The sequence below is a fragment of the Thauera sedimentorum genome (assembly GCF_014489115.1).
Lineage (GTDB): Bacteria > Pseudomonadota > Gammaproteobacteria > Burkholderiales > Rhodocyclaceae > Pseudothauera > Pseudothauera sedimentorum.
In genome coordinates, this window is the sequence record NZ_JACTAH010000001.1 from 1,357,771 (window position 1) to 1,414,457 (window position 56,687).

Annotated in this window: 54 protein-coding genes (2 of these 54 only partly in view); 27 read left to right on the forward strand and 27 right to left on the reverse strand. The window is 66.7% G+C overall.

Annotation, left to right across the window (positions count from 1 at the left end; translation table 11 throughout):
* The 10 genes in view from iscR to IAI53_RS06130 are tightly spaced (at most 32 nt apart) and all read left to right on the forward strand, a layout consistent with a single transcriptional unit that may run on beyond the window.
* Positions 1-153: the final stretch of a Fe-S cluster assembly transcriptional regulator IscR gene (gene iscR, locus IAI53_RS06085; protein ID WP_187717229.1), read on the forward strand. 330 nt of this gene lie to the left of the window's left edge; the window shows 153 of its 483 coding nt (coding positions 331-483); its start codon lies off the left edge, out of view; the stop codon is at positions 151-153.
* Positions 154-163: 10 nt separating this feature from the next.
* The gene (locus IAI53_RS06090; protein WP_187717230.1) at positions 164-1,312 is read left to right on the forward strand and encodes a cysteine desulfurase family protein; all 1,149 of its coding nucleotides are present in this window, start codon (positions 164-166) and stop codon (positions 1,310-1,312) included.
* Positions 1,313-1,344: 32 nt separating this feature from the next.
* Complete coding sequence (locus tag IAI53_RS06095; RefSeq protein ID WP_187717231.1) at positions 1,345-2,556, forward strand: IscS subfamily cysteine desulfurase; 1,212 nt, start codon at positions 1,345-1,347, stop codon at positions 2,554-2,556.
* Between the two features lie 24 nt (positions 2,557-2,580).
* The gene (gene iscU, locus IAI53_RS06100) at positions 2,581-2,964 is read left to right on the forward strand and encodes a Fe-S cluster assembly scaffold IscU (RefSeq protein WP_187717232.1); all 384 of its coding nucleotides are present in this window, start codon (positions 2,581-2,583) and stop codon (positions 2,962-2,964) included.
* Positions 2,965-2,984: 20 nt separating this feature from the next.
* Entirely contained in the window at positions 2,985-3,308 is a 324-nt protein-coding gene (gene iscA, locus IAI53_RS06105; RefSeq protein ID WP_187717233.1) for an iron-sulfur cluster assembly protein IscA, read from the forward strand.
* Between the two features lie 29 nt (positions 3,309-3,337).
* Positions 3,338-3,871: a Fe-S protein assembly co-chaperone HscB gene (gene hscB / locus IAI53_RS06110; RefSeq protein ID WP_187717234.1), complete on the forward strand. Its 534-nt coding sequence runs from the start codon at positions 3,338-3,340 to the stop codon at positions 3,869-3,871.
* Positions 3,871-5,739: a Fe-S protein assembly chaperone HscA gene (gene hscA, locus IAI53_RS06115; protein ID WP_187717235.1), complete on the forward strand. Its 1,869-nt coding sequence runs from the start codon at positions 3,871-3,873 to the stop codon at positions 5,737-5,739. The genes hscB and hscA overlap by 1 nt, the downstream gene beginning before the upstream one ends.
* The gene (gene fdx / locus IAI53_RS06120; RefSeq protein ID WP_187717236.1) at positions 5,736-6,077 is read left to right on the forward strand and encodes an ISC system 2Fe-2S type ferredoxin; all 342 of its coding nucleotides are present in this window, start codon (positions 5,736-5,738) and stop codon (positions 6,075-6,077) included. The genes hscA and fdx overlap by 4 nt, the downstream gene beginning before the upstream one ends.
* Positions 6,077-6,271: a Fe-S cluster assembly protein IscX gene (gene iscX / locus IAI53_RS06125; RefSeq protein WP_187717237.1), complete on the forward strand. Its 195-nt coding sequence runs from the start codon at positions 6,077-6,079 to the stop codon at positions 6,269-6,271. The genes fdx and iscX overlap by 1 nt, the downstream gene beginning before the upstream one ends.
* Before the next feature lie 16 nt (positions 6,272-6,287).
* On the forward strand, positions 6,288-6,791 hold the full coding sequence (locus tag IAI53_RS06130) for a glutathione peroxidase (protein ID WP_187717238.1): 504 nt from the start codon (positions 6,288-6,290) through the stop codon (positions 6,789-6,791).
* 12 nt (positions 6,792-6,803) lie between these two features.
* Here IAI53_RS06130 and IAI53_RS06135 read toward each other — a convergent pair whose 3' ends face one another.
* The 6 genes from IAI53_RS06135 to dapC form a co-directional block, all read right to left on the reverse strand.
* The gene (locus tag IAI53_RS06135) at positions 6,804-7,259 is read right to left on the reverse strand and encodes a response regulator (protein ID WP_187717239.1); all 456 of its coding nucleotides are present in this window, start codon (positions 7,257-7,259) and stop codon (positions 6,804-6,806) included.
* A gap of 9 nt (positions 7,260-7,268) precedes the next feature.
* The gene (gene prmB, locus IAI53_RS06140) at positions 7,269-8,207 is read right to left on the reverse strand and encodes a 50S ribosomal protein L3 N(5)-glutamine methyltransferase (protein WP_187717240.1); all 939 of its coding nucleotides are present in this window, start codon (positions 8,205-8,207) and stop codon (positions 7,269-7,271) included.
* A 7-nt stretch (positions 8,208-8,214) separates the two neighbouring features.
* Positions 8,215-9,369, reverse strand: a complete 1,155-nt coding sequence (gene dapE, locus IAI53_RS06145; protein ID WP_187717241.1) for a succinyl-diaminopimelate desuccinylase — start codon at positions 9,367-9,369, stop codon at positions 8,215-8,217.
* 50 nt (positions 9,370-9,419) lie between these two features.
* Positions 9,420-10,604 (reverse strand): PilT/PilU family type 4a pilus ATPase, encoded by a 1,185-nt coding sequence (locus IAI53_RS06150; protein ID WP_187717242.1) that lies wholly within the window; start codon positions 10,602-10,604, stop codon positions 9,420-9,422.
* Positions 10,605-10,683: 79 nt separating this feature from the next.
* On the reverse strand, positions 10,684-11,505 hold the full coding sequence (dapD, locus tag IAI53_RS06155; protein WP_187717243.1) for a 2,3,4,5-tetrahydropyridine-2,6-dicarboxylate N-succinyltransferase: 822 nt from the start codon (positions 11,503-11,505) through the stop codon (positions 10,684-10,686).
* Positions 11,506-11,522: 17 nt separating this feature from the next.
* On the reverse strand, positions 11,523-12,719 hold the full coding sequence (gene dapC, locus IAI53_RS06160) for a succinyldiaminopimelate transaminase (RefSeq protein ID WP_187717244.1): 1,197 nt from the start codon (positions 12,717-12,719) through the stop codon (positions 11,523-11,525).
* A 193-nt stretch (positions 12,720-12,912) separates the two neighbouring features.
* On the opposite strand from dapC, the gene smc reads away from it, so the two are divergent.
* The 4 genes from smc to galU all read left to right on the forward strand — a co-directional run bounded on the left by smc (position 12,913) and on the right by galU (position 20,581).
* Positions 12,913-16,443 (forward strand): chromosome segregation protein SMC, encoded by a 3,531-nt coding sequence (smc, locus tag IAI53_RS06165; RefSeq protein ID WP_187717245.1) that lies wholly within the window; start codon positions 12,913-12,915, stop codon positions 16,441-16,443.
* A 69-nt stretch (positions 16,444-16,512) separates the two neighbouring features.
* Positions 16,513-17,634 (forward strand): cell division protein ZipA, encoded by a 1,122-nt coding sequence (locus IAI53_RS06170; protein ID WP_187717246.1) that lies wholly within the window; start codon positions 16,513-16,515, stop codon positions 17,632-17,634.
* Positions 17,631-19,712: an NAD-dependent DNA ligase LigA gene (gene ligA / locus IAI53_RS06175; protein WP_187717247.1), complete on the forward strand. Its 2,082-nt coding sequence runs from the start codon at positions 17,631-17,633 to the stop codon at positions 19,710-19,712. Before IAI53_RS06170 ends, ligA begins: the two co-directional genes overlap by 4 nt.
* A complete protein-coding gene (galU, locus tag IAI53_RS06180; protein ID WP_187717248.1) occupies positions 19,709-20,581 on the forward strand; it encodes a UTP--glucose-1-phosphate uridylyltransferase GalU in 873 nt (290 codons plus the stop codon). The genes ligA and galU overlap by 4 nt, the downstream gene beginning before the upstream one ends.
* A gap of 131 nt (positions 20,582-20,712) precedes the next feature.
* On the opposite strand, the gene typA is transcribed toward galU, so the two are convergent.
* Positions 20,713-22,530, reverse strand: coding sequence for a translational GTPase TypA (gene typA, locus IAI53_RS06185; protein ID WP_187717249.1), 1,818 nt, complete (start codon positions 22,528-22,530; stop codon positions 20,713-20,715).
* Positions 22,531-22,692: 162 nt separating this feature from the next.
* Between typA and IAI53_RS06190 the strand changes: the two genes are divergently transcribed.
* Positions 22,693-23,430, forward strand: a complete 738-nt coding sequence (locus IAI53_RS06190) for an S-methyl-5'-thioinosine phosphorylase (RefSeq protein ID WP_187717250.1) — start codon at positions 22,693-22,695, stop codon at positions 23,428-23,430.
* Positions 23,431-23,714: 284 nt separating this feature from the next.
* Here the strand turns inward: IAI53_RS06190 and IAI53_RS06195 are convergent, their stop codons facing one another.
* Positions 23,715-24,662 carry an acetamidase/formamidase family protein gene (locus IAI53_RS06195; RefSeq protein WP_225433147.1) on the reverse strand — a complete coding sequence of 316 codons (948 nt, stop codon included), beginning with the start codon at positions 24,660-24,662 and terminating at the stop codon, positions 23,715-23,717.
* Positions 24,659-24,868 carry a DUF3330 domain-containing protein gene (locus tag IAI53_RS06200; RefSeq protein ID WP_187717251.1) on the reverse strand — a complete coding sequence of 70 codons (210 nt, stop codon included), beginning with the start codon at positions 24,866-24,868 and terminating at the stop codon, positions 24,659-24,661. The genes IAI53_RS06195 and IAI53_RS06200 overlap by 4 nt, the downstream gene beginning before the upstream one ends.
* Before the next feature lie 287 nt (positions 24,869-25,155).
* Here IAI53_RS06200 and IAI53_RS06205 point away from each other — a divergent pair, with 287 nt between their 5' ends.
* Positions 25,156-26,067 carry a ketopantoate reductase family protein gene (locus IAI53_RS06205; RefSeq protein ID WP_187717252.1) on the forward strand — a complete coding sequence of 304 codons (912 nt, stop codon included), beginning with the start codon at positions 25,156-25,158 and terminating at the stop codon, positions 26,065-26,067.
* Here the strand turns inward: IAI53_RS06205 and IAI53_RS06210 are convergent.
* The 3 genes from IAI53_RS06210 to IAI53_RS06220 all read right to left on the reverse strand — a co-directional run bounded on the left by IAI53_RS06210 (position 26,064) and on the right by IAI53_RS06220 (position 28,840).
* Positions 26,064-26,462 carry a DUF4124 domain-containing protein gene (locus IAI53_RS06210; RefSeq protein WP_187717253.1) on the reverse strand — a complete coding sequence of 133 codons (399 nt, stop codon included), beginning with the start codon at positions 26,460-26,462 and terminating at the stop codon, positions 26,064-26,066. The two genes, IAI53_RS06205 and IAI53_RS06210, sit on opposite strands and share 4 nt — an antisense overlap.
* Positions 26,463-26,546: 84 nt before the next feature.
* Positions 26,547-27,920: a DNA repair protein RadA gene (gene radA, locus IAI53_RS06215; RefSeq protein ID WP_187717254.1), complete on the reverse strand. Its 1,374-nt coding sequence runs from the start codon at positions 27,918-27,920 to the stop codon at positions 26,547-26,549.
* Positions 27,920-28,840 carry a LysR family transcriptional regulator gene (locus IAI53_RS06220; protein WP_187717255.1) on the reverse strand — a complete coding sequence of 307 codons (921 nt, stop codon included), beginning with the start codon at positions 28,838-28,840 and terminating at the stop codon, positions 27,920-27,922. Before IAI53_RS06220 ends, radA begins: the two co-directional genes overlap by 1 nt.
* A gap of 155 nt (positions 28,841-28,995) precedes the next feature.
* Between IAI53_RS06220 and lplT the strand changes: the two genes are divergently transcribed.
* Positions 28,996-30,246: a lysophospholipid transporter LplT gene (lplT, locus tag IAI53_RS06225; RefSeq protein ID WP_187717256.1), complete on the forward strand. Its 1,251-nt coding sequence runs from the start codon at positions 28,996-28,998 to the stop codon at positions 30,244-30,246.
* A 42-nt stretch (positions 30,247-30,288) separates the two neighbouring features.
* Here lplT and IAI53_RS06230 read toward each other — a convergent pair whose 3' ends face one another.
* From IAI53_RS06230 to IAI53_RS06245, 4 genes are all read right to left on the reverse strand, one after another.
* Positions 30,289-31,170: a uracil-DNA glycosylase gene (locus tag IAI53_RS06230; RefSeq protein ID WP_187717971.1), complete on the reverse strand. Its 882-nt coding sequence runs from the start codon at positions 31,168-31,170 to the stop codon at positions 30,289-30,291.
* Positions 31,170-31,616: a ribosomal protein S18-alanine N-acetyltransferase gene (gene rimI, locus IAI53_RS06235; protein WP_187717972.1), complete on the reverse strand. Its 447-nt coding sequence runs from the start codon at positions 31,614-31,616 to the stop codon at positions 31,170-31,172. Before rimI ends, IAI53_RS06230 begins: the two co-directional genes overlap by 1 nt.
* A 35-nt stretch (positions 31,617-31,651) precedes the next feature.
* Positions 31,652-32,338 carry a tRNA (adenosine(37)-N6)-threonylcarbamoyltransferase complex dimerization subunit type 1 TsaB gene (gene tsaB, locus IAI53_RS06240; RefSeq protein WP_187717257.1) on the reverse strand — a complete coding sequence of 229 codons (687 nt, stop codon included), beginning with the start codon at positions 32,336-32,338 and terminating at the stop codon, positions 31,652-31,654.
* A gap of 109 nt (positions 32,339-32,447) precedes the next feature.
* Complete coding sequence (locus tag IAI53_RS06245; RefSeq protein WP_187717258.1) at positions 32,448-32,810, reverse strand: hypothetical protein; 363 nt, start codon at positions 32,808-32,810, stop codon at positions 32,448-32,450.
* Positions 32,811-33,089: 279 nt separating this feature from the next.
* Here IAI53_RS06245 and ompR point away from each other — a divergent pair, with 279 nt between their 5' ends.
* The 7 genes from ompR to IAI53_RS06280 are packed head-to-tail and all read left to right on the forward strand — an operon-like array spanning position 33,090 to position 37,683.
* Positions 33,090-33,827 (forward strand): osmolarity response regulator transcription factor OmpR, encoded by a 738-nt coding sequence (gene ompR / locus IAI53_RS06250; RefSeq protein WP_187717259.1) that lies wholly within the window; start codon positions 33,090-33,092, stop codon positions 33,825-33,827.
* Positions 33,828-33,834: 7 nt separating this feature from the next.
* Positions 33,835-35,205, forward strand: a complete 1,371-nt coding sequence (locus tag IAI53_RS06255) for an ATP-binding protein (protein WP_349771893.1) — start codon at positions 33,835-33,837, stop codon at positions 35,203-35,205.
* Positions 35,206-35,250: 45 nt separating this feature from the next.
* Positions 35,251-35,691 (forward strand): group II truncated hemoglobin, encoded by a 441-nt coding sequence (locus IAI53_RS06260; RefSeq protein ID WP_187717261.1) that lies wholly within the window; start codon positions 35,251-35,253, stop codon positions 35,689-35,691.
* A 9-nt stretch (positions 35,692-35,700) separates the two neighbouring features.
* A complete protein-coding gene (locus IAI53_RS06265; protein WP_187717262.1) occupies positions 35,701-36,312 on the forward strand; it encodes a septation protein A in 612 nt (203 codons plus the stop codon).
* A complete protein-coding gene (locus IAI53_RS06270) occupies positions 36,312-36,611 on the forward strand; it encodes a YciI family protein (RefSeq protein WP_187717973.1) in 300 nt (99 codons plus the stop codon). The genes IAI53_RS06265 and IAI53_RS06270 overlap by 1 nt, the downstream gene beginning before the upstream one ends.
* Positions 36,608-36,904, forward strand: coding sequence for a BolA family protein (locus tag IAI53_RS06275; RefSeq protein ID WP_187717263.1), 297 nt, complete (start codon positions 36,608-36,610; stop codon positions 36,902-36,904). Before IAI53_RS06270 ends, IAI53_RS06275 begins: the two co-directional genes overlap by 4 nt.
* Entirely contained in the window at positions 36,901-37,683 is a 783-nt protein-coding gene (locus IAI53_RS06280; protein ID WP_187717264.1) for a peptidylprolyl isomerase, read from the forward strand. The genes IAI53_RS06275 and IAI53_RS06280 overlap by 4 nt, the downstream gene beginning before the upstream one ends.
* Before the next feature lie 107 nt (positions 37,684-37,790).
* Here the strand turns inward: IAI53_RS06280 and IAI53_RS06285 are convergent, their stop codons facing one another.
* The 4 genes from IAI53_RS06285 to IAI53_RS06300 form a co-directional block, all read right to left on the reverse strand.
* On the reverse strand, positions 37,791-39,587 hold the full coding sequence (locus IAI53_RS06285; RefSeq protein WP_187717265.1) for an acyl-CoA dehydrogenase: 1,797 nt from the start codon (positions 39,585-39,587) through the stop codon (positions 37,791-37,793).
* 79 nt (positions 39,588-39,666) lie between these two features.
* Positions 39,667-40,332 carry an energy-coupling factor ABC transporter permease gene (locus IAI53_RS06290; RefSeq protein WP_187717266.1) on the reverse strand — a complete coding sequence of 222 codons (666 nt, stop codon included), beginning with the start codon at positions 40,330-40,332 and terminating at the stop codon, positions 39,667-39,669.
* A gap of 28 nt (positions 40,333-40,360) precedes the next feature.
* Entirely contained in the window at positions 40,361-41,290 is a 930-nt protein-coding gene (locus IAI53_RS06295; protein ID WP_187717267.1) for an electron transfer flavoprotein subunit alpha/FixB family protein, read from the reverse strand.
* 1 nt (position 41,291) lies between these two features.
* Entirely contained in the window at positions 41,292-42,041 is a 750-nt protein-coding gene (locus IAI53_RS06300; protein ID WP_187717268.1) for an electron transfer flavoprotein subunit beta/FixA family protein, read from the reverse strand.
* Positions 42,042-42,215: 174 nt separating this feature from the next.
* On the opposite strand from IAI53_RS06300, the gene IAI53_RS06305 reads away from it, so the two are divergent.
* The gene (locus IAI53_RS06305) at positions 42,216-42,824 is read left to right on the forward strand and encodes a TetR/AcrR family transcriptional regulator (RefSeq protein ID WP_187717269.1); all 609 of its coding nucleotides are present in this window, start codon (positions 42,216-42,218) and stop codon (positions 42,822-42,824) included.
* A 70-nt stretch (positions 42,825-42,894) separates the two neighbouring features.
* On the opposite strand, the gene IAI53_RS06310 is transcribed toward IAI53_RS06305, so the two are convergent.
* From IAI53_RS06310 to IAI53_RS06335, 6 genes are all read right to left on the reverse strand, one after another.
* Positions 42,895-44,313, reverse strand: coding sequence for an HlyD family type I secretion periplasmic adaptor subunit (locus IAI53_RS06310; RefSeq protein WP_187717270.1), 1,419 nt, complete (start codon positions 44,311-44,313; stop codon positions 42,895-42,897).
* Positions 44,310-46,052 (reverse strand): type I secretion system permease/ATPase, encoded by a 1,743-nt coding sequence (locus IAI53_RS06315; RefSeq protein WP_187717271.1) that lies wholly within the window; start codon positions 46,050-46,052, stop codon positions 44,310-44,312. Before IAI53_RS06315 ends, IAI53_RS06310 begins: the two co-directional genes overlap by 4 nt.
* Before the next feature lie 22 nt (positions 46,053-46,074).
* Positions 46,075-46,713, reverse strand: a complete 639-nt coding sequence (locus tag IAI53_RS06320; protein WP_187717272.1) for a hypothetical protein — start codon at positions 46,711-46,713, stop codon at positions 46,075-46,077.
* 170 nt (positions 46,714-46,883) lie between these two features.
* Positions 46,884-47,147, reverse strand: coding sequence for a type II toxin -antitoxin system TacA 1-like antitoxin (locus tag IAI53_RS06325; protein ID WP_187717273.1), 264 nt, complete (start codon positions 47,145-47,147; stop codon positions 46,884-46,886).
* Positions 47,148-47,193: 46 nt separating this feature from the next.
* Complete coding sequence (locus tag IAI53_RS06330; RefSeq protein ID WP_187717274.1) at positions 47,194-52,182, reverse strand: DUF4347 domain-containing protein; 4,989 nt, start codon at positions 52,180-52,182, stop codon at positions 47,194-47,196.
* 132 nt (positions 52,183-52,314) lie between these two features.
* Positions 52,315-53,079: a helix-turn-helix transcriptional regulator gene (locus tag IAI53_RS06335; protein WP_222948173.1), complete on the reverse strand. Its 765-nt coding sequence runs from the start codon at positions 53,077-53,079 to the stop codon at positions 52,315-52,317.
* A gap of 108 nt (positions 53,080-53,187) precedes the next feature.
* Here IAI53_RS06335 and murJ point away from each other — a divergent pair, with 108 nt between their 5' ends.
* Positions 53,188-54,726: a murein biosynthesis integral membrane protein MurJ gene (gene murJ, locus IAI53_RS06340; protein WP_187717276.1), complete on the forward strand. Its 1,539-nt coding sequence runs from the start codon at positions 53,188-53,190 to the stop codon at positions 54,724-54,726.
* Between the two features lie 36 nt (positions 54,727-54,762).
* A complete protein-coding gene (locus IAI53_RS06345) occupies positions 54,763-55,392 on the forward strand; it encodes a YbhB/YbcL family Raf kinase inhibitor-like protein (RefSeq protein WP_187717277.1) in 630 nt (209 codons plus the stop codon).
* Between the two features lie 107 nt (positions 55,393-55,499).
* On the opposite strand, the gene ggt is transcribed toward IAI53_RS06345, so the two are convergent.
* Positions 55,500-56,687 carry the 3' portion of a gamma-glutamyltransferase gene (gene ggt, locus IAI53_RS06350; RefSeq protein WP_187717278.1) on the reverse strand. 552 nt of this gene lie beyond the right edge of the window, so 1,188 of the gene's 1,740 nt are visible here — the last part of the coding sequence; its start codon lies beyond the right edge, outside the window — the gene reads right to left on this strand; the stop codon is at positions 55,500-55,502.

Sequence of the window (56,687 nt, forward strand, 5' to 3'; positions counted from 1 at the left end):
ACCAACCTCAACAAGCGCATGTACGAATACCTGGCGTCGGTGACGCTTTCCGCGCTGGTGCATCGCGAGGTGAAGGCCGAGCCCGACGTCAGCATCATCGTCGACGTGCGCCGCCGCGCGATGACCTCGCTGCGCGAGGCCATGTCCGCCTGAGTTCGTCCCCATGTTCGCGCCCACCTACCTCGACTGGAACGCCACCACGCCGCTCGACGCCGTGGTGCGCGAGGCCATGCTGCCCTGGCTGGACGGCCGCTTCGGCAACGCGTCCAGCCGGCACGAGTACGGCCGGCAGGCGAGGGCGGCGATCGACGAAGCGCGCGCCCGGGTGGCCGCGGCGGTTGGCGCCCATCCGACCGAGGTGGTGTTTACCAGCGGTGGCTCTGAGGCGAACAACCTCTTCATCAAGGGCGCCGCGGCGCTGATGAAGCCCGGCCTGGTGGCGGTGAGCGCAATCGAGCACCCCTGTGTGCGCGAGCCGGCACGGCAGCTGCGCCGGCAGGGCTGGACCCTGCGCGAGATCGCGGTGGATGCGGAAGGGCGCATTGACGACGCTGACTGGCAGGCCACGATGGCGGCCCGCCCGGCGCTGGTGTCGGTGATGCTGGCGAACAACGAGACCGGCGTATTGCAGGACATCGACGCGCTGGCCGTACAGACGCGTGCCGCGGGTGCATGGATGCACACCGACGCGGTGCAGGCGCTGGGCAAGATTTCGGTGGATTTCCGCGCGCTGGGCGTGCATGCGCTCACGCTCTCCGCCCACAAGATCGGCGGTCCGCTGGGCGCCGGTGCGCTAGTGCTGGACAAGCGTGTGGAGCTCGCGCCGCTGATCGCCGGCGGCGGACAGGAACGCGGCCTGCGCTCGGGTACCGAGAACGTGGCAGCCATCGTCGGCTTCGGCGTGGCCTGCGAACGAGCCATCGCACGTCAGGCGGAGGAGGCGACCCGGCTCGCGGCGCTGCGCGACGAACTCGAAGCCGCCCTGCGCGCGCACGACGTGACCGTGTTTTCCGCGGCTGCCCGGCGACTGCCGAACACCGTATTCTTCGCGGTCGACGGCATCGACGGCGAGACCCTGGTCGCCAAGCTCGACCGCGCGGGCTTTGCCTGCGCCAGCGGCTCGGCCTGTTCCAGCGCCAACCCCGAGCCTTCGCATACCCTGCTGGCGATGGGCGTGGCGCCCGACACCGCGCGCGGCGCGGTGCGAGTGAGCCTCGGGCGGGACACCACCGCCGGGGACCTGGAGCGTTTCCGCACATGCTTTGCCGGAACGCTCGAAGAATTGAAGAACCTGACCGCGATGGCGGTCTGAACGAAGTATCGAATCGCGCACGGAGAGACGCAATGCTCAAGTTTCCGATCTACCTCGACTACTCGGCGACCACCCCGGTGGATCCGCGCGTGGCCGAGAAGATGATTCCCTGGCTCACCGAGCACTTCGGCAACCCTGCCAGCCGCTCGCACGCCTATGGCTGGGAAGCCGAGAAGGCGGTGGAAGATGCGCGCGCCCAGGTTGCCGCGCTGGTCAATGCCGACGCCAAGGAGATCATCTGGACCTCCGGCGCCACCGAATCGAACAACCTCGCGATCAAGGGTGCGGCCCACTTCAACCAGGGCAAGGGCAAGCACATCATCACGCTGAAGACCGAGCACAAGGCGGTGCTCGACACCGTGCGCGAACTCGAACGCGAGGGTTTCGAGGCCACCTATCTCGACGTGCAGGAGAACGGCCTGATCGATCTCGACGTGCTGCGCGCCGCGATCCGCCCGGACACCACGGTGGTGTCGGTGATGTTCGTGAACAACGAGATCGGCGTGATCCAGCCGATCGCCGAGATCGGCGAGCTGTGCCGCGAGAAGGGCGTCGTCTTCCATGTGGATGCGGCGCAGGCCACCGGCAAGGTGGATATCGACCTGTCCGTGCTGAAGGTGGACCTGATGTCCTTCTCGGCGCACAAGACCTACGGCCCCAAGGGCGTCGGCGCCCTGTACGTGCGCCGCAAGCCGCGGGTGCGCCTGGAAGCGCAGATGCACGGCGGCGGCCACGAGCGCGGCCTGCGCTCGGGCACCCTGGCCACGCACCAGATCGTCGGCATGGGCGAGGCCTTCCGCATCGCCCGCGAGGACATGGTGGAAGAGAACAAGCGCATCCGTGCCCTGCGCGACAAGCTGCTCAAGGGCCTGCAGGACATCGAGGCGACCTATGTGAACGGCGACCTGGAGCACCGCGTCCCGCACAACCTGAACATCTCCTTCGCCTACGTGGAAGGCGAGTCGCTGATCATGGCGATCAAGGACGTGGCGGTGTCCAGCGGTTCGGCCTGCACCTCGGCCAGCCTGGAGCCGTCCTACGTGCTGCGCGCGCTGGGGCGCAACGACGAGCTGGCGCACAGCTCGATCCGCTTCACCATCGGCCGCTTCACCACCGAAGAAGAAGTCGACTACACCATTGCCCTGCTGCACAAGAAGATCGGCAAACTGCGCGAACTCTCCCCGCTGTGGGAGATGGTGCAGGAAGGCGTCGATCTCGACACCGTGCAGTGGGCCGCGCACTGACACAGAGATACAGGAGTACACACCATGGCATACAGTGAAAAGGTCCTGGACCACTACGAAAACCCCCGCAACGTCGGCTCCTTCGGCAAGGACGAGGAAGGCGTGGCCACCGGCATGGTGGGCGCACCGGCCTGTGGCGACGTGATGAAGCTGCAGATCAAGGTCGGCAAGGATGGCGTCATCGAAGACGCCAAGTTCAAGACCTACGGCTGCGGCTCGGCGATCGCCTCCAGCTCGCTGGTCACCGAATGGGTCAAGGGCAAGACCATCGACCAGGCGCTGGAGATCAAGAACACCCAGATCGCCGAAGAACTCGCGCTGCCGCCGGTCAAGATCCACTGCTCCATCCTCGCGGAAGACGCGATCAAGGCCGCGGTGGCCGACTACAAGAAGAAGCACGAAGCCTGAAACACACGGGAGTCCGACACATGGGCGTCACTCTGAGCGAAAGCGCTGCCAAGCACGTCAACAACTTCATCGCCAAGCGCGGCAAGGGCTACGGCATCCGCCTCGGCGTGCGCACTTCCGGCTGCTCGGGCATGGCCTACAAGCTGGAGTTCGTCGACGAGACGCATGACGAGGATCTGGTGTTCGAGAGCCACGGCGTCAAGGTCGTGGTGGACCCGAAGAGCCTGCCCTACATCGACGGCACCGAGCTCGACTTCGTGCGCGAAGGCCTGAACGAAGGCTTCAAGTTCAACAACCCGAACGTCAAGGACGCCTGCGGCTGCGGCGAGAGCTTCAACGTCTGAGTCCGGCTACAGGGATAACAAGACTCGCCATGAGCATCGACCTGCAGCAGGATTTCTTTGCCTTGTTCGGCCTGCCGCGCCGCTTCGAACTGGACGAAGCGGCCCTGGAGCGGGCCTTCCACGACCTGCAAGGCGAAGTCCACCCGGACCGCTACGCCCATCTGCCCGACGCCGACAAGCGCCGCTCCATGCAGTGGGCCACCCGGGTCAATGAAGGCTTCCGAACGCTGAGAAAGCCGCTCAGCCGGGCGATGTATCTGCTCGAACTGGCCGGCATCGATCCCGCGCTGGAAACCAACACCGCCATGTCGCCCGAGTTCCTGATGGAACAGATGGAATGGCGCGAAGCGGTAGAGGAAGCGCGCAGCGCCGGCGAAGCGGACGAACTCGAACGCCTGCATGTGCGCCTGCGCCAGCATGGCCGCGACATGCTCTCCGAACTGCACCGGTCGCTGGACGAACACCAGGACCTGGAAGCGGCTGCCGACATCGTGCGGCGGCTGATGTTCGTGGAGAAACTCCAACACGAAATTGACGACGCCCTCGAGGCGCTGGAAAGCTGATGGCATTGCTGCAGATCGCCGAACCCGGCATGTCCACCGAACCCCATCGCCATCGACTGGCGGCGGGCATCGACCTGGGCACGACCAACTCCCTGGTGGCCACGGTGCGTAACGGCATCGCGGTCTGCCTGGCCGACGAGCAAGGCCGCACCATGTTGCCCTCGGTGGTGCACTACAAGGCCGACGGCAGCATCGAGGTGGGGCGGGCGGCGATGGCCGCGCAGGCGCAGGACCCGCGCAACACCATCGTCTCGGTCAAGCGTTTCATGGGCCGCGGGATGAAGGACGTCACACACGTCGAATCCAGCCCCTACGACTTCGTGGACACCCCGGGCATGGTGCGCCTGCGCACCGTGCAGGGTATCAAGAGCCCGGTGGAGGTCTCCGCCGAGGTGCTCAAGGTGCTGCGCGCGCGCGCCGAAGCCTCGCTGGGTGGCGAACTGGCCGGCGTGGTCATCACCGTGCCGGCCTACTTTGACGACGCCCAGCGCCAGGCCACCAAGGACGCCGCCACGCTGGCCGGCCTCAACGTGCTGCGCCTGCTCAACGAACCGACCGCGGCGGCGGTGGCCTACGGCCTGGACAACGCCTCCGAGGGCATCTACGCGGTGTACGACCTCGGCGGCGGAACCTTCGACCTGTCCATCCTCAAGCTGTCGCGCGGGGTGTTCGAGGTGCTGTCCACCAATGGCGATGCCGCGCTCGGCGGCGACGACTTCGATCACCGCCTGTTCTGCTGGATCCTCGACAAGTCCGGCATCGAGCCCCCGTCATCGGAAGACGCCCGCCGCCTGCAGATGAAGGCGCGCGAGGTCAAGGAACTGCTCACCGCCAGCGAGGAAGCGCCGGTGAAGGTGAAGCTGGGCAGTGGCGAGGAGGTGAACCTCACCGTCACCCGCCAGGATTTCGAGAGCATGACCGAGCATCTGGTCAGGAAGACGCTGGCACCGATGCGCAAGGCGCTGCGCGATGCCGGCCTCGCTCCCGACGAGGTCAAGGGCGTGGTCATGGTCGGCGGCGCGACGCGCATGCCGCAGATCCAGCGTTCGGTGGCGGAGTTCTTCGACCAGGAGCCGCTGACCAATCTCGACCCCGACAAGGTGGTGGCGCTGGGCGCGGCCATCCAGGCCAACGTGCTGGCCGGCAACCGCAAGGACGAGGACGACTGGCTGCTGCTCGACGTGATCCCGCTGTCGCTCGGCCTGGAGACCATGGGCGGGCTGACCGAGAAGGTCATCCCGCGCAACTCCACGCTGCCGATCGCGCGCGCGCAGGAATTCACCACCTTCAAGGACGGCCAGACCGCGATGGCCTTCCACGTGGTACAGGGCGAGCGCGAGCTGGTGTCCGACTGCCGCTCGCTGGCGCGCTTTGAGCTGCGCGGCATCCCGCCGATGGTGGCGGGGGCTGCGCGCATCAGGGTGACCTTCCAGGTCGATGCCGACGGCCTGCTGTCGGTGTCGGCGCGCGAGATGTCCTCGGGGGTGGAGGCCAGCGTGCTGGTCAAACCGTCCTACGGCCTGAGCGACGACGAGATCGCCGGCATGCTGCGCGAGGGGGTGGATCACGCCGGCGACGACATGCTGGCCCGCGCCCTGCGCGAACAGCAGGTGGAGGCCGACCGCCTGGTCGAGGCCACCGAACACGCGCTGGAGCAGGACGGCGACCTGCTCGACCCGACCGAACGCGACGCGGTCGATGCCGCGATCGCCGCCCTGCGGCAGGCGCGTGACGGCAAGGACCATCGCGCCATCAAGCAACACATCGACGCGCTGTCGCGCGCCACCGACGAATTCGCCGCCCGGCGCATGGACCGCAGCGTGCGTTCCGCCCTGGCCGGCCACAAGGTTGACGAGATCGAGCTATGACCCAGGTAATCGTGCTGCCCCATGTCGAGTTGTGCCCGGACGGTGCGGTGATCGAGGCCACGCCCGGCGATTCGATCTGCGACAGCCTGCTCAACAACGGCATCGAGATCGAACACGCCTGTGAGAAGTCCTGTGCCTGCACCACCTGCCACGTGATCGTGCGCGAGGGCTTCCAGTCGCTCAACGAGGCGGAAGAAGAAGAGGAAGACCTGCTCGACAAGGCCTGGGGCCTGGAGGCGCAGTCGCGCCTGTCCTGCCAGGCCATCGTCGGCGAAACGCCGTTGGTGGTGGAGATTCCGCGCTACACGATCAACATGGCCCGGGAGGGCAAGCACTGATGAAGTGGACCGAAGTCGAAGAGATCGCCATCCAGCTCGCCGACGCCCACCCGGAGGTCGACCCGACGAAGGTGAACTTCGTCGACCTGATGAACTGGGTAATCGCACTGCCCGAGTTCGACGACGACCCCAAGCATTGCGGCGAGCGCATCCTCGAAGCGATCCAGCAGGCCTGGATCGACGAGATGGACTGAAACGCGGAGCGTAGCCATGACCACCGAAACCAACATCTACGATTTCAGTACCCGCGCACTCGACGGCGAGGCCATGCCCCTGTCGCGCTTCCGCGGGCAGGCGTTGTTGGTGGTGAACGTGGCCAGCGAGTGCGGCCTGACCCCGCAGTACACCGGCCTGCAGGCCTTGCACGAGGCTTTCGCCGGCAAGGGCTTCAGCGTCATCGGCTTTCCCTGCAACCAGTTCGGCGCGCAGGAGCCGGGCGACGCGGCGCAGATCGCCATGTTCTGCGAGAAGAATTACGGCGTGAGCTTCCCGCTGAGCGAGAAGATCGAGGTGAACGGCCCCGGTGCCCATCCGCTGTACAAGTGGCTGTGCGCCGCCGCACCGGGGGTGCTGGGCACCGAAGCCATCAAGTGGAATTTCACCAAGTTCCTGATCGACCGCCAGGGCAGGGTAGTGGCGCGTTACGCACCGACCACCACCCCGGAGGCGCTGGCCGCGGACGTCGAAAAACTGCTCGACACGCCCGCCGGCTGAAACCGGCCGGCTTCAGTAGCCGTTGCCGGTGGCGTCTGCCGCCTCGTTCAGCGACAGCCAGTACACTCCCATCTGCCCGACCGCCTGGATGAAGCGCTCGAAGTCCACCGGCTTGCGGATGTAGCTGTTCGCGCCCAGGCGGTAGGCTTCGCGGATGTCCTGGACTTCACGCGAGGTGGTCAGCACCACCACCGGCAGCAGCGCGGTGCGTTCGTCCGCGCGTATGCGGCGCAGCACCTCCAGCCCATCGATCCGCGGCAGCTTGAGATCCAGCAGGATCACCGCCGGCATGAGTGCAGCATCCCGCCCGGCATGGCTGCCGGTGCCGAACAGGTAGTCGATGGCCTCGACGCCGTCGCGCGCCACGACCACCGGGTTCTCGATACGGTTCTTGCTGAACGCCCGCAAGGTCAGGGCTTCGTCGTCCGGGTTGTCTTCGACCAGCAGGATGGGACGTCCGGGGGGCATTGCGTTCTCCTAGGGCAGATCCTCGTAGCGCAGCACGAAGACCATGTCGTCGCCTCCCCGGGTCGACAGCCACACCAGCGGCAGGTCGGGGAAGGCTTCTTCGACGATGTGGCGGTTATGCCCGACTTCTACGGCCAGGACGCCGCCCGGGTTGAGATGATTCCTGCCCTCGGCCAGCAGACGACGCACCACATCCAGCCCGTCCTCGCCCGCACCGAGCGCCATCTGCGGCTCGTGCAGGTATTCCGGCGGCAGGCTGGCCACCGCCTCGGCGGTGACATAGGGCGGATTGCTGACGATGAGGTCGAAGCGCCGCCCGGCAAGCCCGCTGAACACGTCGCTATGCACCAGCTCTATGTGGTCCTCCAGGCCATAATCGGTCACGTTGCGGCGTGCCACCTCCAGCGCATCGTCGGAGAGATCGGCCGCCACGATGTCGGCGTCCGGGAAGGCGTGCGCCATCAGGACCGCCAGGCAGCCGGAGCCGGTACACAGGTCCAGCGCGCTGCCGACCGCTTCGGGATCCTCCACCCAGGGCGCCAGCCCGTCCTCGAGCAGTTCGGCAAAAAAGGAACGCGGGACGATCACCCGCTCGTCAACGTAGAAGCGGAATTCGCCCAGCCACGCTTCGTTCACCAGATAGGCGGTCGGCACCCGTTCGTCCACCCGCCGGTTGATGCGATTGAAGACTTCATCACGTTCTTCCGAAGCGATGCATGCATCCAGGAAGGGCTCCAGGCGGTCCAGGGGCAGGTTCAGCGTGGCCAGGATCAGCCAGGCGGCCTCGTCGTAGGCATCGCTGCAGCCGTGGCCGAAGAACACGCCGCCGCGGTTGAAACGGGTGACCGCATAGCGCAGCCAGTCGCGGACGGTGACCAGTTCGGCCAGCGGGCCGTGTTCATGAACGTGGTCGTCGTCGTGGTCGTCTTCGGGATGATGGTCGTTCATCAGGATCTCAGTTCGCCGGAGCGAGCAACAGGTTTTCGAGGGTGCGGCGGTAGATGGACGACAGCGCCTCGATCGCATCGACTGCGACGCATTCGTTCACCTTGTGGATGGTGGCGTTCACCGGCCCGCATTCCACCACTTCGGCGCAGATGTCGGCGATGAAGCGGCCGTCCGAGGTGCCGCCGGTGGTGGACAGTTCGGTGTCGACGCCGGTGGTCTCGCGGATGGCCTCGCTCACCGCGGCGACCAGGCGGCCGCGGCCGGTGATGAAGGGCTTGCCCGACAGGTGCCAGTCCAGTTCGTACGCCAGGCCGTGCCGATCGAGCACCTCATGGGTACGGGCCTTCAGCGACTCTGCGGTGCTGACCGAGGCAAAGCGGAAGTTGAACAGGACTTCGCAGGTACCGGGAATGATGTTGGTGGCACCGGTGCCGGCGTGGATGTTGGACACCTGCCAAGTGGTCGGCGGGAAGAACTCGTTGCCCTCGTCCCAGCGGATCGCCGCGAGTTCGGCCAAGGCCGGCGCCAGCTGATGCACCGGGTTGCGCGCGAGATGCGGATAGGCCACGTGGCCCTGCACGCCCTTGACGCGCAAGCTGCCGGAGAGCGACCCGCGGCGGCCGTTCTTGATCATGTCGCCGAGCGTGTCCACCGAGGTCGGCTCGCCCACCACGCACCAGTCCAGGCGCTCGCCGCGGGCCGCCAGGGCCTCGACGACCTTGACGGTGCCATGGGTGGCCACGCCTTCCTCGTCGGAGGTGAGCAGCAGGGCGATGGAGCCTTCATGATCAGGGTGCGCGGCGACGAAGGCCTCGATGGCGGTGACGAAGGCCGCCAGCGAGCTCTTCATGTCGGCCGCGCCGCGTCCGTAGAGCATGCCGTTGCGGATCGTGGGCTCGAAGGGCGGGCTCTGCCAGGCGTCCAGCGGTCCGGTGGGCACCACGTCGGTGTGTCCGGCAAAACACAGGATGGGGCGGGCGGTACCGCGCCGGGCCCACAGGTTGGAGACGCCGCCGGTGTCGATGCGCTCCAGCACGAAGCCCAGCGGGGCAAGGCGGGCAGCGATCAGTTCGAGGCATCCGGCATCCTCGGGGGTGACCGAGTTGCGGGCGATCAGCTCGCAGGCGAGGGCGAGCGTGGGGGAATTCGGGTTTGGGGTCATGTGGTGATTATTGGTATCGGTGCAAGCGGCTGCGCCCGTTCCGCAGCGGATCAGTGCTCGTGTTCCTCGTCCACGTGCAGGGTGAACTCACGGAAGGAGGTGCCGTCCGGCTGGGTGCGTTCGAAGTCGATGATGGGCGTGTCGTTGCCGCCCTTCGGCTCCTTGGTGGTGTCGGTGATCTGGGCGTTGTTGATCAGCCAGTGCAGGTTGGTGGGCGAGTCCGCATTGGCCAGTGCCTCGTCCAGCGTGATGGTCTTGCTGTGGAAGAGATTGAACAGATCCTGCTCGAAGGTCTGCGAACCCGGCGCCAGGCTCTGCTCCATCGCCTCCTTCACCTCGTTCAGCTCGCCGCGCTCGATCAGTTCCGCGACGTGGCGGGTGTTCATCAGCATCTCCACCGCCGGAATGCGCTTGCCGTCGGGCTTGCGCACCAGGCGCTGGGAGATGATGCACTTGAGCGCCACCGCCAGGTCGAGGTAGAGCAGCGGGCGGTTTTCCAGCGGGAAGAAGTTAACGATGCGGTTCAGCGCGTGGTAGGCGTTGTTGGCGTGCAGCGTGGCCAGGCACAGGTGGCCGGTCTGCGAGTAGGCGAGTGCGGCTTGCATGGTTTCGCGGTCGCGGATCTCGCCGATCAGGATGCAGTCCGGCGCCTGGCGCATGGCGTTGCGCAGCGCCTCGTGCCAGCTGTGGGTGTCGATCCCCACCTCGCGCTGGTTCACCACCGACTTGCGGTGCTTGAACAGGTACTCGATCGGATCCTCGACCGTGAGGATGTGGCCCGACTTGTTGCGGTTGCGGTGGTCGATCATCGACGCCAGCGTGGTCGACTTGCCCGAACCGGTCGCACCCACCACCAGGATCAGGCCGCGCTTCTCCATGACCACCTCGGCCAGCGAGTTCGGCAGCCGGAGCTCGTCCAGGGTGGGGATGTCGCCCTGGATGTAGCGCACCACGATGCCGATGCTGTTGCGCTGCCAGAAGACGTTGACGCGGAAATTGCCCAGGTCCCGCCGCCCGAAGGAGAGGTTCAGCTCCTTGTCGTGCTCGAAGCGTTCGATCTGCTCCGCGCTCATCATCTCGTAGATCATCCGCTTGATCATGGATGGCTCCATGACCTGCTGGTTGATCGGCATGGTGTGCCCCTGGATCTTGATGTGGATCGGCGCGCCGGCCGAGACGAAGAGGTCGGATGCGGCCTTGTCGGCCATCAGCTGGAACAGCTTGTCGAACATCATCGCGGTGCGCTCCGGGGTGGCGTGGGGCGGGAGAGGAGGGCGCCGGGCGGCAGGGCGAACCGTGCCGCCCGCGGGCGGGTCAGGCGCCGCGCAGCAGGTCGTTGATGGCGGTTTTGGCGCGGGTCTGGGCGTCGACCTTCTTGACGATCACCGCGCAGTACAGGCTGTACTTGCCGTCGGCCGAGGGCAGGCTGCCCGGCACCACCACCGAACCGGCCGGCACGCGGCCGTAATGCACCTCGCCGGTCTCGCGGTCGTAGATCTTGGTGCTCTGGCCGATGTACACACCCATCGACAGCACCGCGTTCTCCTCGATGATCACGCCTTCGACAACTTCGGAGCGCGCGCCGACGAAGACGTTGTCCTCGATGATCACCGGGCCGGCCTGCACCGGCTCCAGCACACCGCCGATACCCACGCCACCGGAGAGGTGAACGTTCTTGCCGATCTGCGCGCAGGAACCCACGGTGGCCCAGGTGTCGACCATGGTGCCTTCATCCACGTAGGCGCCGATGTTCACGTAGGAGGGCATCAGCACCACGTTCTTCGCGATATAGCTGCCCTTGCGTGCCACCGCCGGCGGCACCACGCGGAAGCCGCCCTGCTGGAACTGCTCCGGGGTGTAGTCGCCGAACTTGGTCGGCACCTTGTCGAAGAAGTTCAGGCTGCCGGCCGGCATCACTTCGTTGTCGCGCAGACGGAAGGAGATCAGCACCGCCTTCTTGATCCACTGGTTGACCACCCACTGGCCGTCCTTCTTCTCCGCCACCCGCAGGGTGCCGGCATCCAGGCCGGCGATCACCTGGGCGACCGCGTCGCGCACCTCGGCGGGGGCGGCAGCGGGCAACAGGCTGGCACGGTTCTCGAAGGCGTCGTCGATGATCTTTTGCAGTGCTTGCATGGGGGAATATCCGTTGTTCAGAGTTTTTGACAGAAGGCGACGATGCGCTCGGCGGCTTCCAGGCATTCGCCGGGTTCGGCCACCAGCGCGATGCGCACGTAGCGCTCGCCGGGATTGATGCCGGCGGCCTCGCGCGCGAGGAAGCTGCCGGGCAGGACCGTCACATTATATTCAGCCTGCAGCCGGCGGGCGAACTCGGTGTCCGCGATGGGGGTACGGGCCCACAGGTAGAAGCCGGCGTCCGGGCGTTCGACCTCCAGCCAGGGGGCGAGCAGCGGCGTGATGCGGTCGAACTTCTCGCGGTAGAGCCGCCGGTTCTCCAGCACGTGCGCCTCGTCGTTCCAGGCTGCGACCGAGGCGGCCTGCACCGCCGGGCTCATGGCGCAGCCGTGGTAGGTGCGGTAACGCAGGAAGTTCTTCAGCACCGCCGCATCGCCGGCCACGAAGCCGGAACGCATGCCCGGCACGTTGGAGCGCTTGGACAGGCTGGAGAACATGACGATGTTGCGGAAGTCGCTGCGCCCCAGTTGCTGCGCGGCCTGTAGCGCCCCCAGCGGCGGGGCGTCCTCGTCGAAGTAGATCTCGGAATAGCACTCGTCGGCCGCGATCACGAAGCCGTAGCGGTCGGAACGCTCGAACAGGTCGCGCCATTCGTCCAGCGACAGCACCCGGCCGGTGGGGTTGCCGGGCGAGCAGACGAACACCAGCTGCACATCGCGCCAGACGGATTCCGGCACCGAGTCGAAGTTCGGTCCGAAACGCTCGCCGCCGGCCGTGTTGTTGAGGAACACGGCTTCCGCCCCGGCCAGCAGCGCCGCGCCTTCGTAGATCTGGTAGAAGGGGTTGGGCGACAGCACCTTGGCACCCGGCCTGCTGCCGTCGAGCACGCACTGGGCGAAGGCGAAGAGTGCCTCGCGCGAGCCGTTGACCGGCAGCACCTGGGTGCCGGCATCCACCGCCGGCAGGCCGTAGCGGCGCATCAGCCAGCCGGCGATCGCCTCGCGCAGCGCGTCCGAGCCCTGCGTGGTGGGGTAGGTGGCCATGCCGCCCAGGTTGTCGGCCAGTGCCTGCAGGATGAAGGCGGGCGTGGTGTGCTGCGGCTCGCCGATCGACAGCCGGATCGGCTTCAGGCCGGCCGGTGCCTCGATGCCCTGGAACAGGGCGCGCAGCTTCTCGAAGGGATAGGGCTGGAGACGGGAGAGGTTCGGATTCACGGCGGTGCTTGCTTTGGAAACGGGGTAGGAGCGGGCTTGCCCGCGACAAGAGCGTTCGGGCCTGCGGGAATCGCGGCCAAGGCCGCTCCTACGCAGGGCCGAAAGGGCGGAAATGGTATCATGGCGCGCTTCGCGCCGAAGCCGGCGCCACTCGCGAATCGCCCGCCGTACCTGAACCCGACACCGACCCGACGTGCGTCTTTCCAAGCTCAAACTCTCCGGTTTCAAGACCTTCGTCGACCCCACCACCGTGCTCACCCCCGGCAATCTGGTCGGCGTGGTCGGCCCCAACGGCTGCGGCAAGTCCAACATCATCGACGCGGTGCGCTGGGTGCTGGGCGAAACCCGCGCCTCCGCCCTGCGTGGCGAGTCGATGCAGGACGTCATCTTCAACGGCTCCACCACCCGCAAGGCGGTGTCGCGCGCCAGCGTGGAACTGGTGTTCGACAACAGCGAGGGCAAGGCCGCCGGCCAGTGGTCGCGCTACGCGGAAATCTCGGTCAAGCGCGTGCTCGACCGCAGCGGCGAATCGACCTATTACCTCAACAACGTCCATGTGCGCCGCAAGGACGTGATCGACCTTTTCCTCGGCACCGGCCTGGGGCCGCGCGCCTACGCGATCATCGAGCAGGGCATGATCTCGCGCATCATCGAGGCCCGCCCCGAGGAGGTGCGCGGTTTCCTGGAAGAGGCCGCCGGGGTCACCAAGTACCGCGAGCGCCGCAAGGAGACCGAAGGCCGGCTCTCCGATGCGCGCGACAACCTGACCCGCCTCGAAGACATCCGCATGGAGCTGGGCGAGCGCATCGAGCGCCTGCGCGTGCAGGCCGAGATCGCCGAACGCTACCGTGCGCTGAGCGGCGCGCATGTACAGCGCCAGCAGTTGCTGTGGCTGCTCAAGCGCAACGAGGCGCGTGCCGAGCAAGGTCGCCTGCGCGAAACGCTCAACGAGGCCACCCGCCGCATCGAGGCCGACAGCGCCCGCCTGCAGGAGCTTGAAGCGGCGGTCGAGAACGCACGCGAGGCCCACTTCGCCGCCTCGGAGACCGTGCACGAAGCACAGAACGAGCTGTTCGCCGCCTCCGCCGAGGTCACCCGCCTGGAAGCGGAACTCAAGCACCTGGGCGATGCACGCCAGCGCCTGGAGGCACGCATCGCCCAGCTCGACGCCGACGACACGCACTGGCAGGCGCGGCGCGAGACGCTTGCGGTCGAACGCGAGCGCTGGGCCGAGCTGCAGGAAAACGCCTCGATGCGCGCCGAGCAGGCCGAAGCGCGTCACGCGGAAGTCGCCGACCGCCTGCCGGACGCGGAAGCCGCCCGCCAGGCCGCTGACACCACGGTGTCCGCCGCCCGCCGCGAACTGTCGCAGACCGAACAGCAGCTGCGGGTTCAGGAGGCCAACCGCGCCAGCGCCAGCCGCGCCCTGGAAGCCCTCACCCAGCGCCGCACCCGCCTGGAAGGCGAGGGCGCCGCGATCCAGGGCCCGGACGAGACCGCGCTGATGGAGCGCGAAGCCCGGGTCGAGGCGCTGCAGGAGGCGCTCGACGCCCGTCAGCAGGAACTGCAGGACGTGCAGGCCGCCCAGCCCGATGCCCAGGCCGCGCTCAAGGCGGCGCTGGAGCACGAACGCCAGACCCAACGCCGGCTCACCGAACTGCGCGCCCGCCGCGACGCGCTGGTGCAGTTGCAGGCGCGCGTGCAGTCGCAGGGCGAGCTGGGCGACTGGCTGCGCCGCCACGGCCTGGCCGAGCTCACCCCGCTATGGCGCGGGCTGCGCGTGGCCGAAGGCTGGGAACTGGCGGTCGAAGCGGTGCTGCGCGAACGCCTGGCCGCGCTGCTGGCCGCCGACGACCGCGCTGCGCGCGCCCTGCTGGACCAGCCGCCGCCGGGATCGCTGGCGCTGCTCCTCGGCAGCAGTGGAGGGATGTCGCCCGCGCCGGCCGTCGCGCCGACCGGCAGCACGCCGCTTGCCGCCCGGGTGGAGGTGCTGGACGCCGCCCTGGGCCAGGCCGTACACACCTGGCTGCAGGGCGTGCACACGGTCGATAGCCTGCACGACTGGCTGTCGCGCCACACCGAACTCGCCGAGGGCGTGACCCTGGTGTCGCGCAGCGGCCAGCTGCTCACCCGCCACAGCCTCGCGCACTACACCCCGGACAACCGCACCCACGGAGTCATGGAGCGCCAGCGCGAGATCGATGCCCTGGCCGAACAGCAGCAGTCCCTGGACGAGGAAAGCCGCGCCGCACACGACGCACTGCTCGCCGCCGAGGCGCGCGCCCATGAACTGCAGGAGCGCATCGGTGCCCTGCGGCGCGACACCCAGGCCATGCAGAACCAGCTGCACGGCGAGCAGGTCGAGCTGCTCAAGCTCAGCCAGGCGCGCAGCCGCGCGCTGGAGCGCCGCCAGCAGATCGACCGTGACCTGGCCGACCTGGCACGCCAGGAAGACACCGAACGCGAACACCTCGCCCGCGCCGACCTTGAATACGCCCGCGCGGCGGAGCTGGCCGAGCTGCAGCACGAGCGCCTGGATGCGGCCATGGAAGTACTGGACGAGCGCGACCAGGCGCTGCGCAACACCCGCGCACTGGAACAGGCCACCGCGCGCGAACTGCAGGAAGCGCGCTTCTCGGAGCGCGAGTGTGCCGGCAAGCTGGAAGACATCGCCCGCAACCTGCAGCTGGCCGGCGAACAGCTCGAACGCATCCGCGCCGAACTCGACTCCCGCCGCCAGGAACTGGACGCCACCGACGCAAGCCGCAGCCACGACGCGCTGCAGGAAGCGCTGGCCCTGCGCGCGAGCCGCGAAGCGGCGCTCACCGCCCGGCGCGACGCGCTGGAAGGCGCCGCCGCGCAACTCAAGCAGCTCGAGGAGATGCGCCTGCGCACCGAGCAGGAAACCGCCCCGGTGCGCGACAAGGTCGCTGAGCTGCGCCTGGCGGTGCAGGCCGCGGAACTGGCCACCGCGCAGTTCGACGAACGCCTCACCGAAGCCGGCGCGGACGAAGCGGCGCTTACCCCGCTGCTCACCGCGGACCTGCGCGAAACCGCGCTGCAGCGCGAAGTCGGCCGCCTCGCGCGCGAGATCGCCGAGCTGGGCGCGGTCAACCTGGCCGCGCTGGACGAACTGAAGAGCGCGGAAGAGCGCAAGGGCTACCTCGACGCCCAGGCCGAGGACCTCAACCAGGCCATCGACACCCTGGAAGACGCCATCCGCCGCATCGACCGCGAAACCCGCGAACAGCTGCAAGAAACCTACAACACGGTCAATGGCCACTTCGGCACGCTGTTCCCGCAGCTTTTCGGCGGAGGCCAGGCGAGGCTGGAGCTGACCGGCGAGGAGATCCTCGACGCCGGCATCCAGATCGTCGCCCAGCCGCCGGGCAAGAAGAACAGCTCCATCCACCTGCTCTCGGGCGGCGAGAAGGCGCTCACCGCGATCGCGCTGGTGTTCTCGATGTTCCAGCTCAACCCCGCGCCCTTCTGCATGCTTGACGAGGTGGACGCCCCATTGGACGATACCAACACCGAACGCTACGGGCGCATGGTAAAACGCATGTCATCGCAGACGCAGTTCATCTTCATCACCCACAGCAAGATCACCATGGAGATCGCCCAGCAACTGGTGGGCGTGACCATGCAGGAGCAGGGCGCCTCGCGGGTGGTCGAGGTGGACATCGAAGAAGCGCTGCGCCTGGCCGAATCGGTCACAGCCTGAAACAAGAACGCGGTCACGAATGATGTAGAAGGAGGACCCGCCCGGACGGCCTCCAACACAGGAAGGAACATGGATAGCGAACTGCAGATCGGACTGATTGGCGCCGGCGCCGCCCTGGTGGTGCTGATCGTCGCCTACAACAAGTGGCAGGAACGCAAGCACCGCCGACACGCGGAACAGGCCTTCAAGTCCGAGCACCGCGACGTGCTGCTCGAACCGCGGGAAGGCGGCGAGCCCGCCGAGCGCCTGGAGCCGAGCTTCGACGACCCCGCGCCCGACACCGAGGTCCCCGCAACCGAGGCCCCGCCGCAGGAGCGCCGCCCGGTCAGCGAATCCACCCAGCGGCGCGGCACGCCGGATGCGCCCGAAACGCTCGACCCGCGCGCCGACTGCATCGTGCGCATCGAATCCATCGAACCGCTGGAAGTCCCGCGCCTGTGGACGGCCCAGCGCGAGCAACTGGAAGGCCTGAGCAAACCGCTGCAGTGGTTCGCGTTCGATGACGGCGACAACGTCTGGCGACCGCTCACTGCGCACAGCGCCGGCGCCTACCACTGGTTCTGCGTCGCCATGCAGATGGTCGACCGCCGCGGCCCGATCGGCGAGGCCGAGTTCGCCCGCTTCTCCGAAGGCGTGCAGCAGGTCGCCGAGCAGTTCCTCGCGGTGCCCGCCGGCCTGCCGGCGCGCGCCGACACCCTGTCCGCGGCCACTGAGCTGGACCGCTTCTGCGCCGAGGTGGACGTGCAGATCGGCATCAACGTGATCAGCGGCGGCCAGCCCTTCGCCGGCACCAAGCTGCGCGGCCTGGCCGAAGCGCAGGGCATGGTGCTGAGCGACGACGGCAGCTTCCACGCCCGCGACGACGACGGCAACACCCTGTACATGCTCGGCAACCTGGAACCCTCGCTGTTCACCGCCGAGAACCTGCGCAGCATGCAGACCAACGGCATCACCCTGGTGATCGACGTGCCGCGCGTGGCCAACGGTGTGCAGGCCTTCGACCGCATGATGCAGCTGGCCAACCAGCTCGCCGAAGCCCTGCACGGCAGCGTGGTGGACGACAACCGCCACCCGCTCGGCGCCGAGGCCGCGGCCATGATCCGCTCGCAGATCGCCCAGTTCCATGAACGCATGGCCGGCAGCGCGATTCCCGCCGGCAGCCCGCTCGCCCGCCGCCTGTTCGCCGCATGACCCACACCGCGCAGGACCCGGCCGGGCGCATCGCCTGGCTCAGGGCGGAGATCCGCCGCCACGACCACGCATATTACGTCCTCGACGCACCGAGCGTTCCGGACGCCGAGTACGACCGCCTGTTCCGCGAACTGCAGGCCCTGGAAGCCGAGCACCCGGAGCTCGCCAGCGCCGACTCGCCCACCCGCCGCGTGGGCGGCGCCCCTTTGCCGGAACTGGTGCCGGTGCGCCACGCGGTGCCGATGCTGTCCATCCGCACCGAGACCGACACCACCGAGCAGGGCGTGCGCAACTTCGATGCACGCGTGCGCAACGCGCTCGGCCTGGATCTGGCCGACCCGCCGGTCGAATACCTCGGCGAGCTGAAATTCGACGGCCTGGCGATCAGCCTGCGCTACGAGCACGGCCGGCTGGTGCGCGCCGCGACCCGCGGTGACGGCGAGACCGGCGAGGACGTCACCCACAACGTGCGCACCATCCGCCAGATTCCGCTGCAGCTCGACGGCACTGCGCCCGCGGTGCTGGAGGTGCGTGGCGAGATCTACATGCGCCGTGACGAGTTCGAGGCGCTCAACGCCCGCCAGCGCGAAGCTGGCGAGAAGGTCTTCGTCAACCCGCGCAACGCCGCAGCCGGTGCGGTGCGCCAGCTCGACCCGCGCATCGCCGCCCGCCGCCCGCTGTCCTTTTTCGCCTACGGCATCGGCGAGCATGCCGGTTTCGACCTGCCCGACACCCAGGCCGGCCTGCTGGAGCGCCTCGCCACCTTCGGCGTACCGGTATGCGAGCATCGCTGCGTGTCGGCCGGCCCCGAGGGCCTGATCGCCTTCCACGCGCACATCGCCGCCTTGCGCAACGACTTGCCCTACGACATCGACGGCGTGGTGTACAAGGTCAACCGGGTCGCCCTGCAGCGCGAACTGGGCTTCGTCACCCGCGAGCCGCGCTGGGCGGTGGCGCACAAATACCCGGCGCAGGAAGAGATCACCCGCCTGCTGGCCATCGACGTGCAGGTCGGCCGCACCGGCGCGCTCACTCCGGTGGCGCGCCTGGAGCCGGTGTTCGTCGGCGGCGTCACGGTCACCAACGCCACCCTGCACAACCAGGACGAGATCGACCGCAAGGACGTGCGCATCGGCGACTGGGTGATCGTGCGCAGGGCAGGGGACGTGATCCCCGAGGTGGTCGGCCCGGTGCCCGAGCGCCGCGAGGGTGAACTGCCGCGCTACCGCTTGCTGGACGCTCACCCCACCTGTCCGGTGTGCGGCTCGCATGTGGTACGCGGCGAGGACGAGGCGGTGGCACGCTGTACCGGAGGGCTGTTCTGCCCGGCGCAACGCAAGCAGGCCCTGCTGCATTTCGCCGGCCGCCGGGCGATGGACATCGAAGGTCTCGGCGACAAACTGGTCGACCAGCTGGTCGATGCCGCCATCGTCAAGAGCCCGGTGGACCTCTACCGGCTCGGCGTGCTGGCGCTCGCAAACCTCGAGCGCATGGGCGAGAAGTCGGCACAGAAGCTGCTGGCGGCCATCGAGAAAAGCCGGCATACCACGCTGGCGCGCTTCATCTTCGCGCTCGGCATCCGCAACGTGGGCGAAGCCACCGCGCGCGACCTGGCGCGCCACTTCGGCAAGCTCGACGCGCTGATCGCGGCGGACGCCGAGGCCCTGCAGCAGGTGCCGGACGTGGGCCCGGTGGTGGCGCAGTGCATCGTGGAGTTCTTCGCCGAGCCGCAAAACCGCGAAGTCATCGAGCAATTGCGCGCCGCGGGTGTGCAGTGGGAGGAATCCGAGCCGGCCGCAGCGCCGGCCGGGCATCTCGCCGGCCAGACCTTCGTGCTCACCGGCACGCTGCCGAACCTGAGTCGTGATGAAGCGAAGGCGCTGATCGAAGCGGCCGGGGGCAAGGTGGCGGGCTCGGTATCGAAGAAAACGGATTGGGTGGTGGCTGGCGCCGAGGCCGGTTCCAAACTGGACAAGGCCCAGGCGCTCGGCGTGGACATCGTCGACGAGGACGGTCTGCGCAGGCTGCTGGAGAAGGGGGCTTCCCCCGCAACGAACACAGGAGAAGAACAAGCATGATGAAAGTCACCAAGGCGGTCTTTCCGGTCGCCGGCATGGGCACCCGCTTCCTGCCCGCCACCAAGGCGAGCCCCAAGGAGATGCTGCCCATCGTGGACAAGCCGCTGATCCAGTACGCGGTGGAGGAGGCGGTAGCCGCCGGCGTCACCGACCTGATCTTCATCACCGGCCGCACCAAGCGCTCGATCGAGGACCACTTCGACAAGGCCTACGAGCTGGAAACCGAGCTTGAGGCGCGCGGCAAGAAGGAGCTGCTGGAGCTGGTGCGCAAGACGGTGCCCAAGGGCGTGAACTGCATTTACATCCGCCAGTCCGAAGCGCTCGGCCTGGGCCACGCGGTGCTGTGCGCCGCGCCGGTGATCGGTGACGAGGCCTTCGCGGTGATGCTCGCCGACGACCTGCTGGACAACCCGGGCGCCACGCCGGTGATGAAGCAGATGGTGGACGTGTACAACTATCACCGCTGCTCGGTGCTGGGCACCATGAACGTGCCGCGCGAGGAAACCCGCAGCTACGGCATCGTCAGCACCGAAGGCGAGGCCGGCAAGGTACAGCGCATGACCGGCATCGTCGAGAAGCCCAAGCCCGAGGAAGCGCCCACCACCCAGGCGGTGGTCGGCCGCTACATCCTCACCCCGCGCATCTTCGACCACATCCGCGCACTCAAGCCGGGGGCGGGCGGCGAACTGCAACTGACCGACGCCATTGCCTCGCTGCTCAAGGAAGAGGCGGTGTTGTCCTACCAGTACGACGGCGTGCGCTTCGACTGCGGCTCCAAGCTGGGCTACCTGAAGGCCACGGTGGAGCTCGCCCTGCGCCACCCGGAAGTGGCCGACGAGTTCAGCGCCTGGCTGGCCAGCCGGGGCTGAGCTCTAACGCCCCGATCGCGGGCAAGCCCGCTCCTACCCGTCGACCGTAGGAGCGGGCTTGCCCGCGATACAAAACAAGAACGGCGCCCCTCGGGGCGCCGTTTCTCTTGCCTGCGAGGGCAGGGCGGCGATCAGGCCGCGTCGGCCTTCGCCGCGCGCTTGCGGTCGTTTTCCTTCAGGTGACGCTTGCGCAGGCGGATGTTCTTCGGGGTGATCTCCACCAGCTCATCGTCGGCGATGAACTCGATGGCGGACTCCAGGGTGAGCTGGATCGGCGGGGTGAGGCGCACCGCCTCGTCCGTACCCGAAGCGCGCACGTTGGTGAGCTGCTTGCCCTTGATCGGGTTCACCACCAGGTCGTTGTCGCGGGTGTGGATGCCGATGATCATGCCTTCGTACAGGGCTTCGCCCGGGCTCACGAACATGCGGCCGCGGTCCTGCAGGTTCCACAGCGCGTAGGCCACCGCTTCGCCGTCGTTCTGCGAGATCAGCACGCCGTTGCGGCGCTCGGACATCGCGCCGGCCATCGGGCCGTAGTCGTCGAACACGTGCGAAGCCAAGCCGGTGCCGCGGGTCATGGTCAGGAACTCGCCCTGGAAGCCGATCAGGCCACGGGCCGGGATGCGGTATTCCAGGCGCACGCGGCCCTTGCCGTCCGGCTGCATGTCCTGCAGTTCGCCGCGGCGGCGGCCGAGCTCTTCCATCACGCCGCCCTGGTGATCTTCCTCGACGTCGACGGTAAGCATTTCGTACGGCTCGCACTTCACGCCGTCGATTTCCTTGAACACCACGCGCGGGCGGCCCACGGCCAGCTCGTAGCCTTCGCGGCGCATGTTTTCCAGCAGGATGGTGAGGTGCAGTTCGCCACGGCCGGAGACTTCGAAGGTGTCGGAATCGCTGGTGAAGTTCACCCGCAGGGCGACGTTCTTCAGCAGTTCCTTCTCCAGGCGCTCGCGGATCTGGCGGCTGGTGACGAACTTGCCTTCGCGGCCGGCCAGCGGGGAGGTGTTCACCATGAAGTTCATGGTCAGCGTGGGTTCATCCACGGCGATCGGCGTCATGCCTTCGAGGCACTCGGGGTCGCACAGGGTCACGCCGATGTTGACCTGCTGGATGCCGGCGATCAGCACGATGTCGCCCGCTTCCGCGAACTCGGCGGGGGAGCGCTCCAGGCCCTTGAAGGTCAGCACCTGGCTGACCTTGCCCTTGCCGCGGTTCTCGTCGCCGTACATCACCACCACTTCCTGGTTGGGCTTGACGCGGCCGCGCTTGATGCGGCCGATGCCCATCTGGCCCATGTAGGTGGAGTAGTCGAGCGAGCAGACCTGCATCTGCAGCGGGCCGTCGGCATCCACTTCGGGCGCCGGCACGTGCTTGAGGATGGCTTCGAACAGCGGACGCATGTCCTTGCGCTCGTCTTCCAGGTTTTCCATCGCAAAGCCGTTCAGGCCGGAGGCGTAGATCACCGGGAAGTCGAGCTGCTCGTCGGTGGCGCCGAGCTTGTCGAACAGGTCGAAGGTGTGGTTGATCACCCAGTCCGGACGCGCGCCCGGACGGTCGATCTTGTTCACCACCACGATGGGCTTCAGGCCTAGGGCCAGCGCCTTGCGGGTGACGAAGCGGGTCTGCGGCATCGGGCCTTCCTGGGCGTCGACCAGCAGCAGCACGCTGTCGACCATGGACAGCACGCGCTCGACCTCGCCGCCGAAGTCGGCGTGTCCCGGGGTGTCCACGATGTTGATGTGGGTGTCGCCGTACTGGATCGCGCAGTTCTTCGACAGGATGGTGATGCCGCGTTCCTTCTCGATATCGCCCGAGTCCATGATGCGCTCGGCAACCTGCTGGTTTTCGCGGAAGGTGCCGGACTGGCGGAGAAGTTGGTCAACCAGGGTGGTCTTGCCGTGGTCGACGTGGGCGATGATGGCGATATTGCGGATGGCGCGGGACATGGGGAGGCCGGGAAGTCTTTGAAAAGGCGCGGATTCTAACATGCGCTGCGGCAGCGCAGCATATAAACCTGTGGAGCGGGGCGCGGCCACCTGCCGCCCGCCGGAGGGCCTCGCCGCCACATGCTAGAATCGGCGCGGCTTTGCAACGGAGAACCTAGGAAAATGCTGGCAATTATCGGCGGTAGCGGACTCACGCAGTTGTCCACCCTGGAAATCAGCCGCCGCGAGGTGGTCCGCACGCCGTACGGCGAACCGTCCGGTGCGCTGACTTTTGGCGTGCTCAACGGCGCACCGGTGGTCTTCCTGGCGCGCCACGGCTACGGGCACACGATTCCGCCGCATCAGGTTAACTACTGCGCCAACCTGTGGGCGCTCAAGCAGGCCAAGGTCAGCGCGATCGTGTCGGTAGCCTCGGTAGGCGGCATTCGTGCGGATTTCGCACCCGGCACCCTGGTCGTTCCCGACCAGATCATCGACTACACCTGGGGCCGCAAGTCCACGTACTTCGAAGACGCGGACAAGCCGGTGCACCACATCGACTTCACCGAACCCTACGACGCGAAGCTGCGCCAGCGCGTGCTGGCCGCTGCGGCTGCGGCAGGCGAGCACGTCTTCGATGGCGGCGTCTATGCCGCCACGCAGGGCCCGCGACTGGAAACCGCGGCTGAGATCAACCGCCTGGAGCGCGACGGCGCCGACCTGGTCGGCATGACCGGCATGCCCGAGGCCGCGCTCGCACGCGAGCTCGACTTGCCGTATGCGGCCCTCAATGTCGTGGCCAACTACGCCGCGGGCCGTTCGGCGAGCGAGCACGGCATCCAGTTCGACAGCATCGAGTTGGTGTTGCAGGAGGCGATGATCCGCGTCCGCCGCGTGCTGGAGCACGTCAGCAAGGCTTGAAGGCCTCATCGTAGTCAATTCCGGATCGAAGAAGGATCGGCCAGCCCGCCACGGCGGACTGGCTTGGTCCTGATGCTGTAAACGGCATAATTTGTATTATGTAAACTTGTAGCAATGAACTGACGAACGCCTTGTGCTGTAACCGTCGGCGGCCATCTCCTCGGCACGACACACATCGTCAATATGACTGCGACTCACCTCTGCGCAAGAGCGCCACCGGTGCCATCGACACTCAGCACATACCTGCCTTTCGCTCCTGCATCGGCGAGCCGAGCACCGGTTGACTAACGGAACACTGCTCGCGGCAGATAAGCAGATACGACCCAATTGGGCGCATTGACCACTTCGCTGATCCGCAGATGGGCGCCCACACTACAGACGCAGTAAGCCAGTTCTGGCGCGAGCCTGTAGTCCCTGTCAAGCAGATCGACCATCGCGCGCACCGCGTCGCGCGCTGCGGCGTGCAGTTCGGGGCCGATGCCGAAGGTGACCGCCTGGTCCGAGGGCGGCGCTGCAGCGGCGGCCGCAGCCGGCAGTTCCAGGCGCGGTGCGCGCAGATTGGCCCCCTTCTCCAGGCCGATGCGCAGTCGCACCGTCAGCGGGGTTTCGATTGCGGTGCCGCAGACTTCGCCGTCGCCCTGCGCGGCGTGGGTGTCACCGAGCGAGAACAGCGCACCGGGCACCGCCACCGGCAACCACAGGCGGCTGCCGGCGACGATGTCGCGACAGTCGAGATTGCCGCCTACGGTGCGCGGCGGAATCGCGCTGTGTCGACCCGGCTCGGCCGGAGCGACGCCGATGGTGCCGGCGAAGGGGCGCGTGGGCAGGTGCATCTCAGGGGTGAACTCGACCCGCCGGTCGTCGTAGACCGAGAGGTGCAGGTAGGGTGCGGTGAAGTCCTCGGCAAGCAGGCCGAAGCCGGGGATGATCGCGGTCCAGCCCCAGCCGCTGAGCGCGAATTCAAGCACATCGACCACCAGTGCGTCACCCGGCGCCGCCCCCTCGACCCACACCGGACCGGTAACGGGATTGGCATGTTCCGCATCGAGGGTGAGGATGTCCGCGTGTGTGGAATCGGCGGTGATCCGCCCACCCGAAGCGTCTAGCGCGGCCAGCTCGACCATCTCGCCCGGGGCGACCCGCAGAACGGGCTCAAGGCTGTTGTCCCAACCATAATGATGGTGTCTGGCGTGCACGCTGCGCATTCCGGGGATGCCGCCGGCGCAGCTCATTCCTTCACCTCCTCCCCGCCGGCACCACCGGCGCGCTCCCTGGCCATCTTGCGAGTCCACGCTTCGTAGCACTCGCGGGCGCAGAAGTTTTCCTCGTAGTCCATGTCATCCGGGTCGTAGGCCGCCGAGAGCGGCATCTTCTTCATGCACTCGGCGCAGTTGACTTCGGGGTCGGCCGAAATCCTGTCGGGATGTACATCAGGCATGGCGGCGGTCCTCCATTCTCGGTTTCCGGTTTCCCCTCTTGCAGACGGCTCGGCGCCCGCAACGAAGGCTTCTACTATGAGGACAGGGGCGACAAGGCGGAGTTTCGGTCGGGGGTGAGCCCGCACCGAGACGGGCGAACGAGGCAACACGCTTCACCGGCCAGCATTGAGCCGCTTCCGACTCCCGGGGCAAGTCCGGAGGTCGCTGACAAGGCAGGCCTCATCCGGCAAGATGGCCGCCTCGCGGGCCATCCGCAGAACCTGCCCGCCAGACAAGGACAAGAACCATGAAGATTGCGGTACTCGGCGCCGGCGCGGTCGGCTGTTACTACGGCGGAATGCTCGCGCGCGCAGGCCATGAGGTGGTGCTGATCGGGCGCCCCGCACACGTCGAGGCCATGCGCCGCGATGGTCTGCTGCTCGACACCCAGCAGTTTCGCGAGCATGTCGCCGTGCAGGCGAACACGGACCCGGCCGCGATGCGCGGCGCGGCGCTGGTGCTGTGTTGCGTGAAATCGACCGACACCGAGGCGGCCGCTGCCGACCTTGCGCCCAATCTGACCCCGGATGCGCGGGTGCTGAGCCTGCAGAACGGTGTCGATAACGCCGCGCGCCTGACCGCCCTGCTCGGCCAGGACGTGATCCCTGCAGTGGTCTATGTGGCTGTTGAGATGGCGGCGCCGGGCCATGTGCGCCACCACGGCCGCGGCGAGCTGGTAATCGGCCCGTTTGCCGGTGCTGAAACGCTGGTGCAGGTGTTCGGCCAAGCCGGAGTGCCGGTTCAAGTCTCCGACAACGTCGTCGGCGCGCTGTGGGCGAAGCTGATCGTCAACTGCGCCTACAACGCCGTATCGGCCATCACGCGCTTGCCCTATGGGCGTCTGATCCGGGGCGAAGGCGTGGAGGACACGATGCGCGACATCGTGGCCGAATGTCTGGCGGTGGCTTGTGCCGACGGAGTGAGCGTGCCCGACGATGCCTGGGCGGCCGTTCAGCGCATTGCCCAGACCATGCCGGGGCAGTACTCGTCGACCGCGCAGGATCTGGCCCGCGGCAAGCCCAGCGAGATCGACCATCTCAACGGCTACGTAATGCGGCGCGGCGCGGCGCTCGGCGTACCAACGCCGGTAAACCGTGCGCTGCACGCGCTGGTGAAGCTGATTGAGGCCTCGCCCGGCTCAGGTGAAACCGCGCGCTAACGCGGGTCCATTTCGGAACACTTCAAGGCAGACAGCTGCTGCTTGGCCTTACGCCGCTGCTCGGTAAGCCTGGGCGTTGAGCGGTGGCGGGCGGCAATATCGATCTTGCGGATACGGTCGCGCAGCGACTGGCAGGACGGATGTTCGCCCGCATCGCTACGGGCGGTTGCCTTTGTAGCTGGCTTCGGTTTGTCCGTCGTCGTGCCCTTTTGTGGCGCCAGGCGGTAAGGGTATGGCTCGACTACGGTCATGCGCTCGGCAATCGGCCGCGCCTGCTCGGGACGTTCGCAGGGCGCCTCCTGATACACCGTGCGCTCGCCGATCCGGCACTTGTAGACCTCGGCCTGCGCCACGGCGGGCAAGACCCCAAACAGAAACAACAGTGCGCGCCTCATTCTTGCCTCCAGCGTCGAGGCACAAACGATAGCAGCTTGCCATTGTCATTGACAGGGCGCTCTCGATACCCCGGCGGTGGCGTTCTAGGCGTCCAGCTCGCGGACGCGGTCGATGGCTTCTTCGATACGGTCGACCGCAATCACCCGCATGCCGCCGATCGCCTGCTTGGGCGCATTGGCCTTGGGCACGATGGCCACGGTGAAGCCGAGCTTGGCCGCTTCCTTCAAGCGTTCCTGACCGCGCGGCGCCGGGCGGATCTCGCCGGCCAGGCCGACCTCGCCGAACACCGCCAGCTCGCGCGGCAGCGCCCGGCTGCGCAGCGAGGAGACGATGGCGAGCAATACCGCGAGGTCCGCGGCCGGTTCGGAAATTTTCACGCCGCCCACCGCATTGACGAACACGTCCTGGTCGAAGCAGGCGATCCCGGCATGGCGGTGCGCCACCGCCAGCAGCATCGCCAGGCGGTTCTGCTCGAGGCCCACCGACAGACGCCGCGGGTTGGGGCTGTGGGCGGTATCCACCAGCGCCTGCACTTCCACCAGCAGCGGGCGGGTGCCCTCCTGGGTGATCAGCACGCAGCTGCCGGAAACCTGCTGGGCGTGCTGCGACAGGAAGATGGCCGACGGGTTGCTCACCCCCTTGAGGCCGCGGTCCGTCATGGCGAACACGCCCAGCTCGTTGACCGCGCCAAAGCGGTTCTTGAACGCGCGCACCAGGCGGAAGCTGGAGTGGGTGTCGCCCTCGAAGTACAGCACGGTGTCGACGATGTGCTCGAGCACACGCGGACCGGCCAGCGTGCCGTCCTTGGTGACGTGGCCGACCACGATCAGCGTGGTGCCGCTCTGTTTGGCATAGCGGGTAAGCTGCGCGGCGCATTCGCGCACCTGGGCCACCGAGCCGGGGGCGGGCTGCAGCGCCTCGGAATAGACGGTCTGGATCGAGTCGATGACGGCGATCCTGGGCTTGGCCTCCTTGAGCGTTCCGAGGATGCGCTCCAGGTTGATCTCGGCGAGCAGTTGCAGCGGGGAGGATTCAAGCTGCAGGCGCTGGGCGCGCAGCGCCACCTGCTCGCCGGACTCCTCGCCGCTCACGTACACCGCGGGCAGCGTCGCCGCGAGGCGCGACAGGGCCTGCAGCAGCAGGGTGGACTTGCCGATGCCCGGATCGCCACCGATCAGCACCACCCCGCCCGGTACCAGGCCCCCGCCCAGCACGCGGTCGAACTCCTCGATGCCGGTGGGCACCCGCGGGGCCTCGCGCGGCTCCAGTTCGGCAAGCGACTGCAGGCGGCTGGTGGTGCCGGCCAGCGCGGCGAAGCGGCTGGCGCCCGCCCCGCCCTGCTCCGCCACCGATTCCACCAGGGTGTTCCACGCACTGCACTGCGGGCACTGGCCCTGCCAGCGCAGGCTCTGCGCACCGCATTCGGTGCAGATGTAGGCGGTCTTGGTCTTGGCCATCAGAGATTCTTCATCGGTGCAGTGGCCATGCGGGCGAGCTGCTCGGTGGCGTAGTCGGCAAAGGCGGTGATCAGCCGCGAGCGGAACTTGTCGCGCGGCAGGATGACTTCCAGCGGGGTGTACAGCGGCGGGTCGAGCGGTACCGCCACCAGCCGGCCCTCGCGGATGTCGCGCTGGATCGCGGCGCTGGAAGCAATGGCGAAACCGAGCCCCTCGGCGGCCAGATGCTTGACCGTGGCCAGGCTGCCAAGCTCCGCACAAACCGTGATTTCGTCATCGGCCACCCCGCCGACGCGGAAGAACTCCTCGGCCAGCACGTGAATCGCATTGCCCGGGTCGCGGGTGATGAAGGCGTGGCCGACCAGGTCGCGCGCGGCGAGCTTTCCGGCGCGCGCCAGCGGGTGCGCGGGATGACAGATCACCAGCAGTTCGTCGCGCGCCGCGCTGCGCCGTTCCACCCCCGGCTGATCGGAGACGATCTCGACCAGTCCCACATCGAGATCGCGGGCGGCGACGCGGTCCTCGGTGAGCTGCGAGTTGCCCACCACGACGCGCGGCAGCACGCGCGGATAACGACGCTTGAAGCCTTCCAGCAGGCGTGGCAACCAGTAGGCGGCGATCGTCGTGCTGGTGCCAATGTTTAGGTGGCCGGACAGTTCGTCGGTCAGCTCCGATACCCGCGCCTCGAGCTCGTCCGACAGGCCGAGGATGCGCTCGGCGTAGGCGAAGACGATCTCGCCTGCCGGCGTCAGGGTGACCTTGCCGTGACCTCGGTCGAGCAGGCGGGTGTCGAAATGCTCCTCGAGCTGCTTGATCTGGAAGGTGACCGCGGGCTGGGTCATGAACAGATGCTCGGCCGCACGGGTGAAGGAACCATGCTTGGCCACCGCGTGGAACACCTGGAGTCTTCGATCAGCCATGATGTCGATAAGTTTGACTTATGGGCGTCATTACAACATGAATCGACCACCTGCTGATCCATGTTTGGGCCAAACTTGTTCCATGTTGTAACGGCGGTGACGGCTTCATGATATAAACCGCCTTCCCTGCCCTATCACCATGGCGATAGCACTCGATGCCGCTCGGCTTCTACATCATCATGGCGGCGCAGTTCTTCTCTGCGCTGGCCGACAACGCCCTGCTCATCATTGCCATCGCACTGCTGCGGGACATGGCGGCTCCCCCCGAGTACGAGCCGCTGCTCAAGCTGGCCTTCACCATTTCCTACGTGGCGCTCGCGGCCTTCGTCGGCGCCTTTGCCGACTCCATGCCCAAGTGGCGGGTGATGCTGATCAGCAACACCATCAAGATCGGCGGCTGCCTGATGCTCTTCCTCGGCGCGCATCCATTGTTCGCCTACGCGGTCATCGGCCTGGGCGCCGCAGCCTACTCCCCCGCCAAGTACGGCATCCTCACCGAGTACCTCCCGCACCGCCTGCTGGTGGTGGCCAACGGCTGGATCGAGGGCCTCACGGTGGGGGCGATCATCCTGGGCACGGTGATCGGCGGCGTGCTGATCCGCCCCGACGTTTCGGACTGGGTGGCCGGACTCGGCATCCCCGGCATCGACACCGCGCTGCAGGCCGTGGTGTTGCTGGTCGGCCTGTTCTACCTGCTCGCCGCGCTGTTCAACATCTACATTCCCGACACCGGCGTCGATCACAAGCCGCTCAAGAACAACCCGCTGTACCTGCTGCATGATTTCAACCACTGCCTGAAGCTGCTGTGGCGCGACAAGCTCGGGCAGATCTCGCTGGCGGTCACCACCCTGTTCTGGGGCGCCGGCGCCACGCTGCAGTTCATCGTCATCAAGTGGGCCGAACACAACCTGGGCTTCGACCTGTCGCAGGCCTCGATGCTGCAGGGCGTGGTCGCCATCGGCATCGCTGTCGGCTCGGTGATGGCCGCGCGCATGATCACCCTGCGCCGGTCCGTACAGGTGATTCCGCTGGGCATCGCCATGGGCCTGGTGGTCATCCTGATGACCGGCGTCACCCACTCGGCGCTGGCAATGGTGCTGATGGTGGTGGTCGGCGCCCTCGCCGGCTTCTTCGTCGTGCCGATGAATGCCTTGCTGCAGCACCGCGGGCACATCCTGATGGGCGCCGGGCACTCGATCGCGGTGCAGAACTTCAACGAGAACCTGTCCATCCTGATCATGACCGGCCTGTACGCGCTGCTGATCATGAGCGGGGTGTCGATCAACGTGGTGATCGTGCTGTTCGGCCTGTTCGTCGCCGGCACCATGTGGCTGGTGCGCGTCCAGCACGGCAAGAACCAGCGCGAGTTCGACGCGGTCGCGCTGCTGGAAGACCGCGCGCACTGACGAGGCCGCGGCAAGGCCGCGGCAAACCGCCGCGCGCGGGCTTCAGCCCGTCTCCGCCTTGCTTCCCAGGGTCACCATCTCACGGCGCGCGAAACACAGATCCTCCCAGGCCTTGGCCTTGTCCCACTGGTTGCGCAGCAGATAGGCCGGATGGTAGGTGACCACCACCGGGGTGCCGCGGTAGTCGAAGCGCTTGCCCCGTGCGGCACCGATGCGCACTTCCGTATCCAGCAAGGCCTGCGCCGCCGGTCGCCCCAATGCGACGATGAGCTGCGGCTGCAGCAGTTCGATCTGGCGGGCGAGAAAAGGCAGGCATGCGGCGATCTCGTCCGCTTCCGGCGTGCGATTGTGCGGCGGGCGGCACTTGACCGCGTTGGCGATGTAAACATCTTCCCCGCGCTGCAATCCGACCGACGCCAGCATGTTGTCGAGCAGGCGCCCCGCGGCACCGACGAAGGGTTCGCCGCGCTTGTCCTCTTCCGAACCCGGCCCCTCGCCGACGAACAACCAGCGCGCCTTGCGGTCGCCGACGCCGGGAACCGCCTGGTGGCGTTTCTCGCACAAGCGGCAGGCGCGGCAGGCGCGGATCTCGGCCTCCAGTGCATCCCAGTCCATGGCGCCGATGCGCGCGATCCGCTCGGGGTCGGCGCCTGCGGATGGCGACGGCGGGGGCACCGGTCTTGCCGGCGCCCTGTCTGCGGGCTGCGACTCGGCGCGATTGACGCCCAATGGCGGCCGGGCAGTCGGGAGTCGCTCCGCAGGCGCCTGCCGCAGGGCTGCGACCTCGACGGGCCGTGGCGCCTCCTCGACCGGCGCTTCCGGTTCCGCGCCATCGTCCACCGCTTCGACGTCAGCGGCCGAACGCAGGCGCCAGAGCGGGCCGAGTCCGAGTTCGCGCAGCAGGGCGTCGCGACGATAAGGAATCACAGCGACAACCTCATCACGATCGCATCCTCCCGCCCGCCCGGCGCCGGGTAATAACCCTTGCGCCGGCCGATCGCCTCGAAGCCGGCGCGCCCGTAGAGCGCGCGCGCAGCCAGGTTGGACGGACGCACTTCCAGAAAGAACTGCGACGCCCCGCCTTCCCGCGCCCGCCCGCACAGGAACGCCAGCAAGGCGGCCCCCAGCCCGCGTCCCTGTGCGGCGCGGGCAACGCTGATATTGAGCAGGTGAGCCTCATCCAGCACCGAGAGCATTACCGCATAGCCGCAACGCTGGCCGTCCACATGCTGGACCCATGCGCTGTAGCCGGCGCCAAGCGAATCGCTGAAGTTGCCCCGCGACCAAGGATAGGGATGCAGCTCGGCCTCGTTCGCGACGACCCAGTCCAGATCGGTGTCCGACATCGGCACGTAGGTCGGTGCCGCCATCTGGCGACCGGACGCCTCCCCCGCTTGCGGACCGTTCACGCCCGTCCTCCGCGGGCCAGGCGTTCGGCGGTGGTCAGCGCAACCTTGTCCCTGACGTACAAGGGTGCGGCCAGCTCGGGGGCGAGCAATGCACCGCGGCGAAGCTCGGGCAGGGCAAGACGGGCGACATCGCCGGCACGGGGCGCGGCAGCGGGCTGCACGCCGCACAGCTGTGCTCCGAAACGCTCCGCAAGTGCGGGGTAGGCGGCAAAGCCGGAACCCAGCGCAAACCATTTCCCCTCGGGCAGCGCGACGGCTTCGGGCGGTGCGCAGCGCGGCGCCTGGACTGTCGCCAGCACGCCCTCGCGGCGCTCGTACGCGGCAAAGTAGATCTCGTTCATGCGGGCATCGGTGGCCACGAACAGCCGGTCGCCTTCGCCCTGCAAGGCGAGCGCCGCAAGACTGCAGACCGGCACGACGCCGAGCCCCGCCCCAAGTGCCAGTCCCTGCGCCGCGGCGCAGGCCAGGCGCAGGCCGGTGAAGGCGCCCGGCCCGCTGCCGAAGGCGACAGCGTCGAGATCCTGCAGGCCCATGCCGGCATCGGCAAGCAAGGAGCGGATTTCCGGCAGCAGATGGGCGGAATGATTGGCCTGTCCGACAAGTTCCCTCTCGAACATGGCATCGCCGGCAAGCAGCGCGATACTGCCGTGCTCGCAGGAGGTTTCGATGGCAAGAATTTTCATGGCCGCGCCATTCTAGCCGCTCACGCCGCCGGGCCGGAATTCCGAAGTCGGATGCGCAGGCCTCGGGCCGGAAGATGACGCGCCACGTCCCGGCAGGCTCAGGGGCGGATCAGCGAAGCGTATCGTCGGGATAGGCGCTGCGGACCGCACGCAGCAACTCGAGCCGGAACGCGCTGCGCTCCTCGGCAGTCAGCCGGCGGCGTTCGAGGACGCCGCTGTTCAGCTCGTCGTCGTTGAGCAGGGCGCGCCTGACCTCGACATGCCTGGCGTCCTCCAGCGGCTCGGGAAAGACCGCCGCTTCGTCGCCGACCATCTCCGACGCGTCATGCGCAGGAATGACGATGAGCATCTCGGCCGGCGCTTCGACCGAAGCTTCGGACGGTGCCGTCTGTGCCATGTCGTGCTGCACTTCCTGCGCATGGATCGCCGACACTGCCCCGAACACCAGCGCAACCGGCAGCAGGCGCGACAACACCCGCCTGCCGGCAGGCGCTTGACCACGACGCAGCGTCGATAGGACTGGGTTCATCATGGGATCAATTATATTTCGCGCAAAGGCATTCGAGAGAATGTCTGGTGTGGAAGATAGTCCGAATTGCGTACCTTGCGTCGAATGCGTCACGCCTCCGGCATCGACTTTGTAAGGGGATATTGCTCCAAAGGGACTACCTTACGAAGGGTTACGCGCCCGCTGCTTTGCCGCTTCCGGCGAGGCTGGCTCCGGCTCGAAGCTCAGGATAGGATTCGCCCCATGAATACCAAGATCCGATATCGCGTACTGCTGGTTGACGACGACGCCCGCCTGCGCGACCTGCTCTCCCGTTACCTTCAGGAACAGGGCTTCACCGTCAAGGCGGTCATCGACGCGCCCTCCATGGACCGAGCGCTGCATCGCGAGCACTTCGACCTGCTGGTGCTCGACCTGATGCTGCCAGGCGAAGACGGACTGTCGATCTGCCGCCGCCTCCGTGCGGCGGAGAACACGATGCCTATCATCATGCTCACCGCCAAGGGCGACGATGTCGACCGTATCGTGGGCCTGGAGATGGGCGCCGACGACTACCTGCCCAAGCCCTTCAACCCCCGCGAGCTGGTGGCACGCATCCACGCGGTGATGCGCCGCCAGCCGCCCTCCCTGCCGGGCGCGCCCACGCCCGAGGACGAGGTGGTGAACTTCGGCCGCATACGGGTCAATCTCGGCACCCGCACGCTGGTGCGCGACGAAGAAGAGATTTCGCTGACCACCGGCGAGTTTTCGCTCCTCAAGGTGCTGCTGCAGCATCCGCGACAGCCGCTGTCGCGCGACAAGTTGATGGAGCTGGCTCGCGGACGGGAGTACGGCGTCTTCGACCGCGCAATCGACGTTCAGGTCTCCCGCCTGCGCAAGCTGGTCGAGGACGACCCCGCCAAGCCCCGCTACATCCAGACGGTGTGGGGATTCGGCTATGTCTTCGTGCCCGACGAACCCAAGCCGGCCGACAGCGAATAACCCCAGCGTGCGTCTCCCGTCCTTGCTGAGGGCACGTGCACGGGGCCGGCGCATCCTGCGCTGGCTGCCGCACACGCTGCTCTGGCAGACCTTCCTGTCGATCGCCCTGCTGCTCGGATTGACGCTGGCGATCTGGTCGCAGATTTTCCGCTACTTCGAGGAACCCTCGCGGGCACGCGACCTCGCGCAGATGGTGGTCAGCGTGGTGAACCTCACCCGCACCGCGCTGATCAATGCCGAACCGCGCCTGCGCACCGACCTGCTGATCGACCTCGCCGCCCTCGAGGGCATCCGCATCTATCCTTCCGAAGCCACCGACGAACTGCAGCCCGTCCCGGACACGCGGCCGATGCGCCTGCTCACCGCGGAGATCCGCCGACAGCTGGGAGACCATACCCGCTTCGCCATGCGCTGGAAGACGCTGGATGGATTCTGGGTCAGCTTCCGCCTTCATCCCGAGGACCCCGACGAGTACTGGGTGATGCTGCCGCGCGAACGCCTGCAGAAGCATCACGCGCTCGAATGGCTGGTGTGGGGCAGCGCCGCGCTGGTCGCCTCCCTGCTCGGCGCCTTTCTCATCGTCTCGCGCATCAGTGCACCGCTGCGCAGTCTGGCGCGCGCGGCGCGCATGGTGGGCAGCGGGCAGAACCCGCCCTTGCAGGAGGAAAGCGGCCCGGTCGAACTGGCGGTCGTCTCGCATGCCTTCAATCAGATGACCGGCGATCTGGCCCGCGCGGACGCCGACCGCGCGCTGATCCTGGCGGGCGTCTCGCACGATCTGCGCACCCCGCTGGCCCGTCTGCGGCTCGGCGTCGAGATGTCGGGCGCCCCGGAAGACGAAGTCACCGCCATGGTGGCCGACATCGAGGAAATGGACCGCATCATCGGCCAGTTCCTCGACTTCGGCCGCGGCGACCCGCAGGAAGCGATGCAGCCCGTCGACCTGGTCGAGCTTATCCGCGACCTGGCCGAACCCTACCGCTTGCGGGGCGTCGACATCGAACTCGACCTGCCGGACCGGCTGTCCCTCCCGGTCCGTGCCCTGCCGCTGCGTCGCGCCATCACCAATCTGATCGACAATGCCATCCGCTACGCAGGCAGCGAATCGCCGATCACGGTCGGCCTGAGCACCCAGTCCGGTGAGGTGGCCATCGAGATCGCCGACCGCGGCCCCGGCATCCCCCCCGACGAGGTCGAGCGCCTGCGCCGCCCCTTCACCCGCCTGGAGACCGCCCGCAGCAACACCAAGGGCGCCGGTCTCGGCCTGGCAATCGTCGAACGCGTGATGCGGGCCCACGGAGGCTCGCTTGATCTGCTGCCGCGCGAAGGCGGCGGCCTGAGCGCGATTCTGCGGCTCCCCGGCGGCAGGTCACGCTAGAATGAGCCTTCACGCGCCGCAACAACCGGACCCCGTTTTACCCACATGCAGACTGATACCCGTACCTTGCCGGTTCTGACCCCCTACGAGCAGATCGGCGGCGAACCCGCCGTGCGCGCGCTGGTCAAGCGCTTCTATGAACTGATGGACGCCTTGCCCGAGGCCTGGGACGTGCGCAGGATGCACGCCGAGGATCTCTCCGGTTCTGAGGAAAAGCTGTTCCTCTTCCTCTCCGGCTGGTTCGGCGGACCGAACCTCTACGTAGAGCGCTTCGGACCGCCCTTCCTGCGCGCCCGCCACCTGCCCTTCTCCATCGGTGCGGCAGAGCGCGACCAGTGGATGCTGTGCATGCAGCAGGCGCTCGAAGAGCTCGTCGGCGACAGCGAACTGCGCGGCAGCCTGCTGCAGTCCTTCACCGCACTCGCCGACCATATGCGCAACCGCGCCGAGGCGCCGCCGGCGGCGCACAATCACCAGCAGCTATAATCCACCCGCATGAAATTCCTGTTCGACCTCCTGCCCGTCATCCTGTTCTTCGGCGTCTACAAGCTCGCCGGCGCCAACGAGGACGCCGCCTTCCAGATGGCCGGCGCCTGGCTGGGCGACGGCGTCACCGCCAAGCAGGTCCCCATCCTGCTGGCCACCGTGGTGGCCATCCTCGCCACCTTCGGCCAGATAGCCTGGGTGTGGGCGCGCCACCGCAAGGTGGACACCATGCTGTGGGTGAGCCTGGGCATCATCGTCGTGTTCGGCGGCGCCACGCTGTTCTTCCACAACCCGACCTTCATCAAGTGGAAGCCGACGGCGCTGTACTGGCTGTTCGGCGCGGTGCTTGCCGGGTCCGCCCTGCTCTTCCGCCGCAACCTGATCCGCCGCATGCTGGAAGCGCAGATCCAGCTGCCCGACGCCGTGTGGGAGCGTCTGAACCTCGCCTGGGCGGCCTTCTTCTTTGCCATGGGCGGCATCAATCTTTACGTGGCCTACAGCTTCTCCGAGGAGGCCTGGGTCAACTTCAAGCTCTTCGGCGGCATGGGGCTGATGCTGGCCTTCGTGCTTGCCCAGGGCTTCTTCCTGTCCAAATACCTAGAAGAGGATCCCCAACAATGATGTTCTACGCCATGATCGGCGAGGACGCCCCGGGCACGCTGGATGCCCGCATGGCGGCCCGTCCGGCCCACCTCGCCCGCCTCGAGGCCCTGCGCGACGAAGGCCGCCTGCTGATTGCCGGCCCCATGCCGGCGATCGACTCGCCCGACCCCGGCCCGGCAGGCTTCGCCGGCAGCCTGGTGGTCGCGGAGTTCGCCTCGCAGGCCGACGCCGAGCGCTGGCTCGCCGAGGACCCCTACGTCAAGCAAGGCGTGTTCGCGCGCACCTCGGTGCGCCCGTTCAAGAAGGTGCTGCCTTGAACGTGCCCGAGCAGATCCGCGAGCGCCTGCTGCAGGCGCTCCAGCCGGTGTCGCTCGACATCGGCGACGACAGCGCGCTGCATGCCGGACATGCCGGTGCCCGATCCGGCGGCGGTCACTACCGCGTCGACGTCGTCTCGGACGCCTTTGCGGGCAAGAACCGGGTGGCCCGGCAGCGCATGATTTACGAAGCATTGGGCACGATGATGCAGCATGAAATCCATGCGCTCGCGATTCGTGCCCGGACGGCCGAAGAGGCCGCCAATCAACCCACCGACAAGGAAACTCGATGAAAGCACTGCCCAGCCGTCTTGCCCTGACCCTCATGGCCGGCCTGACCGCCCTGGCCGCCCAGGCTGCGGAGCCGACGGCAACCGTCAACGGCAAGGCCGTCCCGTCCTCGCGGCTCGAAGTCATGCTCACCGAACAGCGTGCCCAGGGCGCTCCGGACAGCCCGCAACTGCGCGAGGCGGTGCGCGAGGAACTGATCCGCCGGGAGATCCTCTCCCAGGAAGCCGCCAAGCTCGGCCTGGACAAGAAGACCGACGTGCAGGCGCAGATGGATCTCGCCCGCCAGGCCATCCTGATCCGCGCCTACCTGCAGGACTGGGTGAAGACCAACCCGGTCACCGACGCCGACATCCGCAAGGAATACGACCAGATCGTCGCGCGCATGGGCAGCAAGGAATACAACCCGCGCCACATCCTGGTGGAAACCGAGGAAGCAGCCAAGGACATCATCGCCAAGCTGCGCTCGGGCGCCAAGTTCGAGGACCTCGCCGCGCAGTCGATCGATCCGGGCTCCAAGGAGCGCGGCGGCGACCTGGGCTGGGCCAACCCCGGCATGTTCGTCAAGCCGTTCTCCGAGGCCATGGTGAAGCTGGAAAAGGGCGAGTACACCGCGATGCCGGTGAAGAGCGACTTCGGCTTCCACGTCATCCAGATGCAGGACATCCGCCCGACCAAGGCGCCGGCCTTCGACGAGGTCAAGCCGCAGCTGCAGCAGCGCATGCAGCAGCAGAAGGTGGAGCAGCACATTGTCGACCTGCGCGGCAAGGCCGAGGTGAAGTAAGCCTTTTGTAGCCGGACAAGGAAAAAGCCGACCCACGGGTCGGCTTTTTTGTTTCGTCCTTCATGCAAGGCGGCCTGGCATGCTGTCGCCGCCAGGCCGCCCTGCAATCAGAAATCTTCTTCGCTCAGTTCCAGCGCGCCGGCCGCGCCATTGACCACGGCGTAGGACAGGCCGGCGGCCTGCGACAGCACGTGATCCGCGTAGAAACGCGCAGTGACGATCTTGCTGCGGTAGAAGCCGGCGTCGCCGCTGCCCTCCTCCAGACGGCGAGCGGAAACCAGCGCCGCACGCGCCATCTGCCAGCCGCCGGCAACGATGCCGAACAGCTTCAGGAAGGGTACCGAACCCACGTGGGCGGCCTTGATGTCCTGGCCGTAGGTCGCGACGATGTAGGACGCCGCCTCTTCCAGCGCCTTGACGCCTTCGCCCAGCGAGCGGCGGATCGCCGCCATGGCCTCACCCTGCGCCTCGCCCAGTTCGGCTTCCACCTTGCGCATCTCGGCGATCACGCCCTTGATCGTCTCCCCGCCTTCGCGGGCGATCTTGCGGCCGATCAGGTCGTTGGCCTGGATTGCGGTGGTGCCTTCGTAGATCGGCGTGATGCGGGCGTCGCGCAGATGCTGCGCCGCGCCGGTTTCCTCGATGAAGCCCATGCCGCCATGCACCTGCACGCCGGTCGAGGCGATATCCACCGAGTTTTCGGTGCACCAGCCCTTGACCACCGGGATCATCAGGTCGACGAAAGCCTGATTCTGCGCACGCACCGCGTCATCCGGGTGCATGTGGGCCATGTCGGTGGCCGCGCCGACGACATAGGCGAGCGCCCGCATCGCTTCGGTCTGGCTCTTCATGGACATCAGCATGCGGCGCACATCCGGGTGATGCAGGATGTTCACCTTGGGGCCGCCACGCACACCGACTTCGGTGCCCTGCACGCGGTCCTTGGCGTACTGCAGCGCGTGCTGGTAGGCACGCTCGGACAGCGCCAGGCCTTCCATGCCGACGGCGAAGCGCGCCTCGTTCATCATGATGAACATGTACTCCAGGCCGCGGTTCGGCTCACCGATCAAGGTGCCGACCGCCCCGCCGTTGTCGCCGAAGGCCAGCACGCAGGTGGGGCTGGCGTGGATGCCGAGCTTGTGCTCGATGGACACGCAATGCACGTCGTTGCGCGCGCCCGGCGTGCCGTCGGCGTTCACCATGAACTTCGGCACCACGAACAGCGAGATGCCCTTCACGCCTTCCGGTGCGTCCGGCAGGCGGGCCAGCACCAGGTGGATGATGTTGTCGGTGAGGTCGTGCTCGCCGTAGGTGATGAAGATCTTCTGGCCGAAAATCTTGTAGGTGCCGTCGCCCTGCGGTTCGGCACGGGTGCGCACCGCGGCCAGGTCGGAGCCGGCCTGCGGTTCGGTCAGGTTCATGGTGCCGGTCCACTCGCCGCTCACCATCTTCGGCAGGTACATGTCCTTCTGCTCGTCGGTGCCGCGCAGCATCAGCGCCTCGATGGCACCGGTGGTCAGCATCGGACACAGCGAAAAGGCCATGTTGGCCGATTTCCACATCTCCATCACCGCGGTGGAGATCAGCTTGGGCAGGCCCTGGCCGCCGTACTGCGGGTCGCAGGCCAGCGCGGTCCAGCCGGACTCGGCGAACTGGGTGTAGGCGTCCTTCCAGCCCGGCGCGGTCGACACCTGGCCGTCCTTCCACTTGGCGCCTTCCTGGTCGCCGATCTTGTTCAGGGGGGCCAGCACGCCGCCGGCAAACTTGCCGGCCTCGTCGAGGATCGCATCCACCAGATCCGGGGAGACTTCCTCGCATCCGGGCAGGCCGGCCACGCCTTCGAGGTTGGCCAGTTCGCGCATCACGAACTGCATGTCACGGATCGGTGCGGTGTATTGACTCATTTGACTGTTCGCTCCACATGGTTTTGTTGTCGATGCGCGGCCCCTGCAACCGCACCTACTGCGCCTGCCGAGGCAGGTACTACTTCCGGACGAGATATCGGCGGTCGTCGAAGGCCGCCACCCACTCGGGCCGGTACACAACCATCAGCGTGATCACCCCGCCGCTGATCCAGCCCTCGGAGAAACCGAGCAGCAGGAAGTACGGCAGGTAGTCACTTGCCAGAAAAGCGGCCTCGTAGGCGCCCGCCGCCACCATGACGCCCGAGGCCACCAGCCCCTGCAGCATCACGGTGAGCGCGGCGCCGAAGAAGCCGGCGACGAAGACGAAGACGAAGAAATGTGCCGGCAGGAAGCGTTCGATCAGCTTGTGCAGACGGTGGGCCAGTACCACCGGCACCACCACCATCAGCAGGAAGTTGATCGGCCAGGCCTGCCATTCGATGGCGCCGTTGAGCGTGATGCCGGTGAGTGCCAGCGCCAGCGTCACGATGGCCAGTTGCGGCCCCAGGGCCAAGGTGGCGGCCATCGCGCCCATCAGGTGCAGGTTGAGGCCGGGCTTGACCCCGGCCTTCAGGCTCCACATCAGCATCAGGCCTACGGCGAAGCCCAGCAGCAGGTTGAGCTGCGTGCCGGACTTCAGCCGCCCCCAGGGGGCGGTGCGCCACACCAGCCAGCCGACCGCGACCGAAAGCACCAGCGCGGACCAGTGCCAGGTTGCGGAGAAAAGTCCGGCCGACAGATTCATCGCACGCCCCGCCGGGGTCCGGCAGGCCTCACAGCGCCTTGGTCAGCTCCGGCACCACCTCGAACAGGTCGCCCACCAGGCCGTAGTCCGCCACCTGGAAGATCGGTGCTTCCGGATCCTTGTTGATCGCCACGATCACCTTGGAATCCTTCATGCCTGCCAGGTGCTGGATCGCGCCGGAAATACCCACCGCGAGGTAGAGTTGCGGCGCGACGATCTTGCCGGTCTGGCCCACCTGGTAGTCGTTGGGCACGTAGCCCGCATCGACCGCGGCGCGGCTCGCGCCGAGCGCGGCGCCCAGCTTGTCGGCCAGCGGCTCGAGCAGGGCGTGGTAGTTCTCACCGCTGCCCAGCCCGCGACCGCCGGAGACGATGGTCTTGGCCGCGCCCAGCTCGGGGCGCTCGCTCTTGGTGAGTTCCCGGCCAACCAGCCTGGAAACGCCCAGATCGGCGCCAGCGGAGAGATTTTCCACCGCGGCCGATCCGCCTTCGGCAGCCGCCTCGAAGGCGGTGGTGCGCACGGTGATCACCTTGACCGCATCGGCGCTCTTCACGGTGGCCATGGCGTTGCCGGCATAGATCGGGCGCACGAAGGTGTCGGCACCCTCGACCGCGACGATGTCGGAAATCTGCGCGACGTCCAGCAGCGCAGCCACACGCGGGGCGACGTTCTTGCCGAAGGAGCTGGCGGGCGCGAGGATGTGGCTGTAGCCGGCGGCATTGGCCACCACCAGCGCCGCCACGTTCTCGGCCAGCTGCGCCTCGTAGTGCGGCGCGGCGGCGCACAGCACCTTGCTCACGCCGGCCAGCTTGGCTGCCGCGCTGCAGGCGCCCTCGCAACCCTGGCCCGCCACCAGCACGTGGACCTCGCCGCCGATCGCGGCGGCAGCCGTCACGGTATTGAGCGTGGCGGCCTTGATGGATTGATTGTCGTGTTCAGCAATAACCAGGATCGCCATCTCAGATCACCTTCGCTTCGTTCTTGAGCTTGTCGACAAGTTGCGCGACATCCGCAACGCGCACACCGGCACTGCGCTTGGGCGGCTCGGCCACCTTGACGGTCGCCAGGCGCGGCGCCACGTCCACCCCGAGGTCTTCGGGCTTGGTGGTGTCGAGCGGCTTCTTCTTGGCCTTCATGATGTTGGGCAGCGTGGCGTAACGCGGCTCGTTCAGGCGCAGGTCGGTGGTGATCACCGCCGGCAGCGTGAGCTCCAGGGTTTCCAGACCACCGTCGATCTCGCGGGTCACCGTCGCCTTGCCGTCGGCCAGCGTCACCTTGGAGGCGAAGGTGGCTTGCGGCCAGCCCATCAGCGCAGCCAGCATCTGGCCGGTCTGGTTGGCATCGTCGTCGATCGCCTGCTTGCCGCAGATCACCACCTGGGGCGCTTCCTTGTCGCACAGCGCCTTGAGCAGCTTGGCGACCGCCAGCGGCTGCAGCTCGACGTCGGTCTCGACCAGGATGCCGCGGTCGGCACCGATGGCCATCGCCGCGCGCAGGGTTTCCTGGCAGGCGCCCACGCCGCAGCTCACCGCCACCACCTCGGTGGCCACGCCGGCTTCCTTGAGCCGCACCGCTTCTTCCACCGCGATCTCGTCGAAGGGATTCATCGACATCTTGACGTTGGCGATATCCACGCCGGTGCCGTCAGCCTTGACCCGCACCTTGACGTTGTAATCGACCACACGCTTGACCGGAACCAGTATCTTCAAAGCCGTGCTCCTCTTCCGTGTATTCAGGTTGCTATTGTTCGAGCGGTCATTATGTCATTGCGCAAAAGCGTTTGACACCTGCGTCGCCCGCCGGGAGAATCGATCGTATTCCATACGCCCCGGTATGGTGGCGTACGGTAGCGTATGGTCCCGGATTCGTCAATACTACCCCGTATGGAAAACACTCCCGTGAAACAACGTGTACAACTCGATCGCGATGCCTGGGTGCAGGCCGCCATCGAGGTGCTCGCCGAAGAAGGCGTGGCCGGGCTGCGCGTCGAAGTGCTGGCCAAACGCCTCAAGGTCACCAAAGGCAGCTTCTACTGGCATTTCCAGGACCGCCGGGACCTGCTGCTCGCAGTGCTCCACTACTGGAAGGATGGCCGGATCCGCGACATCGTCAAGCAGACCCGCGCCCAAACCGGGCGGGAACTGGAACAGATCTACCACGTGATCGACATCTACAGCACCACGCGCAGCCGGCGCGGGATGATGATCGAGCTCGCGGTGCGCGACTGGGCCCGGCGCGACGCGGAAGCCGCGGCCATCGTCGCCGAGGTGGACGATACCCGCCTGCGCTGCGCGCGCGACCTGTTCCTGGCCTGCGGCGTACCGATGGAAGAGGCTTCCAGCCGCTGCATGCTGCTCTACGCCTACGTGTTCGGCCTGTCGCTGATGATCTACGACAAGTTCGACAGCGACACCACCCGGCTGAAGCGCGACATCGCCGACCTGATCGCCCGTTCGAACGCAATGGCGCCCGCGCGCGAAACGACGGAATAGCCGCCCGTCTCATCCTGACACGATATGTGCGACTACGCGTCAGAGTGCAGCGGACGCTTCGGGCAGAACGTCAAGCTTCGATCATCGCCGTCGAGAAGCGCTGCAACAGGGGTCTGAGCAGATAGGTTAACAATGAACGCTCACCAGTCTTGATCATGACGGTGGCAGTCATCCCGGCAAATAGCTTCAGCTCCTTGATCCGTTCTGCCTGCGCCGGATCGATCCTGACCAGCACCCGATAGTACGGCACTCCACTGCGTGGGTCGGTGATCACGTCGGCCGACACGACGTCGATCCTTCCAGGCAGACGAGGGCGGTTCATCATGCTTACGTATGCATCGAAGTGAATATCCGCTTCCAGCCCGGGACGTACCCGATCGATATACTGAGGCGCCAGCCGAGCCTGAACGACAAGATCCTCTTCATCCGGAACGATGTCCATCAAGCGGTCCCCGGGCTTGACCACCCCGCCTTCTGTATTGACCGCCACATCGACGACGATGCCGCTGACGGGAGCCCGGATTACCATGCGCTCGTGCGTATCGCGCACCGCCGCGAGCCTTTCCGCCTGCAGGCTTTGCTCGCGTAGCGCCTCGGCCAGTTGTGTTTCCACCTCCCGTCGGTAGTCCATCAGGCGTTGCTGCTCCTGCAGCCGCAGCTCGTTCATTCGCGCGCGCGTCGCTCCAATCGCAGCCAGATCCTCCCCCTGGTGACTTTGCGCCTCGGCAAACTGTCGGCGCAACTCGAGAAGCTGATTCTGCGAAACGAAACCTTTGCGGCTCAATTCTTCGAAGTTACGTAACTGCTCGCTGATCAGCCTGATCTGACTCTCACGACCCTCCTGCAGGCCCGCGAGACTCGTCAGCTGCTGTTGAAGGCCTTGCACCGACTCACGCAGGATGCGTAGCTCCCCCTGCAAAGCACCGCGACGCGACGCAAAGAGATCACGTTGCGCGCGTACCGCAGCCCTGACCTCGGACGATGGGTCATCAAGCAACTCAGGCGGAAACACCGGAGCGTCCATGCCATCTCGTTCTGCTACCAGCCGGGCCAAGGTCGCACCGGCGACCCGCGTCTGCGTCGAGACGCTGTTGAACGAGGCCTGGCTCTGTACACCGTTAAGCCGCACGAGTTCATCGCCCGCCCGGACCCGCTGTCCTTCAGTGACCAGAATATTCTCGACGATCCCTCCGGTCAGATGCTCCACACGCTTGCGCTGGCTCTCGACCGTGAGAACGGCCGCCGCCGGGACCCCTTCGTCAAGCGGCGCCAGTGCGGCCCAAAGCAGGAAACCTCCGAAACCAAAGAGCAGTAAGCAAAGGCCGCGGCGAACGACGGCACTGTAATCGCTGTTAGGTACGACGGGCTGAGCGCCCGAATAAGGATGCAGCCATCGATCGATGGCGGACGGCTCCCGTTTGTTCTCATTGGTTGTGGGCATTCGATCCACCGCGGCGTCCTGTTCGTCGTCATCCAAACGGACATTCATGCGACGCCTCGCTGCGCGCCCGCTGCGCTCGCCTGCAAATGAGGAAAGGCCGGCGCTGAGACGCCCCCAGCTTGCAGCTCGGCAGTAGCTGCGATTCGCAGGACCCGGCCCTCGTGCATGAAGATCACGCCGTCGGTCTCCCCGAGCAGATGGGTTCGATGGGTGACCACGAACACCGTACGCCCCTGGCTGCGCAAGTCCTTCAAGGCCCTTACGAGTGCAGCATCGCCCGCTTCATCCAGATTCGCATTCGGTTCATCGAGCACGATCAACACAGGATCGCCGTACAAGGCCCTGGCCAAGGCGATGCGCTGCCGTTGCCCGGCCGACAACACCGCACTGCCCTGCCCGTCCCAACCGAGCTTCGTTTCGTAGCCATCGGAGAGCCGCAGGATGAGTTCATGAACGCCCGCACGCTGCGCAGCCTGTATGACCCGCGCGGAATCCAGCTCACCGAACCGCGCGATGTTCTCGGCTACCGTGCCCTCGAACAGCTCGACATCCTGGGGCAGGTATCCGATATGCGGACCGAGGTCTTCCCGCCGCCAGCCTCCGAGCTCGGCCCCGTCCAGTCTGACCGCACCACCGGCAGGCGGCCACACGCCGACCAGCGCACGGGCAAGCGTTGATTTTCCCGAAGCACTCGGGCCGACGATGGCCATGATCTGTCCGGGCTGCACTTCGAAGCCCACGCCTTTGAGAATGGGTACGTTCTGGCCGGGCGCGGCAACGAACAATTGCTCGACTTGAACCAAACCGTTGGGGCGTGGCAGGGTCACCGAGGGCTGCGGCAAGGGCTGCGTCCCAAGCAGCTCGTGCACTCTCAGATAAGCCTGCCGGGCCCCGACGAACGAACGCCAGTTCGCGATGGCCAGATCCAGCGGAGCCAGTGCCCGCCCCAGCAGGATGGACGCTGCGATCATGCCGCCGGGCGTCAGTTGGTCACGCAATACCAGATAGGCACCAAGCCCGAGGATCGCCGACTGCAGGAAAAGCCGTGCGAAGCGAACGCCGCCCCCGAGACTGGCGTTGCGCTCGCCAGCGGAGGCTGCCAGCGCAAGCGCTGCGCGATGCTGCTGCAGCCAGTTGTCGCGCAGATTGGGCAACATTCCCAACGCACTGACAACTTCCGCGTTGCGGGCACTTGCATCGGCCCATCGGTTGGCAGACGCACTCATCTGCTGGGCTGTCACCGTTAGCGACGCCGTTGCCCGCTCGTTGATCCAGGCCATCGAGACCAACAGCAGCGTAGCCAGCACCCCGAACAGACCCAGCCAGGGGTTCAGCAAGGCGATCACGATCAGAAAGACCGGGAGCCATGGCGCATCGAAGAACGCGATCAAGCCTTTGCCGATCAGGAACTGGCGCAATTGCACGAGATCCGAAAGCGCCTGGCCGAGCGAGTGGCCGCCCTTCGCAACGATATCGAAGCCCGCATCGAACACACGCCGGTCGAGTCCGAGTTCCAGCGCTGCAGCGGTTCTCGACATGACCTGGCTTCGGGTCCATTCCAGTGCGGCCTCAAGCGCCAGAAGCCCGAATAGCAGCGCCGTCAGAACGATAAGCGTGCCTTCGTTGCGACTGGTCAGCACCCTGTCGTAGGTCTGCAGCATGTACAAGGCGGGCGCCAGCAACAGCAGATTGATCGTGAGGCTGAACCCGGCCACGGCCGCAAAGACGCGCCTGTATGCGCTCAGCGACGCACTCAACTCGCCTCGCGGCAGACGGTCGAGAATCATGGAATCGGTCTGACGGTAGAGATCATGGCAGCCTGACGAACATCAGCGCCGACGCGGCCTGCTCCTCGGGCGTGGTTGTCAGCACTGTCATGCGGGCTCGTTCCGCGTCGACCGTTGCGATCCCTTCGAAACGACGCGTGGTAGTACCGCAGACTTCGTCAAAGGCGAGACGATAGACCGCCGTGCCGGCCGGAGATGTCGTGCTGCCGCTATAAAGACAACCGGCCGTACTGCTTCCCGTGATAAGACCATCCGAGACCGTCCAGTTGACTTGCAGCGCCTCGAAGTCCGCGCGCCATTCGCCGTTGGCCGCCGCAGGTTCGAGACGCCCCTCCAGCCTGTCGATCCGCTCTAGCGTGACTTGCTCCTCGCCGACCATACTGGTGAGCGTCAGGGACGTTGGCGACACAGCCGAATCGATGGACGCACGGGCGCTCACCAGGGTATCGGGCGCCGATTGAGGGCTGGTCAGATCGAAGCGCAGGCCCTCGGCCTCGGTCGGAGCTTGTGCGTCACCGGTAATGCGCGCTTTGACCAACTGACTAAGATCGTGAGCCAAGGCCCAGACTAAAGCGCTTTCCCCGGTTTCCTCCGGCACCACGATCGCGCTATACCCTGGCTGCACGTCGGTGGTGGCCCAACGCCCCTGGAAAACCGCCACGGTGTCATCCGGCGTGTCACTGCTGCCTCCGCCTCCACCGCCACCGCCACAAGCCGTCAGCCACGCTGCCAGCGCGACCGTGGCACCCACCTTCAAGGGGCGTAGAGAAGTCTTACCGGGGAGCTCCCTACAGTTGCTCATGTGCATGATGTGTTATCGCTCAAGGGAAGTCATTCAGAAGGATATTCAGGGGGTTGCGCGCCGACTGTGACGAACGGAGTCTCGGCCCCTTCGCTGATTGCAGACGCTTCGCCTCGCGTCGGAAGCGCCGCGAACAACTCGGCGCGCCGGCTGATCAGCGTCTCCTGAGCCCGTACATAGGCTGCGAGTCCGATGAACTCGGCCACCGTGCAGTGCTCAAGCGAAGCCGCCCGGGCGATCAGTCGAAAGTCCAAGGGATGCAGCCTCAACCGCAGTTCTCCGCCCTCGGTCACGGCGCTTTCTCGAAGCGACAGTCGACGCACATCATCGCCGTGCTGCTTAGAGCCAGAAACCATCGGAAGGCAGGTCCGGCGCCTGGTCGATGATCGAACCCGGCAGATAGGCCACAGCCCCAGGTGCGGTAATCACACCGTCGGCCAGTCCATCCGCATCGAAGCGACCTCCGTCTTCCAGCGTGAAGTCCAGACGCAGACGGCCGCCCTCCTCGACCATTCCCCCTCCGTACGGCGCACTGGCAAGGTTCACCCACATGCCCGACGCATCCTGCTGCCAGTAGCCGTTGACACCCAGATCGGCATCCACATACAGACTGAAGCGTGCAGCTTCCCCCGGCCGCTCAAGTTGCGCTTCGAAGGCAATCAGGCCCAACGGCATGTCCATCACCGCCGGTCTATCCGCCGGAGCGTCCAGTTGCGTGAGGTTAACTATGCTGGGCGCCGGCACGGCGTTACCCCCTTCCGGATTGGCGGCGGCCAGCGTCACCCAGGCCGGCTGTGCGTCCGGATTCAGGCTGACCACATCCGTTTCGCGGAAAGGCACCGAGGCCACATCGGGCTGCTGCGCGTCGGCAACGCCGTCACCGTTGCCGTCGCCCACAACGGGGAGCGTGCCGCCTTGCGGAATGAGCCCGGGTACGAAAGCTTCTACCGCTTCCGGTACGCCATCTCCATCATTGTCGGGAAGTTGCTCCCATTCGCTCTGGGGTGGGATGACAGTGACGGGGCCGGGCGGGGGCGGCGGCGCAGGCGGCGCTGCGGTCGTCGAGAAGTTGAATGTCGTCTCGTCGCCGACTGCCGTCGCGGCGTTGCCAGCCGCATCCTTCAGCGCGTCGGCATCCCAGGTCACGTAGTAGGCGGTCGAGTACGACAGGTTGGTACTCGGCGTGATCACCAGTTCGCCGCTTGCGTTCAAGCTTACCGTGGCCGGGACCAGGGTATCTGTGCTCACGTCCTTGAGATGGACCTTCGTCAGATCCGACCCGCTATCGAGTGCTTCGTCGAACTTCAAGGTCAGCGGCCCGCTCACTGCAACGCCACTGGCATCGTCGGCCGGGCTGCTGTTGATCGCATCCAGCACTGGTGCGCTGCTGTCGATGATGATTAGCTGACTGGCCGCTGTGCCACTGTTGCCAGCGCTGTCGCGTACCCGCATCGTCACGGTGGCCGTGCTGGTCAGACTGCTGTCAGTATGATTGACACCGGTGCCGATCACGCTGCTGCTGATGTCGGTCCAGTTGGTGCCGTCGGCGCTGTATTCGAGCGATTCGCCAACGGCCAATGGCGCACTCAATGTCGCAACAACGGTGAGGCCATCGGCGTCATTGGTGATGAAGTCGCCAGGAGCGGCACTATCGGTGCTGATGCTGTCGATTGTTACCGTGGTAGTTGGTGCTGCGGTGTCGATGGTGAAGCTCAGCCCCGCAGAGTTGGCGGAAACATTGCCGGCCGCATCGGAGGTAGTGGCGGTGACGTTGTGCGTTCCAGATGTCAAGGCCGTACCGGGAGTGAAGCTCCAGTTTCCGCCTGCGTCGGCAGTGGTCGTGCCCAGCACGCCACCGAGTGAACTGCTGAGAGTCACCGTGCCGTTGACCACCGCGCCGACACCCGTGATCGTCGGGGTGATGACGTTGGTTACATTGTCCGTGTCGCTGTTGCCGCTGTCGCTGGCCGCTGCCAGATCAAGGCCGCTCGGGGCGCCTGGGGCAACGCTGTCCACCGTGGCGTTGGCGGTATCGCTCACAGTGGCGGTGTTGCCGGCGTTGTCGGTCACCGTGACCGATACGTTGCGGTTGGTGACACCGTCGATGGCGCCTGGCACGATGGTGTAGGTCGCCGTCCATGTACCGCCGCTGTTGGTCGCGGCAACCGCTGCAGCTCCGCCGAACTGGCTGAAATCCACGGTTACGCCGCTGATGGTGTCGGAGTTGCTGTCACCCCCGGCAGTGTCATCCCAGCTTACGGTGACCGTATCGCCGATCTTGTACACACCGCCCACCCCGGTCGCGCCGGAGATGCTGAGGTGACCGTCGGAAACCGTCGGGGCCTGGCTGTCCACGGTGGCATTGCTGCTGGCCGCAGTGGTGGTGACATTGCCCGCATCGTCGGTGACAGTGAGGCTGACATTGCGACCAGTGGCGTCGATGTTGCCTGCCGCAATGGTGTAGGTTGCAGTCCAGGTTCCGCCGCTGTTGCTCGCAGCCACCGCCGAACCGCCGCCAAAAGCAGAGAAATCGGCGGTGACACTGGCAATATCGGCATTGTTGTCGCCAGCAGCGGTGTTGTTCCAGCTCACCGTGACGGTGTCGCCCGTCTTGTATGCCCCGCCGATACCGCTGGCGCCAGAAATCGAAATCTGCGGGTCGCTGACGGCGGGAGCCTGGTTGTCCGCCGTCAGGTTGGCGGTATCGACGGCCGTGGTCGTTCCGTTGCTGTCGGTGGCGCTGACCGAGACATTCAGGTTGCCGGCATCGATGTTGCCTGCCGTCAGGGTGTAGCTGGCGGTCCAGATGCCGCTACCGCTGTTCGTAGCCACCACGGCGCCGCCGCCTCCGAAGGCGGAGAAATCCATGATGACGGCGGTGACACCGGACTGATTCTGGCCGCTGGCGCTGTTGTCCCACTGAGCGGTGATGGTGTCGCCGATCTTGTAGGTGCTCGCGGTGCCGCTCGGGCTTGAGGTGATGCTGATGTGCGCATCGGTGACGACCGGGCCTGCTTGGGGGGTGGTCACGTCCACTTTGACGGGGGCGCCCATGAGGTTGGGGCTGCCCTCGTCATCCTCGCCCACAACATAGATGTCGTAGGCCGTTTCTGCCGTCAGTCCGGTGAAATTGAAGGTATGGGTGAAGGCGCCGCTGGCAACGGCAGCACTACCTGACTTCATCGCTGCCGAGCCGCCGGCATCCTGACCTGCCCTGACCTGGGCGGCATTCGGCGCGGCGGCTCCATCGGCCACCACCACGTAGTAGAGCGTGCCCGCTTCGTTCAGCGAAGCGGTCAGGTCGAGCGTGGTGGCCGTGAGGTTGGCGGTTGCCGGCGTGCTTTCATCGAAGCCCGGTGCCACATTGTCGACGACGGTGATGCTGAAGGTTTCCTGATAGGTGCCACCCGCACCATCGTCGGTCTGTACGCGCACGCTGTAGGTGCCCGGTGCCATCGTCGAGGTATCGTTGGCACGCAGGGTCGCGCCGCTGATGTTGAAGAGGGCGTTGTCAGTGTCCCCTGTGCCGGAAACCAGCGAATAACTGTGGGTCTGACCGGTATCGACATCGGTCGTGGACAGGGTGCCGATGGTTGCATTGGTGCCGCTCGACTGGTTTATCGAGGTAGCCGACAGGCCGATGTCGGTAGGCGCATCGTTGACCGAGGTCGACACCACCGTCGTGGTCGTGTCGGTCCCGTTCTCGGTGCCGTCGTTGACGGTGATGGTGAAGGTGGTCGTTTCCGTCCCCCCCGGCGCCACGCGGTTGTCCGCCGGGTCGAACACGAGCTGCCGGATGGCCGTGGTCGCCGCCGCCGCGCTGCCGCTGGCCAGGCTGTAGGTGCCGTTGCCATTAGCGGTAAAGCCCGAGGCGCTCAGCGAGGCAGCGGTGAACGCGCCCTTGGCCAGGGCGTCCAGGGCCACCGTGACGGTGACGTCGTCCGCGTCGGTATCGGTGATGGTCACGCTGGAGAACGGGCTGACGGTGGCGGTATCGTCGACCGTCTGGCCGGCGGTCGCGCCGGTGATGGTGGGGGTGGCGTTCGGCGCAGTAAGGGTGAAGTTGCCGATGCTGGACAGCTCATAAGGCGTGGTGTTGTCGCCCGACCAGTTGGCGGCATTGCCGATGGCGGCCAGGAGCTGCTCGCGCGTGCCGGTGGTGATCCCGATATAGCGCATATTGTCGAAGCCATAGGAGCCGCCCCCGCTCGTCGAGCCGGTCGTGCTTGACGAGGTCAGCACGGCCGCCGACGTTCCGTCGACGAGGCCACCAGGCTTGTACGAAAGGTTCTGCCCGGAAATGGCGATGCTGGTGATCATCCAGCTGCCGTCGGTGTAGTTTGTAGGTGACTGCCCGTTGTTCAGCCCGTAGATGAAGGTCGCCCCCACGGTCGTGCCAGCGGTGCCCTGGTAGACGAAGATCTGGTCGCCGGTGCTGTGGAAGCCGACAGAGCTGCCGCCCAGCGACCCGCTGACGCCGCTGCGGGCCGCCCCACCCATTTCCGCGATGCTGGCGTCGCCGCTGCCGTTGTTGGTAACGACGAAAGCCTGCCCCGCCGTGATGTCGCTCTCCACGGTCCAGGTCATATGGCCTTCGTTGGACGAATTGTCATAGAACCGGTTGCCGCTGAGGGTGGCGTCGAAGCTAGCGTCGGTGAAGTGGATCACGGTACCCGCGCTGATGTCGGCCATGGCGACGAAGGCCCAGCGTTGGGCTGGAAAGGCATCGTCGCCGTTGATGCCGATGACGGCGATGTCGCCTGCGCTCAGCGCGGAAAGAAGGCTGTCAAAGCCCGGGAGGGCCATCTCCTCGGCGTCGATGTCCCCGACAGCCACTTCAAGAGACCAGTCGCCGCCATGGGACACCGCGCCCGTCGCGTCATCCGACGCCGCCACATCCGCCCGGGTAAGCCGCGCAATATCCTCGACAAACGCCCGTCCTAGTTCCCCCTGAGCCACATTGCAGCCATAGAGCAGGATGTCGCCACCCTCGCCCACACTTTGCCCGATGCGCTCCAGCAAGGGTGTGTAGTCGCTCAGGTTGTCGCCCGTCAGCACGACACTGCCCAGGTGCTTGCGCGCGTCTGCTCCGTGCGAAAGCACATGGATTGCATCGTAACCACGATGAGCGTCCGCCCACATTGCCATCTGGACGAAGCCGTCCTGCGAGGCATCGATTAGCCTGACTTCGATTCCTGCGGGGATGCCGTCGATCAGGGTCTGGAGGTCGGGAAGTGCGGCGTCGATAAAGACGACTTCCATGCGTCCATCGCGCAGGGTGGCGTCGGCCGGGCGAAGAAGCACGGGGGATGCGGCAGTCTGAGTCATGGCTGATCAAGGCAAGGGTACAGAACGCCAGACCCTACCAAATCATCATATGCCGCGCTTCGTAAGAACTTACAGTTTTCCGGTCAAGCACTCGCCCGCGTGCCCGGAATGCTCACATTGCCAGTTGGTGCATCAAAGCAGAAGCTCTCCTTCGGCGATGGCCCGCGCCACCGCGTGGGGGAGGTTTCTCGCCCCCAGGCGGGCCTTGGCGCCCTGCAGATGGTGAATGACCGTGCGTTCGCTCAGATTGAGCTTGCAGGCGATCTCCGCAGCCGTAAGGCCTTCCTTGGTCCAGTTCAGGCAATCGCGTTCACGCGGGCTGAGGGCGCTGAAAAGGGCGTCCTTTCTGCCTGTCTGGCTTAACGCATTGACACGCTCATGAGCAAGTAGCGCAACATAATTCAAACGCGCCAGCACCTCGTGATCGTGTGGCAGTTCTTCGGCGGCAAACAGACCCAGCACATGCATCTGCGAACCAAGGTAAATGGGCACCGACATACCACTCCGCAGTCCGTGCTCAGCCACTTCACCAAAAATCCGCCGCTGCAGCGTCGAGAAGGTCTCCGCAGGATGGTCCGCATGCCACAGCTTGAACGTTCCGGTACGCAACAATTCGAGAACAACCGGATCGTGAGGCAGATAGCCCGCTCCTTCGTAGTGCTGCGCCCATGTACACATCAAGGACGACCCCTGTATCAGTGGGGTCTGGGAGCCCGCCGCGCAGTGGACCACCCCGGCGACGCCAAGATCGGCGAAACCTTCGATCAGGCGCTCCAATACCTCGTTGCCGGACTGCGCCGTCTGCAGTTTCTCAATGATCGAACCAAGGTCAGGCCGTTGCATGAAGGGGAGTGTATAGGAATGCCGTTGGCACATGCCAGCAAGGCGGAAATGCATGCGGCGGAGAATACCGGCCCCCGGCCGGACGCCGAGAAGTGCTGCCCACAACGAACCTCGGTATCATCACGCCTTCGCCGCACCGCGGCCGGACTCGAACCACCCACGATGAACCTGCTCCGGGCACTCGCCACCGTCAGCGGCATGACCCTGCTGTCGCGCATTCTCGGTTTCGTGCGCGACTTCGTCATCGCCCGCGCCTTCGGTGCCGGGATGATGACCGACGCCTTCTTCGTCGCCTTCCGCCTGCCCAACCTGCTGCGCCGCATGTTTGCCGAAGGCGCTTTCTCGCAGGCCTTCGTGCCCATCCTGGCCGAATACAAGAACCGCCAGGGCGAAGCAGCGGCCCGCACCCTCATCGACCGTACCGCGACCTTGCTGGCGCTGGTAGTGGCCGTCGTGGCACTGCTCGGCATCGTCGCCGCGCCGCTGATCATCTACGTGTCCGCGCCGGGTTTCTCCGCCGATGCGGACAAGTTCGCCCTCACCGTCGAGCTGACCCGCATCACCTTCCCCTACATCCTGTTCATGGCGCTGGTGGCGCTCGCAGGCGGCATCCTCAACACCTGGAGCCGCTTCGCCATTCCGGCCTTCACCCCGGTGCTGCTCAACCTGAGCTTCATCGGCATGGCGCTGTTCGCCGCGCCCTGGTTCGATCCGCCGGTGCTCGCGCTGGCCTGGGCGGTCTTTCTTGGCGGCGTGCTGCAGCTCGCCCTGCAGCTGCGCCCGCTCCACCGCATCGGCATGCTGCCGCGCTTCGACCTGAACCTGCACGACCCTGGCGTGCGCCGCATCCTCAAGCTCATGGCACCCGCGCTGCTGGGTGTGTCGGTCAGCCAGATTTCGCTGCTCATCAACACCATCTTCGCCTCCTTCCTGCAAAGCGGCAGCGTGTCCTGGCTCTACTACGCCGACCGCCTGATGGAGTTTCCCGCGGGCCTGCTGGGCGTGGCGCTGGGCACCATCCTGCTGCCCAGTCTCGCCAGGCTGCACGCCGACCAACGCCAGGAAGAGTTCTCCTCCCTGCTCGACTGGGGCCTGCGCCTCACCCTGCTGCTCACCCTGCCGGCCGCGCTCGCACTGATGCTGCTGGCCGTGCCGCTGGTCGCCACCCTGTTCAACTACGGCGCCTTCTCTGCCACCGACGTGCTGGCCACCCGGCAGGCGCTGGTGGCCTACAGCGTGGGGCTTTCCGGCCTCATCCTGGTCAAGGTCCTCGCGCCGGCCTTCTACGCCCGCCAGGACATCAAGACACCGGTGAAGATCGCGCTGATCACCCTGGCAGCCACCCAGGCGATGAACCTCGCCTTCATCGTGCCGCTCAAGCACGCCGGCCTGGCGCTGTCGATCGGGCTGGCGTCCTGCCTCAACGCCGCCCTGCTCTACCGCGGCCTGCGCCGCCGCGGGGTGTACCAGCCGCAGGCGGGGTGGACGCGCTTCCTCGTCCGCCTGCTGGTGGCGCTCGCGGTAATGGGCATCGTGCTGTGGTTTGCCGCGGGCGCCGACCAACTGTGGGTGGAGCAAGGCGGCTTTGCGCGCATCCTGCACCTGGCAGGCGTGGTGGCGGCCGGAGCCATCGCCTACTTTGCCACGCTGTTCGCACTCGGCTTCCGCCTCAAGGACTTCCGCCGCCGCGCAGCGGGCTAGAATCCGTGTTCCACACCCACGAGAGGAGACCCGCCCATGAAACTCAGCTCCCGGAGTTTTGCCGACGGCGCCCGCATTCCGGGCGAGTTTGCCTTCTGCATCCCCGCTGCCGAAGGGCACGTCTGCCTGGGCGGCAACCGCAACCCGCAGCTTGCGTGGTCCGAGGTTCCCGCCGGCACCAAGTCCTTCGCGCTGATCTGCCACGATCCCGACGTCCCCAGCAAGGGCGACGACGTCAACCAGGAAGGCCGCAGCGTGCCCGCCGGCCTGCCGCGGGTCGACTTCTTCCATTGGGTCATGGTGGACCTGCCCGCCACGCTGAGTGAGATCGAGGCCGGCAGCTTCTCGCAGGAGGTCACCCCGGGCGGCAAGTCCGGCCCGGACACCCTGCACGGCGCCCGCCACGGCATCAACGACTACACCGCCTGGTTCGCCGGCGACGAAGCCATGCGCGGCGACTACCACGGCTACGACGGCCCCTGCCCGCCGTGGAACGACGAGTTGTTGCACCACTACGTGTTCACCCTCTACGCGCTCGATGTCGAGCGTTGCGCGGTCGACGGCCGGTTCGGCGGCGCCGACGTGCGCAAGGCGATCGAAGGCCATGTGCTCGCATCGGCCTCGATCACCGGCACCTACTCCTTGAACCCGGCCGTGGCCGGCTGAGGCGCCAGGAAGGCACTTCGCAGCTTCCGTAGGAGCGGCCTTGGCCGCGCGATGCGGCGGTGGCAGAACCAACGACCTGATCGCGGCCAAGGCCGCTCCTACACGTCCTAGTAACCCGCAGCGACGCCTTCCCGGCGTGGGTCGGCCGCGCCGGTCCATCCACCGTCGTCCGAGCGCACGATCACCGACAGCCCGCTGGTCATGTCGCGCAGGACGGCCTCGTGCCCGAAGAGCGCGAGCCGGTCGGCCAGCGCGCGTCCGGCCGGGCTGTCCTCGACCTCGGTCGGCCCGTTGCGGCTGCCCGCGTGCGGGCGGGAAAGAGCCCGGTCGGGCGGCATGCCCCAGTCGAGCACCCCCACCAGCGTGGCCGCCACGTAGTTGATGATGGCGCTGCCGCCGGGCGAGCCGAGCACCGCGTGCAGGCTGCCGTCCTGCGCGAACACCAGGGTCGGCGCCATGGAGCTGCGCGGGCGCTTGCCGGGGCCGACGCGGTTGGGGTGAGCGCCGCGGGCGTCTTCGGGCTGGAAGGAGAAATCGGTGAGCTGGTTGTTGAGCAGGAAGCCCCGCACCATCCGGCGGCTGCCGAAGGCATCCTCGATCGACGCGGTCAGTGCGACCGCGTTGCCGTCCCGGTCGACAATGGACACATGCGTGGTCGACGGCCGTTCCAGGTGCACGGCCCGGGCGGCACGACCGGCGCCCGGCGGCGTGCCGGCCTCCGCCCGCCCCATGCTCGCGCGCGGATCGATGCGCGCCGCCCGTCCGGCGAGGTAGTCACCGGCGAGCAGGCTGGCGGGTGCGACCGGCATCGCGCGCGGGTCGGCGTACCAGGCATCGCGGTCCGCAAAGGCCAGGCGGCCGGCTTCGACGAACAGGTGGGTGGAGAAGGCCGAGTCGGCGGCCAGTGCCGGCAGAGGGAAGCGCTCCAGGATGCCGAGCATCGCCAGCACCGTGCCCCCGCCGGAACTGGGCGGCGGCATGCCGCACACGGTCCAGCTCCGGTAGCCTCCGCACAGCGCCTCGCGCCTGATCGGCCGCCAAGCCGCCAGATCCTGCAGCGACAGGCTGCCCGGGTTGGGCGCGGCCGCGGCCGCGGCAACCACGTCACGGGCGATCGCGCCGCGGTAGAAGGTTTCCGCACCCTCCTCCGCCACTTGCCGCAATACCGCGGCAAGTGCGGGATTCCTCAGCACGCTGCCGACCGCCAGCGCCCGCCGCTGCGCATCGAAGAACAATGCACGCGCCTGCGGATCGGCAACCAGAAAGCGGTCGCGCGCGATCAGCGCGTGCAGGCG

Coding starts and splice junctions, on each gene's coding strand:
- IAI53_RS06090 (WP_187717230.1), top strand. CDS start 164: ATGTTCGCGCCCACCTACCTCGACTGGAACGCCACCACGCCGCTCGAC.
- IAI53_RS06095 (WP_187717231.1), top strand. CDS start 1,345: ATGCTCAAGTTTCCGATCTACCTCGACTACTCGGCGACCACCCCGGTG.
- iscU (WP_187717232.1), top strand. CDS start 2,581: ATGGCATACAGTGAAAAGGTCCTGGACCACTACGAAAACCCCCGCAAC.
- iscA (WP_187717233.1), top strand. CDS start 2,985: ATGGGCGTCACTCTGAGCGAAAGCGCTGCCAAGCACGTCAACAACTTC.
- hscB (WP_187717234.1), top strand. CDS start 3,338: ATGAGCATCGACCTGCAGCAGGATTTCTTTGCCTTGTTCGGCCTGCCG.
- hscA (WP_187717235.1), top strand. CDS start 3,871: ATGGCATTGCTGCAGATCGCCGAACCCGGCATGTCCACCGAACCCCAT.
- fdx (WP_187717236.1), top strand. CDS start 5,736: ATGACCCAGGTAATCGTGCTGCCCCATGTCGAGTTGTGCCCGGACGGT.
- iscX (WP_187717237.1), top strand. CDS start 6,077: ATGAAGTGGACCGAAGTCGAAGAGATCGCCATCCAGCTCGCCGACGCC.
- IAI53_RS06130 (WP_187717238.1), top strand. CDS start 6,288: ATGACCACCGAAACCAACATCTACGATTTCAGTACCCGCGCACTCGAC.
- IAI53_RS06135 (WP_187717239.1), bottom strand. CDS start 7,259: ATGCCCCCCGGACGTCCCATCCTGCTGGTCGAAGACAACCCGGACGAC.
- prmB (WP_187717240.1), bottom strand. CDS start 8,207: ATGAACGACCATCATCCCGAAGACGACCACGACGACGACCACGTTCAT.
- dapE (WP_187717241.1), bottom strand. CDS start 9,369: ATGACCCCAAACCCGAATTCCCCCACGCTCGCCCTCGCCTGCGAGCTG.
- IAI53_RS06150 (WP_187717242.1), bottom strand. CDS start 10,604: ATGATGTTCGACAAGCTGTTCCAGCTGATGGCCGACAAGGCCGCATCC.
- dapD (WP_187717243.1), bottom strand. CDS start 11,505: ATGCAAGCACTGCAAAAGATCATCGACGACGCCTTCGAGAACCGTGCC.
- IAI53_RS06170 (WP_187717246.1), top strand. CDS start 16,513: ATGGATAGCGAACTGCAGATCGGACTGATTGGCGCCGGCGCCGCCCTG.
- ligA (WP_187717247.1), top strand. CDS start 17,631: ATGACCCACACCGCGCAGGACCCGGCCGGGCGCATCGCCTGGCTCAGG.
- galU (WP_187717248.1), top strand. CDS start 19,709: ATGATGAAAGTCACCAAGGCGGTCTTTCCGGTCGCCGGCATGGGCACC.
- typA (WP_187717249.1), bottom strand. CDS start 22,530: ATGTCCCGCGCCATCCGCAATATCGCCATCATCGCCCACGTCGACCAC.
- IAI53_RS06190 (WP_187717250.1), top strand. CDS start 22,693: ATGCTGGCAATTATCGGCGGTAGCGGACTCACGCAGTTGTCCACCCTG.
- IAI53_RS06195 (WP_225433147.1), bottom strand. CDS start 24,662: ATGAGCTGCGCCGGCGGCATCCCCGGAATGCGCAGCGTGCACGCCAGA.
- IAI53_RS06200 (WP_187717251.1), bottom strand. CDS start 24,868: ATGCCTGATGTACATCCCGACAGGATTTCGGCCGACCCCGAAGTCAAC.
- IAI53_RS06205 (WP_187717252.1), top strand. CDS start 25,156: ATGAAGATTGCGGTACTCGGCGCCGGCGCGGTCGGCTGTTACTACGGC.
- IAI53_RS06210 (WP_187717253.1), bottom strand. CDS start 26,462: ATGAGGCGCGCACTGTTGTTTCTGTTTGGGGTCTTGCCCGCCGTGGCG.
- radA (WP_187717254.1), bottom strand. CDS start 27,920: ATGGCCAAGACCAAGACCGCCTACATCTGCACCGAATGCGGTGCGCAG.
- IAI53_RS06220 (WP_187717255.1), bottom strand. CDS start 28,840: ATGGCTGATCGAAGACTCCAGGTGTTCCACGCGGTGGCCAAGCATGGT.
- lplT (WP_187717256.1), top strand. CDS start 28,996: ATGCCGCTCGGCTTCTACATCATCATGGCGGCGCAGTTCTTCTCTGCG.
- rimI (WP_187717972.1), bottom strand. CDS start 31,616: ATGGCGGCACCGACCTACGTGCCGATGTCGGACACCGATCTGGACTGG.
- tsaB (WP_187717257.1), bottom strand. CDS start 32,338: ATGAAAATTCTTGCCATCGAAACCTCCTGCGAGCACGGCAGTATCGCG.
- ompR (WP_187717259.1), top strand. CDS start 33,090: ATGAATACCAAGATCCGATATCGCGTACTGCTGGTTGACGACGACGCC.
- IAI53_RS06260 (WP_187717261.1), top strand. CDS start 35,251: ATGCAGACTGATACCCGTACCTTGCCGGTTCTGACCCCCTACGAGCAG.
- IAI53_RS06265 (WP_187717262.1), top strand. CDS start 35,701: ATGAAATTCCTGTTCGACCTCCTGCCCGTCATCCTGTTCTTCGGCGTC.
- IAI53_RS06270 (WP_187717973.1), top strand. CDS start 36,312: ATGTTCTACGCCATGATCGGCGAGGACGCCCCGGGCACGCTGGATGCC.
- IAI53_RS06280 (WP_187717264.1), top strand. CDS start 36,901: ATGAAAGCACTGCCCAGCCGTCTTGCCCTGACCCTCATGGCCGGCCTG.
- IAI53_RS06285 (WP_187717265.1), bottom strand. CDS start 39,587: ATGAGTCAATACACCGCACCGATCCGTGACATGCAGTTCGTGATGCGC.
- IAI53_RS06290 (WP_187717266.1), bottom strand. CDS start 40,332: ATGAATCTGTCGGCCGGACTTTTCTCCGCAACCTGGCACTGGTCCGCG.
- IAI53_RS06295 (WP_187717267.1), bottom strand. CDS start 41,290: ATGGCGATCCTGGTTATTGCTGAACACGACAATCAATCCATCAAGGCC.
- IAI53_RS06305 (WP_187717269.1), top strand. CDS start 42,216: ATGGAAAACACTCCCGTGAAACAACGTGTACAACTCGATCGCGATGCC.
- IAI53_RS06310 (WP_187717270.1), bottom strand. CDS start 44,313: ATGAATGTCCGTTTGGATGACGACGAACAGGACGCCGCGGTGGATCGA.
- IAI53_RS06315 (WP_187717271.1), bottom strand. CDS start 46,052: ATGATTCTCGACCGTCTGCCGCGAGGCGAGTTGAGTGCGTCGCTGAGC.
- IAI53_RS06330 (WP_187717274.1), bottom strand. CDS start 52,182: ATGACTCAGACTGCCGCATCCCCCGTGCTTCTTCGCCCGGCCGACGCC.
- IAI53_RS06335 (WP_222948173.1), bottom strand. CDS start 53,079: ATGCATTTCCGCCTTGCTGGCATGTGCCAACGGCATTCCTATACACTC.
- murJ (WP_187717276.1), top strand. CDS start 53,188: ATGAACCTGCTCCGGGCACTCGCCACCGTCAGCGGCATGACCCTGCTG.
- IAI53_RS06345 (WP_187717277.1), top strand. CDS start 54,763: ATGAAACTCAGCTCCCGGAGTTTTGCCGACGGCGCCCGCATTCCGGGC.